Below are 57,066 nucleotides of genomic sequence, written 5' to 3'. Positions count from 1 at the left end.
GCGATTGCCCTGGTGGTCATCAGCGCCCTGCTGCTGGCCTGGAGTGCGCTTTCGCATCAGGAATCGACGCTGGCCATTCGCCCGATAAACCAGGGGGCGAGCGTACCTGACGGCTTTTCTGTCTGGCATCATCTTGATGCGAACGGGATCCGCTTTAAGAGCATCACCCCGCAGGACGACGTTTTACTGATTAAGTTTGATTCCCGTGCGCAAAGTGCCGCCGCGAAAGTGGTTCTCGACCGTACGCTGCCGCACGGGTATATCATCGCTCAGCAGGAAGATGACAGCCAGCCTGCTGCCTGGCTGTCCTTGATTCGCGATACGTCGCATCGGTTCGGATAATTACCAGGATTCCGAATCTTTTCACCCACTTTGGTGAATCCCCCGTTTACTTACTATGCTTAAGTACGCGGAGCACCCCTCGAATGTACTCCGCATTAGTCTGGAACGCGGCTTACGCCGTAACACAATGGAAGGTTTCGATAATGAAATTCCGCATGACCCTGGCTCTGGCCCTTTTTTCTTTGAGCACAGCATCCTTTGCAAACTCTCTCTGTCAGGAGAAAGAACAGGATATTCAGCGTGAGATCGGCTATGCCGAAAAGCATAACAATCAGCACCGTGTTGATGGTCTTAAAAAAGCGCTGAGCGAAGTGAAAGCGAACTGTACAGACAGCAAGCTTCGTGCCGATCACCAGAAAAAAATCGCTGAACAGAAGGACGAGATAGCCGAACGCCGTCGCGACCTGCAGGAAGCGAAAGAGAAAGGCGATGCGGAAAAAATTGCTAAGCGCGAGAAGAAGCTGAAAGAAGCGCAGGACGACCTGAAAGCGCTGGAAGCTCGCGATTATTGAGTTAACGGAAATCTCAACAGGAGAGAATCATGTCAAAAGATACGACGTCTGAACATCTGCGCGCTGAACTGAAATCCCTGGCCGATACCCTGGAAGAGGTGCTGAACTCCTCTGCTGACAAGTCAAAGGAAGAGGTCAGCAAACTGCGTAGCAAAGCGGAGCAGGCACTCAAAGAGAGCCGCTATCGCCTGGGTGAAACCGGTGATGCACTGGCAAAACAGACCCGCGAAGCGGCTGCCCGTGCTGACGAATACGTGCGTGATAATCCATGGACGGGTGTCGGGATTGGTGCCGCAGTCGGTGTGGTACTGGGTGTCCTTCTGACGCGTCGTTGATATGGAAGATCCTCGTCACGCACAAGGGCCTGCTAATAACGTCCTCGGTATCGGCCAGCGTATTTTAACAACGCTGGTTGGCATTGCCGAAACGCGCGTCCGGCTGGCAGTGGTAGAGCTGGAAGAGGAGAAAGCGAACCTCTTCCAGATGCTGCTGATGCTGGGCCTGACCATGCTCTTCGCCGCGTTTGGTCTGATGAGCCTGATGGTGTTAATCATCTGGGCCATTGACCCGCAGTATCGTCTTAACGCGATGATTGCCACCACCGTCGTGCTGCTGGTTGCGGCGCTGATTGGCGGGATCTGGACGCTGCGTAAAGCACGCCAGTCCACTTTCCTGCGCCATACGCGTCAGGAGCTGGCTAACGATCGCGCCCTGCTGGAGGATGACAAGCCGTGAGCGGTAAAGCCGAACGTCAGAAGCGCAAAGCGTATCTGTTAAGCCAGATCCAGCAGCAACGGCTGGATCTGTCTGCCAGCCGTCGCGACTGGATTGATGCGACGCGACGCTTTGATCGTGGCTGGAACACCTTCCTGAGCCTGCGTTCCTGGGCTCTGGTCGGCAGTAGCGTGATGGCTATCTGGACGGTTCGTCATCCGAATATGCTGATCCGCTGGGCGCGGCGTGGCTTTGGCGCCTGGAGCGCCTGGCGTCTGGTGAAAGCCACGATTCGTCAGCAGCAGCTGCGGTGATAAAAGCAAAACGGTAACCCTGGTTACCGTTTTTTGTTTTGCGCCCTCTCCCTGTGGGAGAGGGTTGGGGTGAGGGCTCCAGCGCGCACGCTCCCTTACTCAATATCTTTGAAAAAGATTGACAGTTTTCCTTGCTAACAATCGCCAACCGTCACGTTTATGATGCTCTCCATCGACAGCAATACCGCGGTATCTACCCGGAATTGCAGACAAATAAAGTTCAACCGCTGATGTGGTTTCCTGGAGAGTAAAATGAAAAAATTAGAAGATGTTGGTGTACTAGTTGCACGTATTCTGATGCCAATTCTGTTCATCGTGGCAGGTTGGGGCAAAATCACCGGTTATGCGGGTACCCAGCAGTATATGGAAGCCATGGGCGTTCCGGGGTTCCTGTTGCCACTGACTATTCTTCTTGAGTTCGGCGGCGGCCTGGCGGTACTGTTCGGCTTCCTGACCCGTACCACCGCGCTGTTTACCGCGGGCTTCACCGTGCTGACCGCGTTTATCTTCCACAGCAACTTTGCGGAAGGCGTGAACTCTCTGATGTTCATGAAAAACCTGACCATCGCGGGTGGCTTCCTGCTGCTGGCCGTCACTGGCCCGGGTGCATACAGCATCGACCGCGTTCTGAATAAGAAATGGTAAGCACGCTATACTGAATGAACACAAAGCGAGGAGATCTCTCCTCGCTTTTGCTATCTGACGGAGGAGAAAAGAATGGGACAACTCGTAGACGGCGTCTGGCAGGATGTCTGGTATGACACCAAATCCACCGGTGGACGCTTTAAGCGCTCTGTTTCGGCCTTCCGTAACTGGCTCACCGCCGACGGTGCTCCCGGCCCAAGTGGCGAAGGCGGCTTTGCGGCCGAGAAAGATCGTTATCATCTTTATGTCTCCCTTGCCTGTCCGTGGGCGCACCGCACATTGATTGTGCGCAAGCTCAAAGGTCTTGAATCCTTAATTCCGGTTTCCGTGGTGAACCCGCTGATGCTGGAAAACGGCTGGACGTTTGACAGTGACTTCCCTGCAGCGACAGGCGACGATCTATACCACCATGATTTCCTTTACCAGCTCTACCTGCGGGCCGACCCGCACTACACCGGGCGCGTGACCGTGCCGGTGCTGTGGGACAAGAAAAACCAGACGATTGTCAGCAATGAGTCTGCGGAAATCATCCGCATGTTCAATACCGCGTTTGACGCCCACGGTGCCCGCGCCGGGGATTACTATCCGGTTGAGCTGCGCGATAAAATTGATGAGCTGAACAGCTGGATTTACGACAACGTCAACAACGGTGTCTACAAGGCCGGCTTTGCCACCAGCCAGGAAGCGTATGACGAAGCGGTCGGAAAAGTCTTTGAATCTCTTGAGCGTCTGGAGCAGATCCTCGGCCAGCACCGCTACCTGACGGGCGATCGTCTGACGGAAGCGGATATCCGCCTGTGGACGACGCTGGTTCGCTTTGATCCGGTCTACGTCACCCACTTTAAGTGCGACAAGCACCGCATCAGCGACTATCTGAACCTGTATGGTTTCCTGCGCGATATCTACCAGATGCCGGGCATCGCCGACACGGTCGACTTCGACCATATCCGCACTCACTATTTCCGCAGCCACAAGACCATTAACCCAACTGGCATTATCTCCATTGGGCCGTGGCAGGACCTGGATGAACCGCACGGGCGCGATGTGCGTTTTGGATAAATATTAAGGGCATCAATGGATGCCCTTTTTTAATTCACAATCTCCATCTATCCTTACCTCGATCGCTTAGAAAACAAGTGATTGACTGACTAATGAGGCAAGGAAAATGGACTGGTATTTAAAAGTACTGCGCAACTACATTGGATTTGGTGGCCGCGCCCGCCGCAAAGAGTACTGGATGTTCGTTCTGGTGAACTTCGTCCTGATTATGGTGCTGGGCATCGTGGATAAAATTCTCGGCTGGGAGCGGGCTGGCGGTGAAGGCGTACTGACCACCATCTATGGCCTGTTAGTCCTGCTGCCATCGTGGGCGGTACTGTTCCGTCGGCTGCACGATACCGATCGTTCGGCGTGGTGGCTACTGCTGCTGTTGATCCCGATTGTGGGCTGGATCGTGATTCTGATCTTCAACTGCCAGAGCGGCACCCCAGGCGAAAACCGCTTTGGTCCGGATCCGAAAGCCGGCGTGTAAATCAGAGCCCGGTGGCGCTGCGCTTACCGGGCCTACACGCTTATTTGTTGTGGTGCGCAAAGAGCTTTGGAATTTCTCGCAAACACCACGACTTGGCTTCGCCCATGCTGTCACGACGCCATGCCATAATGATATCCACCTCGCTGGTGTATTCCGGGCTTACGACCCGCAACCGTCCTTCCGCAATATCTTTTTCCACAAACGGGTATGGCATTGTTGCCACGCCTAACCCTGCCAGCAGCGCCTGGCGCTTATCTTCCAGAGACGTAACGGTGAGTCGCGGCTGTTTATCCAGAAGCTGTACCGTCAGAACCGGACGTTCACGTGCGGTATCCGCAACCGCCACGCCGCGATACTTCACGCGAGTGACTTCAGAGAGTGGTTCCGGCTCCTGGTGAATCGGGTGATTGGGTGCGGCAACGTAGACATTCATCACGCTGTAAAGCTTGCGCGAGTTGATCTCCGACGAGGAACGGAAGTGCATGTCCGGCGCAATGACGATGTCCGCCCTGCCCGTCTCCAGCCGCTCCCACGCCCCTGCAAGCACCTCAGTGATGATCGACAGCTGCGTGTTAGCCTTCGCCGCCAGACGGTCCACCAGCGGGAACAGCGATTCGGTCGGCACCAGGGCTTCCGTCACCAGCGTCAGATGAGTTTCCCAGCCACGAGCCAGTGCTTCGGCGTCCGTCGTGAGCTTATCCGCCGCTTCCAGCAGCACGCGGCCGCGCTCCAGCAGCATCCGCCCGACGTTGGTGAATTTTGTTCGATGACCGGAGCGGTCAAACAGCACCACGTCCAGCTCTTCCTCCAGCTTTTGCATGGTGTAGCTCAGCGCAGACGGAACGCGCCCCAGCTCATCTGCCGCCGCCGCAAAACTGCCGCGCCGGTCGATTGCGTCCATGACGCGAAGCGCCTCAAGCGTCAATGCTCTCTCTTTAGCCATCTCGTTCTCATTCAGGAAATTTGAACATACCCGGCAGAATATCTGGCTAACAATGCAGCGTCCATACCTTTACCATTGTTTTAGTGTAAAGAGAGGTCAGTTTATGATTACGACAAGAACAGCTAAACAGTGCGGACAAGCCGATTTCGGTTGGCTGCAGGCCCGCTACACCTTTTCCTTTGGACACTACTTTGACCCTAAACTCCTCGGTTACGCATCACTACGCGTGTTAAATCAGGAAGTGCTCGCCCCGGGCGCCTCCTTCCAGCCGCGTACGTACCCGAAAGTCGATATCCTGAACCTGATCCTGGAAGGCGAGGCAGAATACCGCGATAGCGAGGGCAATCATGTCCAGGCGAAGGCTGGCGAAGCGTTATTAATTTCCACACAGCCGGGCATCAGCTACAGCGAGCATAACCTCAGCAAAGACAAAACGCTGACCCGCATGCAGCTGTGGCTTGACGCCTGCCCTGAGCGGGAAAACCCGCTGGTACAAAAGCTAGACCTGACGGGCGATAAGCAGCAGCTGATTGCATCGCCTGACGGCAGCAAAGGTAGCCTGCAGCTGCGTCAGCAGGTGTGGCTGCACCATATCGAACTGAAGAAAGGTGAACAGGCGAGCTTCCAGCTTCACGGTCCGCGCGCCTATCTGCAGTCGATTCACGGCACGGTGCATGCGGTAACGCATACGGAAGAGAAGGAAGCGCTCACCTGCGGTGACGGGGCGTTTATTCGTGATGAAGCGAATATCACGCTGGTGGCGGATACGCCGCTGCGCGCGCTGCTGATTGATTTGCCAGTGTAAGATATTCCCCCTCTCCCCAGAGGGATGAGGGGGGAAGTTCATAACACCTTACTCGCCATAATCTCAATTATCTGCCGGTCCGTGGCCTGCATCGAACGGCACGCGAGCGCGCACAGATTCGCGATCGATTGCTCCACATCGTGCGCCACAATGCCTTCGTTGCCCGTCACAGCCGAATCATCCAGCGCCATCATCACCGCTTTCCACGCACTTGCCACGCTGGTAGAGACCTTCATGGCACAGCTGTTTGAAGCGCCGTCGCAAATCATCCCGCTGACGTCGCCGATCATGCTGCTGATGGCCATCGCAATCGTCTGATAACTGCCGCCCATCAACCACGCCATACCCGCCGACGCCCCCATAGCCGCCGTTGTTGCCGCACACAGCGCCGACAAACGCGGAAGCTGGGCGTGAATATAAATAGCGGAAAGATGAGACAGCATCAGCGCCCGCGCCAGCCGTTCGTCGTCGGCCTGAACGTGCTCAGCGACCACCACCACCGGCATGGTGGCGGTAATGCCCTGATTGCCGGAACCCGAATTGCTCATCGCCGGCAGCGTCGCGCCGCCCATGCGGGCGTCCGAGGCCGCACTGGTGCGAATAACAATGTCTGAACCCAGATCCTGCGCCAGCCATCCGCGCGCACGCTGCTTATTCAGCGTGGCACCAATGTGCAGCCCCCACCTCCCGCTGAGCCCTTCCCGGGAGAGCGCATCGTTTAGCTGCCCTGCTTCCAGAATAAAACGGATCGCCTCAAACGGCACCTGCTCGACAAACTCCAGGATCTGCGACAGCGTGGCGTTTGTCAGCACCGCCAGCGAATCGTCATTCTCTTCGCCCTGTTGCTCCTCAAGCGCAAAGCGTGTTTCGCCCTGATAAACCACTTCCACCACCCGGGTATGCCCACCGGCGATGGTCACCATTGCCGAGGTATCTCCGGCATATACCCGAGCGCGCGAGTAGAGGATTTCATCGCACGGCTCCTGCAGTTTCACCTGGACCTTACCTGAGTTCAGCAGCGATTTGGCCTGTACCAGCGCCCCGGCTGACGCGTCTTTTAACACCTCCAGCCCGGCGTGTGCGTTACCGCCAATCGCGCCCAACGCTGCCGCAATCGGTAACCCGACCATGCCGGTTCCCGGCACCGTCACGCCAAGCCCGTTTTTCATCAGGTTCGGCGAGACCCACGCCTCAATCTGTGTGACATCACCCGGCAGAAGGTCTGCGGCCATCGCGCAGGCCAGCGCCAGAGAGACGGGTTCGGTACATCCAAGTGCGGGTTTAACTTCTTCCTGCACTGCGCGAATAAATTGATTCCATAAAGGATAAGTTTGCTCAGACATCGTTACGACCTTAATAATCCTCAGGAGAAGGCGAGGAAAGGAGAAACACAAAGCAGCAGCCCGGTGATAACAATAATCACCAGCGAAACGCCTTTATATTTGTGCAGTGCCGGGACCTTACAGACCAGCCATGCGGGGATCAGGCAGCCCACCATGCCAAAAATGGGGCTGCAAATAGACGTGAAGCTCAACACCGGCGCATTTAATACAATCGCGCTCCAGGCCAGCAGGATGGCGAACAGCATAATCCCGCGCTGGACGGCGTTCTCATTGATTTTCTCTGCCGGCATTTTGCGGCGCAGGATATTCATGATGATACCCTGCGTGGCCTCGCGAAAACCGAGGTAGACGCCGAAGAATGCGGTCATGACGGCAAAGATATTCAGGACCACGCTGACGATTTTGACCCAGCCCGCGCCGTCGCCGCTGATAAACTGCGCCGCTATCGCCAGGGCAGAGATATTCTGTTCATAGGCTTTGACCGCCTCATCGTGCCCCATCGCCAGCGTAAAGGAGACTGCATAGAAGAAGACCGTTACAAACAGCATACCAAAGGCAATGTTCATTGCCCGCAGCGCTTTATGACGCGCCACCTCCACGGATTTTTCCCGTGAACGGTATGAGATCACCATCGGGCTCAAGGTCTGAATAAACAGAATGGAGGTTAAGGTAAAGGGCAACGTGATGATGGCGTTTTTAACCAGCAGCCCTACGGGCGGCAGCATGCCTACGTTGGCTAAATGCCACAGACCTATCATCGACACTCCCAGCGCCGCGACCACGAATAATTTGGTCAACACCATCAGGCTGGAGACTTTAAACAGCAGCTTTTCCCCCCGTGAAGAGATGGCCACCAGAATACAAATCAGGAATAACCCGTAGAATGGATTTTCAGAGAGCAAATGGTCGGTCACACCGAAGGTATGCAAATACGATGCGCTGTCGTTGGTAATGGCGGTGGAATAGACAAACATCCAGATCACCAGCATCACGAAATAGAGCGCACCTAATAAAATACCCCAGTTCTTGCCTAAATAACCGCTAATGACGCTCGGGTAGTCTTTGCATTCCGGTGATTCCGCAAGGGTATTAATAAACAGACGCTGGAATAAATACATGGCCGGATAACCGATTATGGACGAGAGTAAAAAGACCCACAGCCCCATGAGTCCTACCTGCACTGGGAGAAAAACAATCCCCGCGCCGATAGCCATCCCGATACTCATGATGACCCAGCCCGTATCGGTGCAGTCGAATTTAATTGCCGCTTGCCACTCGCTTTCGCTCATTCCCGCACGCCTTGCCGCGGGGGAATCATTCACAATCACACTGCTGTTTGTTGCCGTATCCATTGGGCACTCGCTTATTTTGTAGGGTAAACATTTGTTTTTATAGGTTTCCGATCGCCAGCGATTGCGATTCAGAGGGTTGCAGGTGTGTGTTATTGGTGTGGGAAGATCATATCCGGAGCGCGGGAGAAAAAGGTCACAACATTAATAAGGATATTCTTTGTCGGGAGGAAATTTTGCTTCTGAAGGAGGATATTCAAAGCCAGTTTTCTAAAAGTGATGACGATCAAGAAATAAATACCCGCGCCATGCGCGGGTAGGAAATCACTCCGCCATCGCGTTAGCCATATCGGTTCTGATCTGCTTGCGTTGCTCCGGCGTCAATACCTGGCTGACGTCGAAGTAATATTTCACGCGGTAATAACGGGTCTGCTCTTCAATTTTGCTGAATGCGGTAAGCTGGCTTTTCACTGTGCTTTCGTCCCATTTACCTGCCTGGAACATGTCGATCAGCGCACCGTCCTTCACGCCCGTCATCGGGATCTTGCTGACATTTTCTTCCAGCTGCTTATGCAGATCTTCAATCTTCTTAACCTGTTCGTTGCTGAGCTTCAGGTGCTGTACCAGCGGGTCCTGCGAGGGCGACGGGGCAGCCTCAACGTTAGCGGCCTGCGCCGTAAAACTGCACACCACCAGTGAAGCAGCTGCCAACGCAATGCGGGTCATTTTCATCATCTTACAGTCCTTACAATCTGTTATAGGAAAAAGCAGGCGTATTGTTTTTCAAGAACGGATGAATATGTGTGAGTAATTATATAAACAATTTTGTATGTTAAGCGGGCCAAAAAAATGCCCCCTGCGGTGAGGGGGCATCAGGACTGACTTGCGTCAGATGGATTGCGTAAACGTCCTGGAGATTACATCCTGCTGCTGCTCACGCGTCAGGGCATTAAACCGCACCGCATAGCCTGAAACGCGGATCGTCAGGTTCGGATAATTCTCCGGATGCGCAATGGCATCCAGCAACATCTCCCGATTCATGACGTTGACGTTCAGATGCTGCCCGCCCTCAATGGCCGCTTCATGATGGAAGTAGCCGTCCAGCAGCCCCACCAGATTGGTTTTGCGCACCATCTCATCTTTACCGAGCGCCTGCGGCACGATGGAGAAGGTGTAAGAGATCCCATCTTTGGCATAGGTGAACGGCAGCTTAGCGACCGAGGTTAACGAAGCCACGGCCCCTTTTCTGTCGCGACCGTGCATCGGGTTCGCGCCTGGCGCAAACGGCGTGCCGCCGCGGCGTCCGTCCGGCGTGTTGCCGGTCTTCTGACCGTAAACCACGTTGGAAGTAATAGTCAGGATCGACTGAGTCGGTACCGCGTTGCGGTAGGTTGGCAGTGCCTGAATTTTCTTCATAAAGCGCTCCACCAGGTCACAGGCAATGCTGTCCACGCGGTCATCGTTGTTGCCGTACTGCGGGTAATCTCCTTCTATTACAAAATCGACCGCCAGACCGGTGTGGTCGCGCACCGGTTTCACCGTGGCATATTTAATAGCGGACAGGGAATCCGCCGCCACCGACAGGCCAGCAATACCGCAGGCCATGGTACGGTAAACGTCCCGGTCGTGCAGCGCCATCAGCGAGGCTTCGTAGCTGTACTTGTCGTGCATGTAGTGAATGAGATTCAGCGCGCTGATGTACTGCACCGCCAGCCAGTCCATAAAGTGATCGAGGCTCGCCATCACGGTGTCGTAGTCCAGAACCTCATCCAGCAGCGGCGCGGTTTTCGGGCCGACCTGGATCTTCAGCTTCTCATCCATCCCGCCGTTGATCGCGTACAGCAGCGTTTTGGCGAGGTTGGCGCGGGCACCGAAGAACTGCATCTGCTTGCCGATCACCATCGGGCTGACGCAGCAGGCGATGACGTAGTCGTCGCTGTTGAAGTCGGCACGCATCAGATCGTCGTTCTCATACTGCAGCGATGAGGTGACGATCGATACCTGAGCGGCATATTTCTTGAACGCGATCGGCAGTTGTTCAGACCAGAGGATCGTCAGGTTAGGCTCCGGCGCAGGCCCCATGGTGTGCAGCGTATGCAGATAGCGGAAGCTGTTTTTGGTCACCAGCGTGCGTCCGTCCAGCCCCATCCCGCCGATCACTTCCGTCGCCCAGATCGGATCGCCGGAGAAAAGCGTGTCGAACTCCGGCGTGCGCAGGAAGCGCACCATGCGGATCTTCATAATGAAGTGGTCGATCAGCTCCTGCGCCTGGACTTCATTCAGCCGCCCGGCCTGCATGTCGCGCTCAATGTAAATATCGAGGAACGAGGCCGTGCGACCCAGCGACATCGCCCCGCCGTTCTGGGATTTCACCGCCGCCAGGTAGGCAAAATAGACCCACTGCACCGCTTCCTGGGCGTTTATCGCCGGACGTGAAATATCAAAGCCATAGTTTGCCGCCATCTGCTGGATCTGCAGCAGCGCACGTTTGTGTTCCGCCAGCTCCTCACGCAGGCGGATCGTCGCCTCAAGATCTTCACCACGTTCCAGTCTCGGCTGGAGATCGGCAAACTGCAGTTCACGCTCGCGCATCAGATAGCTGATGCCGTACAGCGCCACGCGGCGGTAATCGCCAATGATGCGTCCGCGCCCGTAGCCGTCTGGCAGCCCGGTCAGCACCCCGGATTTACGGCAGCGCATCATCTCCGGCGAGTAGACGTCAAATACGCCCTGGTTATGGGTTTTACGCAGGTCGGTAAACAGGTATTCGAACTGCGGATCCATCTCCCGCCCGTAGGCTTCGAACGAGCTGCGGATCATGTTGATCCCGCCGTACGGATGCAGGGCGCGCTTAAGCGGTTTATCGGTTTGCAGACCGACGATCGTCTCCAGATCCTGGTCGATATAGCCCGGCCCGTGAGCCGTAATGGTGGTGGCGATATTGGTGTCAAAATCTACCGGGGCGTGGGTGGCATTCTCCTGACGAATGCCGACCATTACCTTCTGCCACAGCGCCGTCGTTGCTGGCGTCGCCTGCGCGAGGAAAGCTTCGTCGCCTTCATAAGGGGTGTAGTTATGCTGAATAAAATCGCGCACGTTGACGGCGTTTTTCCATTCTTCACCGCGAAACCCGGCCCATGCGTCGCTGTAGGGCGCGACGCCCGTATCGATTGTTACTTTCATCTTATTCTCGCTTTATCAGGCGTAAGCCGCAGCCGGGGTAACCTTCCCAAGACGGAGGGCATCCAGTGCGATCATTTTTTCTTCGTTGGTAGGGACAACCGCGCAGGCTACGCGGGACGACCCGGTGGAGATCACGCGCTCACCCGCGCTGCCCGGCAGGCCATTTTTGACGTCGTCGAGGATGAGGCCAAAGACCTTCAGGTGTTCCGCCACCAGCGCGCGGATAAGCGTCGAGTTTTCGCCGATACCGCCGGTAAAGACCACGCCGTCCAGGCGGTGCAGCGATGCCGCGTGCCCGGCGATATGCCGCGCAATCCGGTGAACGAAAGTCTGGATCGCCAGCTGCGCGCGTTCATGACCCGCGTGCCAGGCCTTCTCCAGCGCACGCAGGTCAGACGAGAGGCCGGAGATCCCCAGCAATCCGGACTCTTTATTGACCACGCGCTCCAGATCCTCGAACGACTGGCCGGTCTGCTGGGCAATCCACGCCATGGCGCCAAAATCCACGTCGCCACAGCGTGTGCCCATCACCAGCCCTTCCAGCGGCGTCATGCCCATGGAGGTATCCACGCTTTCGCCATTGCGCACCGCGCAGATGGAGGCGCCGTTACCGAGGTGGGCAATCACCAGACCGCTGTCATCGGGGAACAGTCCGAGAAGCGCCTGCGCCCGCCCGGCCACGTAGCGGTGAGAGGTGCCGTGGAAGCCGTAGCGACGCACGCCCAACGCTTCAAAATAGCGGTACGGTAAGCCATACAGATACGCCTGCGGCGGCAGCGTCTGATGGAAGCTGGTATCGAACACCGCAACCTGCTGCACGCCAGGGAAGAGGCGCTCTGCGGCTTCCACGCCGCTTAAGTTGGCGTAGTTATGCAGTGGCGCCAGCGGGGAAACCTGACGGATCTGCGCAATCACCTCCTCCGTAATCAGGGTCGACTCGCTGAAGAGGTCGCCGCCGTGAGCAATGCGATGGCCAATTAAGGCCACGCTGCTCATCAGGTTACGCTTCTCCAGCTCCAGGGCGATGGCAGCCAGCGCCCCTTCGTAGTCATGGTGAGCCAGTCTGGCTGGCTCACCCCCGTTTACGGAAATAAAGGCGTTATCCGTGTTGATGCCGTCTGCAATGCCCGTCATCAGGGCGTCACAGGCGCTGGCATCGATCACCGAAAACTTAACAGAGGACGAACCGCAGTTAATAACCAGTACTACCGGAAACTCAATCATGGTGTGGCTCCGCTCTTCCTGAGCTTTGGTTAGAACAGTTTGTAAACGATATTCAGAATGGTCAGCAGGCCCACAACCGTGACGAAGATATTCTCCGGTCTGCCTTTATACTTCGCCATGGCTGGCGCTTTGCGGATGGCATACATCGGCAGCAGGCACAGCAGAGAGGCGATGATCGGCGCCCCCATCGCTTCGATAAGGTCAAGAATGTTCGGGTTGGCGTATGCAACAACCCAGGTGGATCCCATGATGAACACCATGCTGATGGTGTTCAGCTTGCCCACAGAGACCTTCTTCTTGTCGCCCTTATAACCGAACTTCAGGATCAGACCGTTCAGCCCTTCCAGCGTGCCCAGGTAGTGACCAAAGAAGGATTTGAAGATAGCGACCAGCGCGATGATGGAAGCCCCGTATTCCAGTACCGTCGCGAACGTCGATTTGGTTCCCGACATCGAGGCAAAGTGGTTCGCCAGGTATGAGAGCACCGGAATGTTCTGCGCTTTGGCATCCGCCATGTTCTGCGGAGAGAGCGTAAACAGGCAGCTAAAGGCGAAGAACATCACCACGGCGACCATCAGCAGGCTGGCGCGACCGATAATTTTGGAACATTTCTGCTCGGTAAATTCTTTCCCGAACGCCGGCTCATACTCTTCACGCTTGGAGACCACAAACGAGGAGACAATCGGCGAGAAGTTAAAGGAGAAGACCATGATGGAGATGCCCAGCCACACCGTCACCAGAATGCCATCATGGCCGGTGAAGGCGATATCGCTCAGGTTGACCTGGTCGATAACCGCCGAGTTCCAGTAAGGGATCAGCGACAGGGAAATCAGCACCAGACTGGCGATAAACGGGAACACCAGGAAGCTCATTACCTTCACCATCAGGTCTTTGCCGAACCAGATCACAAAGGCCATAAGCAGCAGCAGGAACAGCGCCACCACGCCGCGGTTCAGCGCGGGCAGCTGGAGCTGGTTTTCCCAGAAGGTCATAAAGGTGTTGGTAATGGTAACGCCGTAAATCCACAGCAGCGGGCAAATGGCGAAGAAGTAGAGGAAGGTAATGACCACCCCACCGGTTTTACCAAAATGCTCTTCCACCGTTTCGGTGATGTTGCCGGAGACGTTGCTGCCGGACAGGCACAGACGCACCAGCGCACGGTGGCAGTAAAACGCGATCGGGAAGGCGAGAACCAGCATCAGCAGGATAGGGATCAAGCCACCAAAGCCTGCGCGAATGGGGAAGAACAGCACGCCTGCGCCAATGGCGGTTCCGAACAGGCCAAGCGTCCAGGTGGTATCAGACTTACGCCAGGAGGACGTTTTTGTCTGGCCAACGATAATGCTTTCTGTGTTGCTCATAGGTCACCTTTATGCGTCAACGAAGCCGGTAATTTGGGAAACACGGGAGAGGTCAATATTGCCGCCGGAAATAATGCAGACGGTTTTACGCCCCTGAATATAGTGGTCTAGCTTGCCGCTTAATAACGCGGCACAGGCCAGCGCGCCGGCACCTTCGGTCACCACTTTATTTCGCTGAATAAGTGCAATCATGCTGTCGCGAATGTTCTCTTCACTGACCAGTACGATGTCATCGACCAATTCACGAACAATTTCGAACGTTAATTTACCCGGGCGAGAGACATCGCAACCGTCGGCTAATGTACCGGTGACGCGATGATTCATAATTTCTCCGGCCTGATACGATGCCGCCATGCCGTGAACATTTTCTGACTGCACGCCGATAATATTGATGGTGGGGTTGATGGATTTAATCGCCGTCGCGATCCCGGCAATTAAGCCGCCACCGCCAATTGGCACAATGACGTTATCCACATCGTACAAGTCTTCGAGAATTTCCAGCCCGATGGTGCCCTGTCCGGCGATCACTTTGGCGTCATCGTAAGGCGGGATAAAAATACGCCCTTCCATCTCGACGATTTCGCTGACTTTGGCGATGGTGTCATTGAAGTTCTCCCCGTGCAGCACTACCTCCGCCGAGTAGTCGCGCGTCGCGGCGACTTTAGACTTTGGCGCGCCCATCGGCATCACCACTTTGCCGTCAATGCCCAGCATGGCACAGGAGAGAGACACCCCCTGCGCGTGGTTTCCCGCGGAACAGGCAACCACGCCTTTGCGTCTTTCCGCATCGGTCAGCGAGCTTAATTTGTTGAACGCACCGCGAATTTTAAAGGAGCCGGTACGCTGCATATTCTCAAACTTAAGGAATATTTCACCCTTACAACGTTCGCTGAGGTAATTTGAGCGCGGCATGCCGGTTTTATATATTTTTCCTGCCAGTCGTTTTCTGGCATCCTGAATATCTTCAATCGTTACCGGGAGATCGTAGGTAATATGCATAATATCCTCGTTATAATAATTCATTCTTTTCAGGCAAAGTCAGGGTATCAGAGCACGGCTAAAATAAGCTCTGGGTGTTTTAAAAAGGTTTAATACTTATCCGGGAGTTAATATATCATCGTCGTCTTTCGCCAGTGAGTGACGCATATTGTTTTGCCAGTTCGACTAATACTGACGCCGATTTTTTTATTCTGTAATTTTTTGACCATACGGCGGCATAACGCGCCACGGGTAATTCATCTTCCACTGGCAGGACAATAAATTGGTCGGAACCGAACGGGGCAATCATGTCACGGGGAATGACCGTCAGATAATCGGCATTCAACACAAGGTTATAAATGGTGACGACGGAATCGGTCTGGACGATATTTTCAATGCTGATGTGGTTGTCTTGCAGGGTGGTCAGGAGTTCTTTGTAGTAGCCCATGTCGGTTTGCGGCATCACCCACTGCTCGTGGGTGAGTGATGCCAGTGTCGTCGGGCCGGTGCACGTTCGTGATTTGCTGGCTACCAGCACAAACTCGGATTCAAACAGCGGCTCGACGTGCAGATCCTGCAGCAACATTTCATCGCTCAGCGTACCGATGGCAAAATCCAGCCGACCGTCGCGAATGGCCGGCAGGAAAGATGACAACTGCGCTTCATACATGGAGACACGCGCTTTCGGGAACACTTCCTTGAATTTTTTGATCATTTCAGACAGGAAGGTAAAACCAATCAGCGACGGATAGCCAAAGGAGACGTCCATGACGGTGCTGAAACTCAGGCTGTTGATTTCGCTCACCATGTTTTTCATCTCACGAGTGATCGACTCTGAGTACGAGAGCAGAACCTGGCCCGCGGCAGTGAGTTTTACGCCCGTGTTTTTACGCACCATCACTTCGACGCCAAAGTAGGACTCAATATCGCTGATAATTTTGCTGACGGCGGGTTGCGTCAGCCCCAGCTGTCTTGCTGCAGAACCTATGGAGCCACTTTTAATGACTTCCTGAAATACCACGAGGTGCTGTGTTTTCGGTAGAATAATAGTGTTCATAATATTCTGCGCTTATTTCCCTATGACGGGGTGGATTCTACTCAATAATGTTTCAGGGGGTATGTGCTGTTACTCACAATTTACCTTTTCGCACCCAAACCAGACAGGATGAAAACCCATTAAAATACTTTATTATCAATAGCATAGCGACATCACAACACGCCATTACGCTGATATTGATCAATAAAAACCGTGGTAATAAATTTATTTTATGGCGATAACACGGATAAATTTTCCTGCATTAAAAAAATCAATAAAGACGATCTTTCAGGCAATTAAAGGACAATAAATAACCACTACTCTTTTGAAACATTCTTTTAATTTCTAAAAATTTTCAGGCGTGATTGGGCAGACTGGCGTTAAAGAGTGGAATACGTCACACATTCATGGAGTGAATGTTTTTAATTTCAATATGTTTATATCAAACGAGAAAAAAATCGAGATCATTAAGGTAACAATCATAACAAACTATCAATACCAAAAAATGACCACTTTTTAGCGTGAAATTTTGTGATGACGATCGTCTACAGAAGCGGGATGAACACTGACGGGGCAAAAACAGTGAAATGTGCTTAATGTCGCAAATATGAGAATTGATGTCGTTTGTACGGTTGCCGGGTGGCGCTGCACTTACCCTACCTACACACCCGGAAAGTAAAAACCCCGCCGAAGCGGGGTTTTCTAAGAAGTGAAACTGACCGATAAGCCGGGTTCTGTCGTGGACAGTCATTCATCTAGGCCAGCAATCGCTCACTGGCTCAAGCAGCCTACCCGGGTTCAGTACGGGCCGTACCATGTGAACCCCTATTTGGCCTTGCTCCGGGTGGAGTTTACCGTGCCACGGACTGTTACCAGCCGCGCGGTGCGCTCTTACCGCACCCTTTCACCCTTACCTGATCCCGCTTGCGCGGGCCATCGGCGGTTTGCTCTCTGTTGCACTGGTCGTGGGTTTCCCCCCCAGGCGTTACCTGGCACCCTGCCCTATGGAGCCCGGACTTTCCTCCCCTCCGCCCGTCTCCCCCGAAGGGGACGACGACGAAGCGGCGACTGTCTGGTCAGCTTCGGCGCGCAGTATAGAGGGTTTGCGCGCCGCTGTCACCCTCAGGTGTGGGCAAGACGCGATTAACGGGCGACTTCCACCTTCGCCAGCTTTTCGTAATAGCACGCAAGCGCGCTGTGGTCGGCCGTGCCCAGGCCATCCGCGCGCAGCGCCTGCATCATTTCCATGACCGCCGCCGTCAACGGCAGCTGGGCTCCCACGCCGTGAGAAGTATCCAGCGCGTTGGCCAGGTCTTTAATGTGCAGATCGATACGGAAGCCAGGTTTGAAATTTCGGTCCATCACCATCGGCGCTTTGGCATCCAGCACGGTACTGCCCGCCAGCCCACCGCGAATAGCCTGATAGACCAGGCCCGGGTTGACGCCCGCTTTGGTTGCCAGCGTCAGCGCTTCCGACATGGCGGCAATGTTCAGCGCCACAATTACCTGGTTCGCCAGCTTGGTCACGTTGCCCGCGCCAATTTCCCCCGTATGCACCACAGATCCCGCCATCGCTTTCATCAGGTCGTAGTATTTGTCGAAAACGGCTTTCTCACCGCCAACCATGACCGACAGCGTGCCGTCGATCGCTTTTGGTTCACCGCCGCTGACCGGCGCGTCCAGCATATCAACGCCCTTTGCTTTTAACGCCTCGCTGATTTCACGGCTTGCCAGCGGCGCGATAGAGCTCATATCGATCAGCACCAGGCCCGGCTTCGCACCGTCGATAATACCGTTCTCACCCAGCGCGACCTCTTTGACATGCGGTGAGTTTGGCAGCATGGTGATGATGACATCGCACTGCTCAGCAATGGCTTTGGCGGTGGTGGCCGTTTCTGCGCCAGCCGCCATGAGCTCAGCCACGGCCTGCGTATTGTGATCGGATACCACCAGTGAGTAACCTGCTTTGATGAGGTTCTTACTCATTGGTTTACCCATGATCCCCAGGCCAATAAAACCCACTTTCAGCGTCATAGTTTTTTCCTCAATGATGGTTATTTTTTAAAAGCGTCCGCTAATTTCTGCGTGGCCGAGCGGAATACGCCGAGGTCGCTGCCGACGGCAACAAACGTGGCTCCCCACTCCAGATAGCGGCGTGCATCCGCCTCAACCGGTGCCAGAATGCCGCTGGGTTTGCCGTGCGCGCTGGCGCGGGCAAAGATGTGCTGTATGGCACGTTGTACGTCCGGATGACCGGCATTGCCCAGGTGTCCGAGCGCGGCCGCCAAATCGCTTGGGCCGACGAAGATACCGTCCACGCCGTGGGTGGCGGCAATCGCATCGACGTTATCAACACCCTGCTGGCTCTCGATCTGGACAAGGATGGTGATGTTGCTGTTGGACCGCACGAAGTAGTCCGGGACGGTGCCAAACATGTTGGCGCGGTGCGAAACGGAAACGCCGCGGATCCCTTCCGGGGGATAGCGCGTGGAGGCCACAGCCAGCGCTGCCTGCTCTGCCGTTTCCACAAACGGGATCAGGAAGTTGTAGAAACCTATATCCAGCAGACGCTTAACGATCACCGGCTCATTGGTGGGTACACGCACTACCGGGGCGCTCGGGCTGCCTTTCAGCGCCATCAGTTGCGGAATAAAGGTGCTGATATCATTCGGCGCATGTTCGCCGTCCAGCACCAGCCAGTCGAACCCGGCCAGTCCCAGCACTTCCGTGCTGATTGGGTTTGCCAGCGCGGACCAGCAGCCAATCTGAATCTGGTGCGCCGCAAGGGCCGCTTTAAACTTATTCGGGAAGATATCGTTATTCATCGCGTTTACCTTTTTAATTCCGCAGCCTTGTTCAATATCATTTTATTTATTCAGACACAGCGACAGGATGATATTTATTATTCTGACCTGGTTTGGCGTAATAAAATCGTCATTCAGTATAAGACGCTATTCATGACCACACATTGTTTTAATGCTCAAGCATTACGTTGCATTTTGATAATATTTTGAGCATATGCACAAAGCACTGGGCGCTGATGCACAGAATCAGGCATTACTGGTTCGGGAGCGATCGGGATCACATTTTCATATGTCATCTGCTGACATGCTTTATTTCTGAAAGCCGCGTATTAATTTCTACCATTAGAAAACTGGCTGAATTTATTATCAGACACTTTGCCGGAGAATAGTGAACAATGGCCGACATTGAAATTCGACACACATCGCCGACGGCGTTCTATATAAAAGTGCACGACACCGATAATGTGGCGATTATTGTCAACGACAATGGCTTAAAAGCAGGAACCCGCTTCCCGGACGGACTGGAACTGATTGAGCATATTCCGCAGGGGCATAAAGTCGCCCTGGTGGATATTCCTGCTAACAGCGAAATCGTGCGTTACGGTGAAGTCATCGGCTATGCCGTGCGCTTCATTGCCAGGGGTAGCTGGGTTGAAGAGTCGCTGGTTGAGCTACCGGAAGCCCCGCCGCTGAATACGCTGCCCCTGGCAACCCGCGTGCCGGAGCCGCTTCCCCCGCTGGAAGGCTATACCTTCGAAGGCTATCGCAATACGGACGGCAGCGTCGGCACCAAAAACCTGCTCGGCATTACCACCAGCGTACACTGCGTGGCGGGCGTAGTGGATTACGTGGTGAAAATTATCGAACGCGATCTGCTGCCGAAATACCCGAACGTGGACGGCGTGGTCGGCCTGAACCACCTTTACGGCTGCGGCGTGGCAATTAACGCCCCGGCAGCCGTCGTGCCCATCCGGACCATCCACAATATCGCCCTCAACCCGAACTTTGGCGGCGAGGTGATGGTGATCGGCCTGGGATGTGAAAAGCTCCAGCCCGAGCGCCTGCTGCAGGGCACGGAAGATGTCAAAGCCATCCCGGCCGATGAGGCCAGCATTGTGCGCCTGCAGGACGAACGCCACGTCGGTTTCCGCTCAATGATTGACGACATTCTGCAGGTCGCAGAGCGCCATCTGGACAAACTCAACCAACGCCAGCGCGAAACATGCCCGGCATCGGAACTGGTGGTGGGCACCCAGTGCGGCGGCAGCGATGCATTCTCCGGCGTGACGGCCAACCCGGCGGTGGGGTATGCGTCCGATCTGCTTGTTCGCTGCGGTGCCACGGTGATGTTCTCCGAGGTGACCGAAGTCCGTGACGCCATTCATCTGCTTACGCCGCGCGCCGTCAATGAAGAGGTGGGCAAACGCCTGCTTGAGGAGATGGCCTGGTACGATAACTATCTCGATATGGGCAAAACCGACCGCAGCGCCAATCCCTCTCCCGGCAACAAAAAAGGCGGTCTGGCAAACGTGGTGGAAAAAGCCCTTGGCTCGATTGCCAAATCCGGTCAGAGCGCGATTGCGGAGGTGCTTTCTCCCGGCCAGCGCCCGACGAAGCGCGGCCTGATCTACGCGGCAACGCCCGCCAGCGATTTCGTCTGTGGTACCCAGCAGGTTGCTTCCGGCATTACGGTACAGGTCTTCACCACCGGGCGCGGTACGCCGTACGGCCTGATGGCAGTGCCGGTAATAAAAATGGCGACGCGCACCGAGCTGGCAAACCGCTGGTATGACTTAATGGATATCAACGCGGGCACCATCGCCACCGGAGAAGAGAGCATTGAAGAGGTAGGCTGGAAACTGTTCCACTTCATTCTGGACGTGGCGAGCGGACGGAAGAAAACATTCTCGGATCAATGGGGGCTGCATAACCAGCTGGCGGTGTTTAACCCGGCGCCGGTGACGTGATTTCCCCTCACCCTACCCTCTCCACATAGGGGAGAGGGTAAAAACCTTAAACCAGCACCACCTCAATCCCGCTTTTCCGTAATCCTTCCAGACTCTCCGGCGGAATACCTTCATCGACAATAATCATATCAATCCTTTGCGTATCAATGATTTTATGCAGACTTGAGCGGTTAAACTTGCTGGAGTCAGTGACAACGATAATACGCTCCGCCACCTCGCACATTTTACGGTTCAGACGGGCTTCGTCTTCGTTGTGCGTACTTACGCCGCGGTCGAGATCGATAGCGTCAACGCCCAGGAACAGCAGATCAAAATGGTAATTCTGTAGCGACTGTTCTGCCTGGTCACCGTAGAAGGATTGCGACTGACGACGCAAATGCCCGCCGGTCATCAGCAGTTCAACCCCTTCCGCTTCCAACAGCGCATTTGCCACGTTCATGCCGTTAGTCATCGCAATCACGTCCGAGTGCTGACGCAGCATACGGGCGATTTCAAACGTCGTGGTGCCGGAGTCCAGAATAATACGGTGCCCGGGTTTGACCAGCGCGGCAGCGGCCTGCGCGATACTGCGCTTTACCGCCGTATTCAGCGAGCTTTTATCCTCTACGGAAGGCTCAGCGCCCGGCATGTTGCCTTCGCAAATCAATGCCCCACCGTAGGCGCGAACGGCAATGCCCTGCTTCTCAAGAAAGGCGAGGTCATTGCGGATCGTCACCGTCGATACGCCGTACAGATGAGACAGATCGTTAACCTGCACGCTTCCCTGCGCCCGCAACCGCTGAATGATCTGCTCTCGCCTTTCACTGGTGCCGGTGATGCGCTTTTCTGCGGATGAATCGGTGCTGCTCATACGAGCTCCTTAATCAATATTCTTTCGTTTCATTTCGTTTTGTCTATTAAGGCCTTTCCTTTACGGGAATGCAAGCCCTGCATGGTGACGATACGCAAGCTGGCATCGCGCTGAAACCTTTCATTATGTTTCTTTTGTGAAACAGATCGGAAAACCATTATCTTTCGTTTTATTTTTATATCACCGTGTTGCAGGATTAAATGAAACAAAACGAAAGACAGGTATCATTACCATCCGACATGGAGAGGAAAGTGAAACATCTGACAGAAATGGTGGCGCAGCATAAACGGGGGAAGACAAACGGAATTTATGCCGTCTGCTCCGCACATCCGCTGGTACTGGAAGCTGCAATTCGTTACGCCCATTCACAGCAGACGCCGCTGCTGATTGAGGCTACCTCTAACCAGGTCGATCAGTTTGGCGGCTACACCGGCATGACGCCCGCTGATTTTCACGGATTTGTCTGCCAGCTGGCCGAGTCGCTCGGTTTCCCGACGTCACAGCTGATCCTCGGCGGCGATCACCTTGGCCCTAACCGCTGGCAACACCTGCCAGCGGTTAGGGCAATGGCAAATGCCGACGATCTGATCAAAAGCTATGTCTCTGCCGGGTTCAAAAAGATCCACCTCGACTGCAGCATGTCCTGTGAGGACGATCCGGTTCTCCTGACCGACACGATCGTCGCCGAACGCGCAGCGCGTCTGGCAAAAATTGCCGAAGCGACCTGCCGGGAACAGTTTGGTGAATCCGATCTGGTCTACGTTATCGGCACGGAGGTTCCGGTGCCGGGTGGCGCACACGACACGCTCACCGAGCTTGAGGTCACCACACCAGACGCGGCGCGCGCGACGCTGGAAGCGCATCGTCACGCGTTCGAAAAGGAAGGGTTAGGTGACATCTGGCCGCGCATTATTGGCCTGGTGGTACAGCCCGGTGTGGAGTTCGACCACGCACACGTCTGCGACTACCGGCCGGAAAAAGCCATTGCCCTGAGCGAAATGGTGGAAGCCTACGATACGCTGATTTTTGAAGCGCACTCCACTGACTACCAGACGCCGCAGGCACTGCGCCAGCTAGTAAATGATCATTTCGCCATCTTAAAAGTCGGTCCGGCACTGACCTTTGCCCTGCGCGAAGCCCTCTTCTCACTGGCCGCCATCGAAGAGGAACTTCTGCCAGCGAAAGCCAGTTCTGGCCTGCGCCACGTGCTGGAAAACGTGATGCTCGAACGACCGGAGTACTGGCAAAGCCATTACCGCGGTGACGCTAACGCGCGTCGCCTGGCGCGCGGTTACAGCTACTCTGACCGCGTACGTTATTACTGGCCGGACAGCCAGATTGACGAAGCCTTCGCGCGGCTGGTACGTAACCTGGCAAACGAACCCATTCCATTGCCACTCATCAGCCAGTACCTGCCGCTGCAGTACAGCAAAGTTCGCGAGGGCGCTCTCAAGTCGACGCCTCGGGAACTCATCCTCGACCACATTCAGGACATACTCCAGCAATACCACGCCGCCTGCGAAGGCGTAACGACGCAAAACGCATAATAAAAAGAGGAAAGCACTATGCCAAACATTGTCTTATGCCGCATTGATGAACGCCTGATCCACGGTCAGGTGGGCGTGCAGTGGGTAGGGTTTGCGGGGGCAAATCTGGTTCTGGTCGCCAACGATGAGGTGGCTGAGGATCCTGTTCAACAGAACCTGATGGAAATGGTGCTCGCGGAAGGGATTGCCGTGCGTTTCTGGTCATTACAAAAAGTGATCGACAACATTCATCGCGCCGCGGACCGTCAGAAAATCCTGCTGGTCTGTAAATCTCCCGCCGATTTTCTGCAACTGGTCGAGGGCGGCGTGCCCATCACCCGTATCAACGTAGGAAACATGCACTACGCCAGTGGCAAACAACAAATTGCCAAAACGGTCTCCGTCGACGCGAACGATATCGCCGCGTTCAACGGCCTGAAAACGGCCGGGGTGGAATGCTTTGTTCAGGGCGTTCCGACAGAAACTGCTTTGGATCTCTTTAAACTACTCTGAGGGATTCACAATGGAAATCAGTCTGTTGCAGGCATTCGCGCTGGGGCTTCTCGCCTTTATCGCGGGTCTGGATATGTTTAACGGGTTAACGCACATGCACCGCCCGGTCGTTCTCGGGCCGCTGGTTGGCCTGATTCTTGGCGATCTGCACACCGGGATTTTGACCGGCGGGACGTTAGAGCTGGTCTGGATGGGCCTGGCGCCGCTCGCGGGCGCACAGCCGCCTAACGTGATTATCGGCACTATTGTGGGTACCGCATTCGCCATCAGCACAGGTGTGAAGCCGGAAGTTGCCGTTGGCGTCGCCGTGCCGTTTGCTGTCGCGGTACAGATGGGGATTACGTTCCTCTTCTCGGTGATGTCCGGCGTGATGTCCCGCTGCGATCGCATGGCGGCCAATGCTGATACCAACGGCATTGAACGGGTTAACTACCTGGCCCTGCTGGCGCTCGGCATCTTCTATTTCTTGTGCGCGTTTCTGCCCATCTATTTCGGTGCAGAGCACGCGAAAACAGCCATTGATGTTCTGCCGGCGCGTCTGATTGACGGCCTCGGCGTCGCGGGCGGCATCATGCCAGCTATCGGCTTCGCCGTGCTGCTGAAGATCATGATGAAAAACGTCTACATCCCCTACTTCATTATCGGCTTCGTGGCTGCAGCCTGGCTCAAGCTTCCGGTCCTGGCGATTGCGGCCGCCGCGCTGGCCATGGCGCTGATCGACCTGATGCGTAAATCACCTGAACCGACGGCTCAAACGGCCCAGAAAGAGGAATTCGAAGATGGCATCTAATCAAACAACGATACCGGGCGTGTCTGAAACTGAAGAGACCCTGCTGACCGGCATCAACGAAAACGTCTACGAAGACCAAAGCATCGGTGCCGAACTGACGAAAAAGGATATTAACCGCGTCGCCTGGCGTTCAATGCTGCTGCAGGCCTCGTTCAACTATGAACGTATGCAGGCCTCCGGCTGGCTGTACGGATTGCTGCCAGCGCTGAAAAAGATCCACACCAACAAGCGGGACCTGGCGAGGGCAATGAAAGGCCATATGGGCTTCTTTAATACCCACCCATTCCTCGTGACCTTTGTAATCGGCATTATTCTGGCGATGGAGCGCTCCAAACAGGATGTGAATAGCATCCAGAGCACCAAGATTGCCGTCGGTGCGCCGCTCGGCGGCATCGGTGACGCCATGTTCTGGCTTACCCTTCTGCCCATCTGCGGCGGTATTGGTGCCAGCCTGGCGCTGCAGGGATCAATTCTGGGTGCGGTGGTCTTTATCGTGCTGTTTAACGTTGTGCACCTCGGCCTGCGTTTTGGTCTGGCGCACTACGCTTACCGGATGGGCGTTGCGGCCATTCCGCTGATCAAGGCCAACACCAAAAAGGTCGGCCATGCGGCCTCCATCGTCGGGATGACGGTGATCGGCGCGCTGGTAGCAACCTATGTCCGCCTCAACACCACGCTCGAAATCAAAGCCGGGGATGCGGTTGTCAAGCTGCAGGCCGACGTTATCGACAAGCTGATGCCCGCGTTTCTGCCGCTGGTCTACACCCTGACCATGTTCTGGCTGGTACGCCGGGGCTGGAGCCCGCTGCGGCTGATTGGTATCACCGTGGTATTGGGCGTTGTAGGTAAATTCTGTCACTTCCTGTAAAAGCAAAGAGGTTGCGATGTTAGGCATTATTTTGACGGGTCACGGCGGTTTTGCCAGCGGGCTTGAGCAGGCGATGAAGCAGATCCTCGGCGAGCAGCCACAGTTTATCGCCATCGATTTTCCTGAAACATCCACTACGGCGCGGCTGACCGCTCAGCTTGAGCAGGCGGTGAGCGAACTCGACCCCCGGCACGATATTGTGTTTCTTACTGATTTGCTGGGCGGCACGCCGTTTCGCGTGGCCTCAACGCTCGCGATGCAAAGACCAGGCAGCGAAGTCATCACTGGCACCAACCTGCAGCTCCTGCTGGAGATGGTGCTGGAGCGCGACGGATTAACCAGCGAAGCGTTTCGTCTGCAGGCGCTGGAGTGTGGACACCGCGGCCTGACGAGCCTGGTGGATGAGCTTGGCCGCTGCCGCGAGGAAGCGCCCGCAGAGGAAGGGATATGAGCCAGCTGCTGCGTGCGCGACGGGTGCTGACCGAAAAGGGCTGGCTGGATGACCACCAGCTTCGTCTCGAGAACGGCGTTATCGCGGCGATTGAGCCCATCCCCACGGGCGTTACGACGCGCGATGCGGAGCTGCTCTGCCCGGCGTATATCGATACCCACGTCCACGGCGGTGCGGGCGTGGACGTCATGGATGATGCGCCTGACGTGCTGGACACTCTGGCGATGCATAAAGCACGCGAAGGTGTGGGTGCATTTCTGCCCACCACCGTCACCGCGCCACTGGAGGCCATCCACGCCGCGCTGATGCGTATCGCCCGGCGTAGTCAGTCCGGAGGATCCGGCGCTCAGATCCTGGGCAGTTATCTGGAAGGTCCGTACTTTACGCCTCAGAACAAAGGGGCGCATCCGCCTGAACTGTTCAGGGAGTTGGATATCGCCGAGCTGAACAGGCTGATTGACGTTTCACTGAGCACGCTACGAGTGGTGGCGCTCGCGCCGGAGAAGCCCGGCGCGCTGCAGGCGATCCATCACCTTAAACAGCGAGGTATACGCGTGATGCTGGGCCACAGCGCTGCCACGTACCAGCAAACTCTCGCCGCGTTTGATGCGGGTGCCGACGGGCTGGTGCACTGCTATAACGGTATGACGGGGCTGCATCACAGGGGGCCCGGCATGGTTGGCGCCGGGCTGACGGATAAACGGGCGTGGCTGGAGCTTATCGCCGACGGGCACCATGTTCATCCAGGAGCCCTGCGCTTATGCAGCTGCTGTGCAAAAGAGAGGGTGGTACTGATTACCGATGCCATGCAGGCGGCAGGTATGCCGGATGGGCGGTATACACTCTGCGGCGAAGAGGTCACGATGCAAAACGGCGTGGTTCGAACCGCCTCTGGCGGACTGGCGGGCAGCACGCTGTCGCTGGATGCGGCAGTCAGGAATATGGTGGAACACGCGGGCGTCACCGCTGAAGACACTATTCAGATGGCCTCGCTGCACCCTGCCCGCCTGCTGGGCATCGATCGTCAGCTCGGATCCTTAACGCCGGGAAAAAGCGCCAATATTATTGCTCTGGACGGTGGTTTACACCTTCAACAGATCTGGATTCAGGGCCAGGCTCTCCCCCTTTAGCCCTTTCATTGTGTCTCCTTTTGGCTTTACGGCCTGAAACCGTAAGGCCTTTCTTTTCCTTTCTTTAAATTTGCCCTTTCATTTCACGATCACACTTTTCGTTTTATTTCTTTTCTTTCATTGAACTTTCAGTTTCTTTTCTATAGATTTTATTTAACTGCTGAAGTGAACAAGTGAAACGAAACGAAAGATGGCCACACGTTTGCCAGCGTCTGATGTGGAATTCACACGACTAAGGACTGAGTTATGCCACAAATCACCCCCGCCACCACCACCGGCACCTGGACCGAAGAAGAGATCCGCCAGCAGCCTGCCAGCTGGATCCGCTCGCTCAACAACATCGATAATCTGCGTTCCTCAATTGACGGTTTCCTGACGCCGCTGCTGCGCAAGCGCGATCTGCGGATCGTGCTGACCGGCGCGGGCACGTCCGCGTTTATTGGCGATATCATTGCGCCATGGCTTGCGAGCCATACCGGGAAAAACATCTCCGCCGTACCGACCACCGATCTGGTCACGAATCCGATGGATTACTTCAGCCCGGCACATCCGCTGCTGCTGGTTTCGTTTGCCCGTTCCGGTAACAGCCCGGAAAGCGTGGCTGCGGTAGAGTTGGCCAATCAGTTCGTGCCGGAGTGCTACCACCTGTCGATCACCTGTAACGAGGCGGGCAGCCTGTATCAGAACGCCGTCGACAGCGATAACGCCTATGCCCTGCTGATGCCTGCTGAAACGCACGATCGCGGCTTCGCGATGACCAGCAGTATTACCACCATGATGGCGAGCTGCCTGGCGATATTCGCCCCGGAAACGATCGGAAGCCGCACCTTCCGCGACGTGGCCGATCGCTGTCAGGCGATCCTCTCCTCACTCGGTGATTTCCGCCACGGCGTCTTTGGCAACGAACCGTGGAAAAGGATTGTCTACCTGGGAAGCGGTGGCCTGCAGGGCGCGGCGCGTGAATCGGCACTAAAGGTGCTGGAGCTGACGGCAGGCAAGCTGGCGGCGTTCTACGAGTCCCCAACGGGCTTCCGTCACGGGCCTAAATCATTGGTGGATAGCGAAACGCTGGTGGTGGTGTTTGTCTCCAGCCATCCGTATACGCGTCAGTACGATCTCGATCTGCTGGCTGAACTGCGCCGCGAAGGTCAGGCTCTGCGCGTCGTCGCCATCGCCGCAGAAAATGATCCGGTTATCGAATCGGGTCCGCACATCCTGCTGCCGCCTTCCCGCCCGTTTATCGATATGGAACAGGCGTTCTGCTTCCTGATGTACGCCCAGGTCTTTGCGCTATCCCAATCCCTCAGCGTGGGCAATACGCCCGATACGCCATCTGCCAGCGGCACGGTCAACCGTGTGGTACAGGGCGTTGTTATTCATCCGTGGCAGGCTTAAGAGGATCGCACTATGAGTATTATCTCAACGAAATATCTTCTGCAGGACGCACAGGTAAAAGGCTACGCGGTACCAGCGTTCAACATTCACAACGCAGAGACGATCCAGGCGATCCTCGAAGTGTGTAGCGAAATGCGATCGCCGGTGATCCTCGCGGGCACGCCGGGCACGTTTAAGCACATTGCGCTGGAAGAGATCTACGCCCTGTGCAGCGCCTACTCGCTAACCTACGACATGCCGCTGGCGCTGCATCTCGATCACCACGAATCTCTCGACGATATTCGTCGCAAGGTCAACGCTGGCGTGCGTAGCGCGATGATCGACGGCAGCCACTATCCGTTCGAACAAAACGTGAAGCTGGTGAAGTCGGTGGTCGATTTTTGCCACCTCAACGATTGTAGCGTCGAGGCCGAGCTGGGCCGACTGGGCGGCGTGGAAGATGACATGAGCGTCGACGCCGAAAGCGCGTTTCTCACCGACCCTCAGGAAGCGAAACGCTTTGTCGAACTGACCGGCGTCGATAGCCTCGCCGTCGCCATCGGTACCGCACACGGCCTGTATACCAAACGCCCGAAAATCGACTTCCAGCGGCTGGCCGAGATCCGCGACGTGGTCGCCGTGCCGCTGGTGCTGCACGGCGCGAGCGATGCGCCGGATGAAGATGTTCGCCGCACCATCGCGCTGGGCGTGTGCAAAGTCAACGTGGCTACCGAACTGAAAATCGCCTTCTCTGACGCGGTGAAGGCCTGGTTTGCTGAAAACCCACAGGGTAACGATCCGCGCTTCTATATGCGGGTCGGTATGGACGCCATGAAAGAGGTGGTCAGAAGCAAAATCACCGTTTGCGGCTCGGCAAATCGATTGCTGCTTCCGGCAGAAGCCTGATTAAAATGGAGCTTACGCTGATGAAAAAAATCCTCGCACTCTCAGTGCTGGCCCTGTGCGTTTCCCATAGCGCAGTGGCCGCGAACTACACGCTCAGTAACGACAATATTGCTCTGTCATTTGATGATGCAAACTCAACGGTAGTGGTTAAAGACAGTAAAGCTAACCATCCGCTCACGCCGCAGGAGCTGTTCTTTCTGACGCTGCCGGACGAGACTAAAATCCACACCGCGGATTTTAAAATCAAGCATGTCGAAAAGCAGGACAGCGGGATTGTCGTTGATTTCACCCATCCGGAATTTAACGTGACAGTGAAGCTGAACCTGGTGAAGGGCAAATACGCCAGCATCGACTACACCATCGCCGCCGTTGGTCAGCCCCGGGACGTGGCGAAAATCACCTTCTTCCCGACCAAAAAGCAGGCTCAGGCCCCTTACGTAGACGGGGCAATTAACAGCTCGCCGATCGTCGCAGACACGTTCTTTATTCTGCCGGATAAACCCATCGTTAATACTTACGCCTATGAAGCGACGACCAACCTCAACGTGGAGCTGAAAACACCTATTCAGCCCGCAACGCCGGTCAGCTACACCACGTACTTTGGTACCTTCCCGGAGACCAGCCAGCTACGCCGTAGCGTTAACCAGTTTATCGATGCCGTCCGTCCGCGTCCGTATAAGCCTTATTTACACTACAACAGCTGGATGGATATCGGCTTCTTTACACCGTACTCCGAACAGGACGTGCTGGGGCGGATGGATGAATGGAATAAGGAATTTATCACCGGGCGCGGCGTGGCGCTGGATGCATTCCTGCTTGACGATGGCTGGGATGACCTGACCGGGCGCTGGCTGTTTGGCCCGGCTTTCAGCAAGGGTTTTGGCAAGGTACGGGAGAAAGCTGACAGCCTGCACAGCTCCGTCGGCCTGTGGCTCTCGCCGTGGGGTGGATATAACAAACCGCGCGATACGCGCGTCTCGCATGCAAAAGAGTACGGTTTCGAAACGGTAGACGGGAAGCTGGCGCTGTCAGGCCCGAACTACTTTAAAAACTTTAATGAGCAGATCGTTAAGCTTATTAAAAACGAGCATATTACCTCGTTCAAGCTCGACGGGATGGGCAATGCCAATTCGCATATTAAGGGCAGCCCGTTCGCCTCGGATTTTGACGCCTCTATCGCTCTGCTGCATAACATGCGCAGCGCCAATCCGAATCTGTTTATTAACCTGACGACCGGTACCAACGCCAGCCCATCCTGGTTGTTCTACGCCGATTCCATCTGGCGCCAGGGGGATGATATCAACCTGTACGGCCCCGGCACGCCGGTGCAGCAGTGGATGACCTACCGCGATGCGGAAACATATCGCTCCATTGTGCGTAAAGGTCCGCTGTTCCCGCTGAACTCCCTGATGTACCACGGGATCGTCAGCGCGGAGAACGCGTATTACGGTCTGGAGAAGGTGCAAACGGACAGCGATTTTGCCGACCAGGTCTGGAGCTACTTCGCCACCGGAACCCAGTTGCAGGAGCTGTATATCACCCCATCCATGCTCAACAAGTCGAAGTGGGATGTCCTGGCGCAGGCCGCGAAGTGGTCCCGGGAGAATGCCAGCGTGCTGGTGGATACCCACTGGATTGGCGGTGACCCGACGGCATTGCAGGTTTACGGCTGGGCATCCTGGAGCAAGGACAAAGCGATTATCGGCTTGCGTAACCCGTCGGATAAACCACAAAGCTACTATCTGGATCTGGCAAGAGACTTTGAGATCCCGACAGACGGCACGACGCACTTCAATTTGAAAGCGGTGTACGGCAGTAACGATAGCGTACCGGAGGGGTATAAAAACGCGGTGGTGATTACCCTGAAACCGCTGGAAACGCTGGTGTTTGAGGCGATGCCTGTTAACTAACCGTAGGCCGGGTAAGGCGCAGCCGTCACCCGGCAAAAAAATTCGCAGGGGATTACTCCCCCTGCTGCTCCAGCGCATACTTATAGAGCGCATTTTTCTTCACGCCGTGGATCTCCGCCGCCAGTGCCGCCGCTTTCTTAAGCGGCAGTTCTGCCTGCAGCAGCGCCAGCGTGCGCAGCGCGTCGGCAGGCAGCGCGTCTTCTTGCGCTTTGTGCCCTTCGACAATAAGCACCATCTCACCCTTGCGGCGGTTCTCATCTTCCTTCACCCATGCCAGCAGTTCGCCCACCGGCGCGCCGTGAATGGTCTCCCAAGTTTTGGTCAGCTCGCGCGCCAGCACCACGTAGCGACCTTCGCCCCAGACGGTCACCATGTCTTCCAGGCTCTCCAGCAGGCGATGCGTAGATTCGTAAAAAATCAGGGTACGCGGTTCCGCTTCCAGATCCTTCAGCACGTCACGCCGGCCTTTGGATTTGGCAGGAAGAAAGCCTTCATAGCAGAAACGGTCGGACGGCAGACCCGCGGCGCTCAGCGCAGCAATGGCAGCGCACGGCCCCGGCAGCGGCACAACGCGAATACCGGCTTCACGACAGGTACGCACCAGGTGATAGCCAGGGTCGTTAATCAGCGGCGTACCGGCGTCGGAGACGAGGGCAATGTTCTGCCCTTCCTTCAGCTTCGCCACCAGCGTTTCGGCTTTTTGTTGCTCATTGTGATCGTGCAGGGCAAACAGACGGGCGTTAATGGCGAAATGTTGAAGCAGTAAACCGGTGTGTCGGGTATCTTCAGCGGCAATTAAATCAACAGTTTGCAATACGGTCAGCGCACGTTGGGTAATATCAGATAAATTCCCGATAGGAGTAGGTACAATATAAAGCTGGCCTTGAGAATTATCTGCCGTTTCGTGTTGTTTCATTGTTTCGTCCGTATTGCCGTTTTAATATTGAGCATTGCGTAAAAAATCACTGGATACAGTATGGTACCGTTAACGTTTCTTCGAAAAAAAGCCACGCGCAGCGTGCCGCTTCTGCTGGCAGCCCTGATCTTTGCAGGCTGTGGCACTCAGGCACCTGACCAGAGCACAGCCCATCTTCAGGGGTCTGCTCAGGCTGATTCTGGCTTTTATCTGCAACAAATGTCGCAGAGTTCAAATGATACCAGGATCAACTGGCAATTACTCGCCATTCGTGCACTGCTGAAAGAGGGGAAAACCCAGCAGGCCGCCGAGCTGTTCAACCAGTTGCCGAAAGATCTTAACGACACCCAGCGCCGTGAGCAGAGCCTGCTCTCCGCCGAGCTGAATGTCGCACTGAAAGATTACGCCGCCGCGAAGAAGATCCTCGGCGACATCGACGTGAGCGCGCTGGATAAAAATCAGCAGGCCCGTTTCTGGCAGACGGGCATTACCGCTGAACAGGGACGCCCTTCCCTGACGCTGCTGCGAGCGCTGATTGCCCAGGAGCCGCTGCTTGGCGGTGCGGATAAGCAGAAAAATATCGATGCCACCTGGCAGGCGCTTGCCTCGATGACCCAGGAACAGGCTCAGGCGCTGGTCATCAACGCGGATGAAAACGTGCTGCAGGGCTGGCTGGATCTGCAGCAGATGTGGTTTAACAACCGCAGCGATCCAAAAATGCTGAAAGCCGGTATTACCGACTGGCAGACACGCTACCCGCAGAACCCGGGCGCGAAAATGCTGCCCACTCAGTTGGTTAACGTGCAGAACTTTAAGCCTGCCTCCACCAGCAAAATCGCCCTGCTTCTGCCGTTAAACGGCCAGGCGGCGGTATTTGGCCGTACCATTCAGCAGGGCTTTGAAGCGGCGAAGAACGGTACCACGCCCGTGACCGGCAGCGCAGTGCCCGCCCAGGCCGCACAGGCGGCGAACGTGAGCGACGTTGTCAGCCCTTCCGCCGCGGAGACCAGCGACCTGACCACAGCGCAAACCCCGGCGCAGGGCACGATGCAAAACCCGGTGACGGCCCCGACAACGCCTCCAGCCGCGACGCCAGAGCCAGCCACGCCGGCTCAGGCGCCGGCAGAGACACAAGCCGCGCCGACCACGGCGCCCGCGACAGCGGAACAGCCTCAGTCGCAGACCACTCAGCCCACCGCTCAACCTGCCGCTCAGCCGCAGGCCGTGGCAACCGCCAGCGCTAACCCTGGCGCTGAGCTGAAAATCTATGACACCAGCTCGCAACCGCTTGATCAGGTTCTGGCGCAGGTTCAACAGGACGGTGCCAGCATCGTTGTCGGCCCGCTGCTGAAAAATAACGTGGAAGAGCTGATGAAGAGCAACACCACGCTGAACGTGCTGGCGCTCAACCAGCCTGAGCAGGTGCAGAACCGGGCCAATATCTGCTACTTCGCGCTCTCACCGGAAGATGAAGCCCGCGACGCGGCGCGTCATATTCACGAGCAGGGCAAACAGGCTCCACTGCTGCTCATCCCACGCAGCACGCTGGGCGATCGCGTGGCCAATGCTTTTGCCGATGAGTGGCAGAAGCTGGGTGGTGGCGTGGTGCTGCAGCAGAAATTCGGTTCCGTCTCTGAACTGCGCGCGGGCGTAAACGGCGGGGCAGGCATTGCGCTTAACGGTAGCCCGGTCACCGCGAGCCTGCCGCAGCAGCAGGGGGTGACCATTGGCGGTCTGACGATCCCTGCCCCACCAACTGACGCGCAGATTAGCGGCGGCGGTAAAGTGGATGCAGCCTATATCGTTGCCACGCCACAGGAGATCGCCTTTATCAAACCGATGATCGCGATGCGTAACGGCAGCCAGAGTGGCGCAACGCTCTATGCCAGCTCCCGCAGCGCGCAGGGCACCGCAGGTCCGGATTTCCGCCTGGAGATGGACGGTCTGCAGTACAGCGAAATCCCGATGCTGGCTGGCAGCAACCCGGCGCTGATGCAGCAGGCGCTGGGCGCGGTGCGTAACGATTACTCGCTGGCGCGTCTGTATGCGATGGGTGTCGATGCCTGGGCGCTGGCGAACCACTTTACCCAGATGCGTCAGGTGCCGGGCTTTGAGCTTAACGGCAACACCGGCGATCTGACCGCGACTCAGGACTGCGTGATCAACAGGAAGTTATCATGGCTCAAATACCAGCAGGGGCAAATCGTCCCGGCCAGTTAAGCCGTAAAGAGACCGGCGACGCATGGGAATTAAAGGCGCGTCGCTGGCTTGAAGGCAAAGGACTGCGCTTTATCGCAGCTAACGTTCGCGGACGTGGCGGCGAAATCGATCTGATCATGAAAGAGGGTCAGGTGATTGTGTTTGTCGAAGTCCGCTTTCGACAGTCCTCCCGTTTTGGCGGTGCTGCCGCCAGCGTGACGCTCGCCAAACAACATAAATTATTACAGACTGCCCACTTGTGGCTTGCCCGCCATAATGGGAGTTTTGATACTGTGGATTGCCGGTTCGATGTGATAGCCTTCACCGGAAATGAGATCGAATGGCTTAAAAACGCTTTTGGCGAAGACGCATAATTAAGATTTAAAAGGGATAACGTGCTCGAAAGAATTAAAGTGTGCTTCACAGAAAGCATCCAGACTCAGATTGCCGCGGCGGAAGCCCTTCCGGATGCTATCTCTCGTGCCGCAATGACGCTGGTGCAATCCCTGCTTAACGGCAACAAAATCCTCTGTTGTGGCAATGGGACTTCCGCCGCCAACGCACAGCATTTTGCTGCCAGCATGATCAATCGTTTTGAAACAGAACGCCCCAGTTTACCTGCCATTGCACTTAATACCGATAATGTGGTCTTAACAGCGATTGCTAACGATCGTCTGCATGACGAAATTTACGCAAAGCAGGTGCGCGCTCTGGGTCATGCCGGAGATGTGCTGCTGGCCATTTCCACGCGCGGCAATAGCCGGGATATTGTTAAAGCCGTTGAAGCCGCCGTCACCCGCGACATGACTATTGTGGCCTTAACCGGCTATGACGGGGGGGAGCTGGCGGGTCTGCTGGGGCCGCAGGATGTGGAAATCCGCATTCCGTCTCACCGGAGCGCACGCATTCAGGAGATGCATATGCTCACGGTGAACTGCTTATGTGATTTGATCGATAACACGCTTTTCCCTCACCAGGATGATTAAGGAGTTCTTATGAAGGCTTTATCGACCCTCGCAGTCCTTATGTCTGCATTACTGCTTCAGGGATGTATTGCTGCGGCCGTTGTGGGTACCGCCGCAGTCGGCACCAAAGCGGCAACCGATCCACGTACTGTGGGTACGCAGGTGGATGACGGTACGCTGGAGCTGCGCGTTAACAGTGCGCTGTCGAAAGATGAACAAATCAAGAAAGAAGCGCGTATCAACGTGACGGCTTATCAGGGCAAAGTGCTGCTGGCAGGCCAGGCGCCGAACATGGAACTCGCCTCTCGCGCTAAACAAATTGCGATGGGTGTTGAAGGAACCACTGAAGTCTTTAACGAAGTGCGCCAGGGCAAACCCATTGGTCTGGGTGAGGCCTCATCCGATACCTGGATCACCACCAAAGTGCGTTCCCAATTGTTGGGCTCGGATCAGGTCAAATCTTCCAACGTGAAAGTGACGACGGAAAACGGTGAAGTGTTCCTGCTGGGTCTGGTAACCGACCGTGAAGGGAAAGCGGCGGCAGATATCGCCAGCCGGGTGAGCGGCGTGAAACACGTCACCACCGCGTTTACTTACATTAAGTAATCCACACCCGACTCCAGGCCCGGTAAGCGCTAGCGCCGCCGGGCTTTTTTACATCAGCGCCAGACTCCCCACTATCACCCCACTCAACGCCACCAGCCCCGCGGTGAGCCACAGCGCTTTCGCCGGGAATGACTTACGCAGCATGATGAGTGACGGCAGGCTGATGGCAGGCAGGGTAATGAGCAGCGCCAGTGCCGGCGCGGTGCCCATGCCAGCCAGCATCATGGTTTGTACTATGGGAATTTCTGCGGCCGTCGGGATAACAAACAGGCAGCCTGCAACGGCCATCGCAATCACCCACATCAGCGTGTTGTCGATAGCGCCATCCGCATGCGGGAACAGCCAGACGCGCGCCGCCCCCAGAACCAGTACCGCCAGGATATAGACCGGGATAGTGCTCCAGAAAAGCTGCCATAGCGCCTTGCCCCAGCGTGCGAAGAAACCACCCTGCGGCTCGCTGACGTCCAGCTCAACGGACGCAGGCTCGACGGCAGTATCCTTCACCCATTTTTGCACCAGCGTCGCCACCACCAGCACAGTCAGTAACCCGGCCACCAGACGGATGAACGCGAAATGCCAGCCCAGCACAAAGCCCATAAACACCAGCGTTGCCGGGTTGAGCAGCGGGTTGCCCATCCAGAACGCCAGCGCACCGCCCATCGACACGCGCTGGCGACGCATCCCTGCGGCCACCGGTGCGGCACAGCAGGAGCACATCATGCCCGGCAGGGAGAAAACCGTCCCCAGCAGCGTGCCCTGAAAGCGCGGCTGGCCCAGGGTTTTGATCAGCCAGTGTCGCGGGATCAGCACCTGTATCAGCGAGCCCAGAATGACGCCTAAAACGGCCGCTTTCCAGACGGCAAGGAAATAGACCATGGCGTAATCCCACGCCGCCCGCAGCGGGCTGGCATCAGCCTGCGCGAGAATAGATTTTCCGATGCTGTGTGTTTCGGCGGCAGTGAAGGCTTTGCCGTAGTACGGCTGCCATTTCACATACCAGAGTCCAACAAGGACCACGAGAAAGAAGAGTGCGGGCTTCCACCATTGAACAGGTGTTGCCGCCTGAGATGAAGACTGACCAGTCATAGCATTCCCCGGAGAGTATTAGGTAATTAGCCGGGGGAGTTTACGCCTCGCCCTGTGCGATTTCACGCAGTTTTGCCGACGGGATAATGTTCACCCCTTCTTTCGAAGGAGATAACGCCTCTTTCAGCATCGCGCGCGCCACATCCCGCGCTTCAATTGATTTCCAGTTTCCGGGAAGAATGCGGAACAGCGGTGCGAAGATTGACTCATTAAAACGCCGTTCGTCCCGGTGTCCCAGCAGCATGGAGGGACGAACAATCGTCAGGTACTCCCATTTCTGGGCAATCAGCGCCTCTTCCATTTTGCCCTTCACCTTGTTGTAGAAAAAGGGCGATCCGGCGCTGGCCCCCAGCGAGCTGACCACCAGGAAATGTTTGGCCCCCAGCCTTTTGGTGGTGAGCGCCGTATCAATCACCAGCGTGTAGTCCGCATGCACAAACGCCTCCTTACTGCCCGCCTCACGCCGGGTCGTGCCAAGACAACAAAAGGCGATCTCAATCGGATCCTGCACCTGCGCCAGCGCGTCAGTCAGCTGCGGGTCGTGGGGGTTAAAGACGCCGGAGACGTCGGCGAGCGGTCGTCGCGTCGGGGCGGCGATGTAATTCACGCGACGATCCTGAATCAGCAGGCGCAGCAAATGTCCGCCCACCAGCCCGGTTGCGCCTGTTATCAGTACCTGGCTCATCTTCTCCCCTTTACAGAATTGTCCGTTTGCGAACTCGTCGTGGTCGACCACACTTAGAAGTCTGTTACAGGTAAGTATTTACCACAAGCGGAGAAAAATCAGTCTGAAGCCAAAACAACGGAGGAAGCATGGGCAAGAAAATCGCAGTCTTGATTACCGACGAGTTTGAAGATTCAGAATTCACCTCTCCTGCAGAGGCGTTCCGCAAGGCGGGACATGAAGTGATCACCATTGAGAAAGAAGCGGGCAAAACGGTGAAAGGCCATAAGGGCGAGGCCAGCGTGACCATCGACGAGACTATCGATAACGTTAGCCCCTCCGATTTTGACGCCCTGCTGTTACCCGGCGGCCACTCGCCGGACACCCTGCGCGGGGACGAGCGCTTCGTGACCTTCACTCGGGATTTTGTCTCTACCGGCAAACCGGTCTTTGCCATCTGCCACGGCCCGCAGCTGCTGATCAGCGCGGAGGTGGTACGCGGTCGTAAGCTCACGGCGGTGAAACCGATCGTTATCGATCTGAAAAATGCGGGTGCCGAGTTTTACGATCAGGAGGTGGTCAACGACAAAGACCAGCTGATCACCAGCCGGACCCCGGACGATCTCCCGGCGTTTAACCGCGAAGCGCTACGCCTGCTCGGCGCGTAACCAGTGCAGCTTCTTGCCAAAGCCCAGGGTGTTGTCGGTAAATTTCAGCTCATCGAGGCGGATTTCCCACACCGGGGCTTTTAGCGCAGCGGCAACCGGAAAGCGGCGCGTGTAGTGCTTACGACGCGCGTCGCTCTCTTCTCCATCCAGACGACGGATTTCCCCTTTAAACTGCACCCCACGGATCAGCGCGACCGTTTTAGGCTGACCATTCACCGTGCCCGCGACTTTTGCCTGCTGGCCGGTCATCTGCGCATGACGCGTTTTGTCTTCGCTCATAACGTAAAACGCGACGCGCTCAGGATCGTAGTAGTAAAACGCATTTGCGCACCACATTTCTCCCTCGTGGTATACGCACCAGGTGACGACATGCTGCTTCGCCAGCCAGCGGTTAATGGCGGCCAGTGTTTCCATTTTCGCTCTCTCTCATGCTATGGTGCGGTCACCTTAACATACTGAATCTGTTTACCGTGTGCTGGTTTCTCTATCTTGTCCGAACCGCTGATAACGCCCTCTACACCGGGATCACCACCGATGTGGCGCGGCGTTTTTTACAACATCAAACGGGGAAAGGCGCAAAGGCGCTGCGGGGGAAAGGGGAATTGCAGCTGGCATTTTCAGCCGCCGTGGGCGATCGTTCCCTGGCGCTGAGGCTGGAATACCGCATTAAACAGCTGACGAAGCGCCAGAAAGAGCGCCTCGTGACCGGAGACGGCTCTTTTGAGGCGCTACGCGAGAGCCTGCTTAAAAGCGATTAAAATGGTCGTGGTACTCTACCAGGCCATGCACGCCGTTGAGCGCGTCGTCCGCCAGACGATGAACCTGGAAGGCGGATTCGGTGCCCGGCCAGCGGCAGCGAAGATCGTAATGCGCGGCCTGTTCAAAGCCTAAACGGCTATAAAACGCGGGATCGCCCAGCGTGACAACGGCCGCGTAACCGAACTCATTCAGTGAATCCAGCCCTTCATAGACCAGCTGGCGCGCCAGCCCCTGCCCGCGATAGCTTTCATCCACCGCCAGCGGTGCCATTCCTACCCACTGGAGCTCTTCGCCCTGAACGCTGACCGGACTGAAGGCCACATAGCCCACCACCTGACCTTCGTCATCGGTGGCAACCAGCCCCAGCGTAATCAGGCCGTCTTCGCGGAGATCGTGGACCAGTTGGGCTTCGGCATCGCTCTCAAAAGAACGTCGCAGCAACGCATCAATCCCCGGCGCATCAATCCCAATTTCGACTCGAATCAGCATGGCTCACCTACTGAAGTGTGTTTACTGTCCGGCGGGGTTGTCAGCCCGGCCTCAACGAAATCTGCCATTTGCATTAACATCACGCGCAGCGCTTTCGGCATCTGCTCCAGCTCAATGGCATCCATTAAATTTTTCACGTACAGGCCCAGCTCCGTATCGCCTTCAATCACCAGACGGCGCTGGAAGAAGAGCGTATCCGGATCCTGCTTACGCGCGGCAATCATCAGCAGATCGCTGGCGTTGGCGCTGAAGCTCACGTCCGCGTCAGCGGATTCGCGTACGATCAGCTGGTCATTCTCAACCGAGGTAAACCAGCGCAGCCCGATGTCACGCACGTCGATGCTTAACCAGCGTCCTTCCAGGAACTCCAGCTCGCCATCCTGCAACGCCTGACGGAACTGCCAGCTCAGGACCTGCTCCAGCACCTGACGTTTAAGCGCGAACGGCGCCAGTTTTACCGGCACGCTCAGCATTGATGGACCAAATTGTACGAGACGTGAACGCAGTTTATCCAGCACGAGCTTTACTCCCTGATAGCTATAGTCCCGCTATTTTGCCATATCCGGCACATAACATAGCGGCGTAAATCAACAAACCGTCGTCCGGTGACGCTCATTATTGGTGCCATCAATACGCCATTAGCTGCCTTAAATCAAAAATTGTCGCGTATGGGTTAATTAAAATCCCAGCTCGTTAACATTTTTGCGATCGACTACATCAGGATAAATTATGGAGCTGCTCTGCCCAGCCGGAAACCTTCCGGCGCTTAAGGCGGCCATCGAAAATGGGGCCGATGCGGTCTATATCGGGCTGAAAGATGATACTAACGCCCGCCATTTTGCTGGCCTCAACTTTACGGAGAAAAAGCTTCAGGAAGCCGTTAACTTCGTTCACCAGCACCGCCGCAAACTGCACATTGCCATTAATACCTTTGCCCATCCTGACGGTTACGCCCGCTGGCAGCGCGCGGTGGATATGGCCGCACAGCTGGGAGCCGATGCGCTGATTCTGGCCGACCTCGCCATGCTTGAGTATGCGGCAGAACGCTATCCCCATATTGAGCGCCACGTCTCTGTTCAGGCATCTGCCACCAACGAAGAGGCCGTACGTTTTTATCACCGAAACTTTGACGTAGCCCGCGTGGTGCTGCCGCGCGTACTCTCCATTCATCAGGTTAAGCAACTCGCGCGCGTCACGCCAGTGCCGCTGGAAGTTTTTGCCTTTGGCAGCCTGTGCATCATGGCCGAAGGCCGTTGCTATCTCTCCTCCTATTTAACCGGTGAATCACCCAATACCGTCGGGGCCTGCTCCCCTGCCCGCTTTGTTCGCTGGCAGCAAACGCCGCAGGGGCTGGAGTCTCGTCTGAATGAGGTGCTGATCGACCGCTATCAGGACGGCGAAAACGCTGGTTATCCAACCCTCTGTAAAGGGCGCTATCTGGTCGACGGCCAGCGTTACCACGCGCTGGAAGAGCCCACCAGCCTCAACACGCTGGCGCTGCTGCCGGAACTGCTGGCGGCCAATATTGCCTCGGTGAAAATCGAAGGTCGCCAGCGCAGCCCGGCCTACGTGAGCCAGGTTGCGAAAGTCTGGCGTCAGGCCATCGACCGCTGCATGGCGGACCCGCAGCACTACGCCCCGCAGCCGGCATGGATGGAGACGCTGGGGTCGATGTCGGAAGGCACGCAAACCACGCTGGGCGCGTATCACCGTAAATGGCAGTGAGAAAATCATGAAATATTCATTAGGGCCGGTGCTTTACTACTGGCCAAAAGAGACGCTGGAAGACTTTTATCAACAGGCCGCCAGCAGCAGCGCCGATGTGATTTACCTCGGCGAAGCGGTATGCAGCAAGCGCCGGGCCACCAAAGTGGGCGACTGGCTGGAGATGGCGAAGACCCTCGCCGGAAGCGGCAAACAGGTGGTGCTTTCGACGCTCGCCCTGGTACAGGCCGCTTCTGAACTGGGCGAGCTAAAGCGCTACGTGGAGAACGGCGAGTTCCTGCTGGAAGCAAGCGATCTCGGCGTAGTGAACATGTGCGCCGAACGCAGGCTGCCGTTTGTCGCGGGCCATGCCCTGAACTGCTACAACGCCGTGACCCTGCGCCTGTTGCTGAAACAGGGAATGACGCGCTGGTGCATGCCGGTTGAGCTCTCCCGCGACTGGCTGGCAAACCTGCTCACGCAGTGCGAAGAGCTGGGCATTCGCAACAAGTTTGAAGTGGAAGTGCTGAGCTACGGGCATCTGCCGCTGGCCTATTCCGCCCGCTGCTTTACCGCGCGCTCGGAAGACCGTCCGAAAGACGAGTGCGAAACCTGCTGCATTAAGTACCCGAACGGGCGCAGCATGCTGTCGCAGGAGAATCAGCAGGTGTTTGTCCTGAACGGCATTCAGACCATGAGCGGCTATGTCTATAACCTGGGCAACGAGCTGGCGTCGATGGATGGGCTGGTAGATATGGTGCGCCTGTCGCCGCTCGATAACGGCGTGTTCGCGATGCTGGATGCCTTCCGCGCCAACGAAAATGGTGCCGAGCCTCTGGCGCTGCAGGCTAATAGCGACTGCAACGGCTACTGGCGACGTCTGGCCGGGTTGGAGCTGCAGGCCTAAAAAAGGCTCACTTTGTTAACAACGGTTATCATTTTTTAATGCACTATTAATGATTGACCGTCGACAAAGTGAGCTGTTATGACTGACAAAACCCTTCCGTTTTCGGTGCTGGATCTGGCGCCGATCCCTCAAGGCTCCTCGGCGCGAGAAGCCTTTTCGCACTCGCTCGATCTCGCTCGTCTGGCCGAAAAACGTGGCTATCACCGTTACTGGCTGGCCGAGCACCACAACATGGTCGGCATCGCCAGTGCGGCAACCTCGGTTCTGATTGGCTATCTGGCGGCAAATACGACCACTCTGCACCTGGGGTCCGGCGGCGTGATGCTGCCTAACCACGCCCCGCTGGTGATTGCCGAGCAGTTTGGCACGCTGAATACGCTCTATCCGGGTCGTATAGATTTAGGGCTTGGCCGTGCGCCGGGGAGTGATCAGCCCACCATGCGCGCCCTCCGCCGCCATATGAGCGGCGATATCGACAACTTCCCACGCGACGTGGCGGAACTGGTGGACTGGTTCGATGCGCGAGACCCGAACCCGCACGTGCGCCCGGTACCCGGTTATGGTGAGAAGATCCCGGTCTGGCTGTTAGGCTCAAGTCTGTATAGCGCGCAGCTTGCCGCACAGCTGGGGCTGCCGTTTGCGTTTGCCTCGCACTTCGCGCCGGATATGTTGCATCAGGCGCTGCATCTCTACCGCACCCATTTCAAACCGTCTGAGCGTCTGGAGAAACCGTACGCGATGGTGTGTATCAACATCATTGCCGCCGACAGCAATCGCGACGCAGAATTCCTGTTTACCTCTATGCAGCAGGCGTTTGTGAAGCTGCGTCGTGGTGAGACGGGCCAGCTTCCGCCGCCAGTGGAAAATATGCATCAGCTCTGGTCAGCCTCCGAGCAGTATGGTGTTCAACAGGCGCTGAGCATGTCACTGGTGGGTGATAAAGCGAAGGTGCGTCACGGGCTGGAAGCGGTGCTGCGTGAGACGCAGGCCGATGAGATTATGGTTAACGGCCAGATCTTCGATCACCAGGCGCGTTTGCACTCCTTTGAGCTGGCGATGCAGGTGAAAGAGGAGCTGGTGGGGTAGCCCTTTTGCCCGGTGGCGCTTCGATTACCGGGCCTACGGGATCGCGTAGGCCGGATAAGGCGTAGCCGCCATCCGGCACAAAAACTTACTGATACACAGGCAACAGGTTAAAACTCGACAGCACGTGAACCAGCGCGTTACCCACCCCAAACACCAGAATCAGTACAATCATCGGTTTGCCGCCCCAGACGCGGAATTTAGGGCTGCCGAAGCGTTTACGTGATTTGCGGGCCAGCAGCGCCGGCACAATTGCCGCCCAGATGGTCGCAGCCAGACCGGCATAGCCGATGGCGTACAGGAAGCCGTTCGGCCACAGCAGGCCACCCGCGACTGGAGGCAGGAAAGTCAGCAGCGCAGTTTTGAAGCGTCCCATCGCGGAGTCATCGAAGCCAAACAGATCCGCCAGGTAGTCAAACAGGCCCAGCGTCACGCCGAGGAACGAGCTTGCCACCGCAAAGTTGGAGAATACCACCAGCAGCAGATCCAGACTGCGGCTGTTCAGAACGCCACTCAACGCCTGCACCAGCACATCAATGTTACCGCCCTTCTGCGCAATGCCAATAAATTCCGGACGCGGGATGTTGCCCATGGTTCCCAGCAGCCAGATGACATACAGCCCCAGTGCCAGCAGCGTACCGTAGACCAGACATTTCACGATAGTGCGCGGATCTTTGCCGTAGTACTTCATCAGGCTCGGCACATTACCGTGGTAGCCAAACGAGGCCAGACAGAACGGCAGTGTCATCAGCAGATACGGCGTATACGAGGTGTTCACCTCGGCGACATTAAACAGCGTTGCCGGCGTTACGTGCCCCAGCAGGCTGCCGAACGTCAGGAAGAAGGTGATCACCTTTGCGCCCAGTACAATGGCCGTCATCCGGCTCACCGCTTTGGTACTCATCCAGACGATAAACGCCACGCCCAGTGCAAAGCACAATCCTGCCAGACGCGCCGGAACGTTCAGCGACATCTCCGAGAAGGTATGATGCAGAATCGAGCCGCTCGCCGAAATGTAGGCGTAGGTCAGGATGTACAGGACAAACGCGATGGAGAGTCCATTGACCAGGTTCCAGCCTTTGCCTAACAGATCTTTGGTGATGGTGTCGAAGCTCGCGCCAATGCGGTAGTTCAGGTTGGCTTCGAGGATCATCAACCCGGAATGAAGCATACAGAACCAGGTAAAGACCAGTGCGGCCAGCGACCAGAAGAACCACGCACCGGACATGACCACGGGCAGGGAAAACATCCCGGCACCTATAATGGTTCCGCCGATGATCACCACGCCGCCAAGCAGCGAAGGTGACGTTTGGGTGGTGGTTAGTGTCGCCATACAGCCTTTTCTCCAGTCAATCATGCGGTTCTGCATTTTAATGTGACGCACTGTACCAGTACAAGAGTACAAAGGGAATAAAAAAAGCCCCGATAGCGTCTATCGGGGCTGTATATTTTACTTTACGTCAGAAGTGCAAGGCTTACGCGTCACCGAAACGACGACGGCTGGTGCCTTCTTCACGACGTGGGCCACGGTTTTCGCGACGCTCGCCGGAGAAACGACGACCTTCACCACCGCGACCTTCGCTGCGACCGCCTTCACGACGCTCGCCACCGAAACCGCGGCCGCCGCCACGACGTTCGCCGCCACGGTCAGGACGTGGCTGTGCATCGCCCAGCAGCTGCATGTTCATCGGCTTGTTCAGGATGCGGGTACGCGTAAAGTGCTGCAGTACTTCACCCGGCATGCCTTTTGGCAGCTCAATGGTAGAGTGGGATGCGAACAGCTTGATGTTACCGATGTAACGGCTGCTGATGTCGCCTTCGTTGGCGATCGCGCCAACGATGTGACGCACTTCAACGCCATCATCACGGCCCACTTCAATGCGGTACAGCTCCATATCACCCGCATCGCGACGTTCACGACGTGGACGGTCTTCACCACCACGCTCTGGACGGTCGCCACGTGGGCCACGATCGTTACGGTCGCCACGACGTTCGAAGCGATCGTCACGGTCACGGAATTCACGCTTAGGACGCATCGGTGCATCTGGCGGCACGATCAGGCTACGTTCGCCCTGCGCCATCTTCAGCAGTGCTGCTGCCAGGGTTTCCATATCCAGCTCTTCGCCTTCAGCAACAGGCTGGATCTGGGACAGCAGCGCACGGTACTGATCCAGATCGCTGCTTTCCAGCTGCTGCTGGACTTTCGCGGCGAACTTTTCCAGACGGCGTTTGCCCAGCAGCTCTGCGTTTGGCAGATCGGCTTCTGGAATGGTCAGCTTCATGGTGCGTTCGATATTACGCAGCAGACGACGCTCGCGGTTCTCAACGAACAGCAGCGCACGGCCCGCACGACCCGCACGACCGGTACGACCGATACGGTGAACGTAAGACTCGGAATCCATCGGGATGTCGTAGTTAACCACCAGGCTGATACGCTCAACGTCCAGGCCACGTGCTGCCACGTCGGTTGCAATCAGGATATCCAGACGACCGTCTTTCAGACGCTCCAGCGTCTGCTCACGCAGGGCCTGGTTCATATCGCCGTTCAGCGCTGCGCTGTTGTAGCCGCTACGCTCCAGGGCTTCAGCCACTTCCAGGGTCGCGTTTTTGGTACGAACGAAGATGATCGCCGCATCAAAATCTTCCGCTTCCAGGAAACGTACCAGCGCTTCGTTTTTGCGCATGCCGTACACAGACCAGTAGCTCTGGCTGATGTCCGGGCGAGTCGTCACGCTGGACTGAATACGCACTTCCTGCGGCTCTTTCATGAAGCGGCGGGTAATGCGACGGATAGCTTCAGGCATGGTGGCAGAGAACAGCGCGGTCTGATGACCGTCCGGGATCTGCGCCATGATGGTTTCAACGTCTTCGATGAAGCCCATACGCAGCATTTCATCTGCTTCGTCCAGTACCAGACCGCTCAGTTTAGAGAGATCCAGCGTACCGCGCTTCAGGTGATCCAGCAGACGGCCCGGCGTACCGACAACAATCTGTGGGCCCTGGCGCAGGGCGCGTAACTGCACGTCATAACGCTGGCCGCCGTACAGGGCTACCACGTTTACGCCGCGCATATGTTTAGAGAATTCCGTCATGGCTTCAGCAACCTGAACAGCCAGTTCACGGGTTGGAGCCAAGACGAGGATCTGCGGTGCACGCAGGTCCGGATCAATGTTGTTCAGCAGCGGCAGCGAGAACGCTGCAGTTTTACCGCTACCAGTCTGGGCCATGCCCAGCACGTCACGACCAGAAAGCAGGTGTGGGATACACTCAGCCTGGATCGGAGATGGTTTTTCGTAACCCAGATCGTTAAGGGCTTCAAGGATAGGAGCCTTCAGGCCCAGATCTGCAAAAGTGGTTTCGAATTCAGCCATGTAGTACGAGTGCCTCAATGTCAATGGCGGCCAGTCTACTTAGCTCATCGTGAAAATGATTAGCAATTTTCATTGAAAAGTGTGAACCGGCTCAAAGTAGGTGTATTGACGAACAACAACGCCCTCACCAGTTAAGGTGATGGCAATCAAAAGATTACGGGCTGATGTTTATGTCGTCAGCTATTGCTGGTCCGATTCTGCCAGGTCGTCTTGCTCCTGGCCCAAGAGCGATAATTCCAACAATGCATAACGGTGCTCAACGAAGTTGTGTACGTTGTTAGCAACCGCTAATTTGAACAGTGCCGTAGCGCTGTCCTTATCCCCCAGACTTAGGTAGTACTTACCTAAATAGAAGTTGGTTTCACTGAGATGCTCAGCGAGCGAGGTGTTATCCGTTGCGTCCGCCTTGAGGCGTTCCATCAGCGTTGCTTCGCTAATGTTGCCCAGGTAGAACTCGACAATGTTCCATCCCCACTGTTCCTTATCCGATTTATCGAAGCGCTGTTTCAGTGCCTCTTTTGCCTGCTTCTCATCGAGCTTCTGCTCAACGATGTAAAGCCACAGGCTACGGAAAGGATCATTAGGATCGTCTTGATAAAACGCCAGCAGATCATCTTGCGCTAACTTATCACGACCGCCGTAATACAATGCGATACCGCGATTCAAGTGCGCGTAGTTGTAAGTTGGATCAAGCTCAAGTACAGAATCAAACGCTTCATAGGCAGCATCAAAATTGCCTGCCTGCGTTAAATAAATGCCTAAGTAATTGAATACTTCAGGCATATCAGGTCGGATAGCCAGCGCTTGTGAAAAATCATTCCGCGCTAATGCCCTCAGACCAAGACTATCATACAACACTCCGCGCTCATATAAAAGCTGTGCGCGTTCGTCATCGGTTAAAGCCCGACTGGCAAGTATTTGTTCCATGCGTGCCAGAATCACTTCCTGCTGCAAAGTCGGTTGCAATGGCACTGCGAGGACTTCGCTCTTACGCCAGGCAGAGTTGCTGCATCCTGCCAGCGTTAAAGCTGTCGCAACGAAACACCAGCGCAAAAAAGGCTTCATTTCCCACTCCCGAAGACAACTATTGGATGAACGTCCTGTCCCCCGGCGGCTTAACAAGGCGTCCTGCCTGATACCAGGCCCTCCGCAAAGCGGAGGGCAAATCGCAACTTACTCGCCTTGCTGTTCTGCAGCCTGTGCTTCAGGCGCAGCAGCTGGCTGAGACTGCTCAGTTGCTTCTTTAATGCTCAGACGGATACGGCCCTGGCGATCAACTTCCAGAACTTTAACCGGTACTTCCTGACCCATCTGCAGGTAATCGGTCACTTTCTCAACGCGCTTGTCAGCGATCTGAGAGATGTGAACCAGACCTTCTTTACCGCCACCGATGGCAACAAATGCGCCAAAGTCAACGATACGGGTCACTTTACCACTGTAGATACGGCCCACTTCGATTTCTGCGGTGATCTCTTCGATACGACGGATCGCGAATTTCGCTTTCTCGCCGTCGGTTGCTGCGATTTTCACAGTACCGTCATCTTCGATTTCGATCGTGGTGCCCGTCTCTTCGGTCAGCGCACGGATAACGGAACCGCCCTTACCGATAACATCTTTGATCTTGTCTGGATTGATCTTGATGGTGTGAATGCGCGGAGCGAATTCAGAGATATCACCACGCGGCGCGTTAATCGCCTGTTCCATCACGCTCAGGATGTGCAGACGTGCACCTTTAGCCTGGTTCAGAGCAACCTGCATGATCTCTTTGGTGATACCTTCAATTTTGATATCCATCTGCAGCGCAGAGATACCGTCGCGGGAACCCGCCACTTTGAAGTCCATATCGCCCAGGTGGTCTTCGTCGCCCAGAATGTCAGACAGAACAACATAGTTGTCGCCTTCTTTCACCAGACCCATTGCGATACCCGCAACGGCGGCTTTGATTGGCACGCCTGCATCCATCAGCGCCAGAGAGGCACCACATACGGAAGCCATAGAAGAAGAACCGTTGGATTCGGTGATTTCAGAAACCACACGGACGGTGTACGGGAATTTGTCCGCATCTGGCATCACAGCCAGCACACCGCGCTTCGCCAGACGACCGTGACCAATTTCACGACGCTTCGGCGAACCAACCATACCGGTTTCACCAACGGAGTACGGAGGGAAGTTATAGTGGAACAGGAAGCTGTCAGTGCGCTCGCCCATCAGTTCGTCGATGATCTGCGCGTCACGTGCAGTACCCAGCGTCGCAGTTACCAGCGCCTGCGTTTCACCACGGGTGAACAGCGCAGAACCGTGAGTACGTGGCAGCACGCCAGTACGCACATCCAGACCACGGATCATGTCTTTTTCACGGCCATCGATGCGTGGCTCACCTGCCAGCACGCGGCTACGCACCACGTTTTTCTCGATGGCATGCAGAATTTCGCTCAGCTCGTTAGCATCCAGCGTTTCGTCTTCAGCAACCAGCGTGGCGATGGTTTCGTCTTTGATCACGTCAACCTGAGCATAACGCTCCTGTTTGTCAGTGATACGGTAAGCATCGCTCAGGCGAGATTCTGCCAGTGCAGCAACGCGTGCGTTCAGCGCGTCGTTTGCTGCTTCAGGCTGCCAGTCCCAACGTGGTTTACCGGCTTCTTTCACCAGTTCGTTGATGTTCTGAATAACAACCTGCTGCTGGTCGTGGCCGAAGACCACAGCGCCCAGCATCTGGTCTTCGCTCAGCAGTTCAGCTTCGGATTCAACCATCAGCACAGCGGCTTCAGTACCGGCAACCACCAGGTCCAGCTTGCTCTCTTTCAGCTCTTCCTGAGTCGGGTTCAGCACGTACTGGTCGTTGATGTAACCCACGCGCGCCGCACCGATTGGGCCATTGAATGGAATACCAGACAGTGACAGGGCAGCGGACGCACCGATCATCGCAACGATGTCCGGGTTAACCTGTGGGTTAACGGACACAACGGTCGCGATAACCTGAACTTCGTTAACGAAGCCTTCCGGGAACAGCGGACGAACCGGGCGGTCAATCAGACGCGCGATCAGGGTTTCGCCTTCGCTTGGACGGCCTTCACGACGGAAGAAGCCACCCGGGATTTTACCGGCAGCGTAAGTACGCTCCTGGTAGTTAACGGTCAGTGGGAAGAAGTCCTGACCTGGTTTAGCTTTTTTCTGACCCACAACGGTAACGAATACCGCGGTGTCATCCATGCTTACCATAACGGCAGCAGTAGCCTGACGAGCCATCATACCGGTTTCCAGCGTGACGGTATGTTGACCATACTGGAATTTACGAACGATCGGATTCAGCAAAATTCTGTCCTTTCTTAAATGTTTGACAGCACACCACCGGTGTGCTGTCGATTTGACCCGACCTTCTTCGCATCCTCGCGACTAATGACAACCAACACCCCCATGGGTGAAGCCTCTCATTAGCCGCGCGAACCTCTGCAATGAAGATCATTTATAGCAACAATACAATAGTTTCCAGTGAATTGCTGCCGTCTGGTTGAAAAAAGGGGCCATCAGGCCCCCTTTTCTGAAACTCGCAAGACTTAGCGACGCAGACCCAGACGCTCGATCAGCGCGGTGTAGCGTGCAACATCTTTACGTTTCAGGTAGTCGAGCAGTTTACGACGCTGAGAAACCATACGCAGCAGACCACGACGGCTGTGGTGATCTTTTTTGTGCTCTGCAAAGTGACCCTGCAGGTGGTTAATCTGTGCAGTCAGCAGTGCAACCTGAACTTCGGTAGAACCGCTGTCGTTAGTACCACGACCAAACTCAGAAACGATTTTAGCTTTAGCTTCAACGCTTAGAGACATTTTCAAACTCCAAAGTATAAAGAATGTAAGGGTGCCGATCTCTAATTCAGCGACCCCATGTACGCCTCGCGGATTGTTAAACAATTCACCAGGCGTTAAGCGGCGATATTCTACTCGTCTCCCCTGCTTATCGCAAGGTGAGCCGTTATCGCCGTCACGCGTCGACCGGATATTCGACGACCAGACGACGCGGCGCAACGCGCCCTTCGCCATCCATTTCGCCCATTCCGATGAACTTACCGTCGTCACCTTCAGTCACGCGAACCAGCCCTTCCTGCGGCGCTTGCGCCGTACGAACCGGGTTGCCGTTCTTAAAGTAAACGGACGATATTAAAGGAAGATTAACCACCGGGAAATCCGCTGCCGGGCTATCCATCGGCATCAGCAGAGGATCGAGCAAATCGGCCGGCGCTATCCCCTGCGCGTGTGCCTGTTCAACCAGCGCGTGCAGCTGTTCCAGGGTCACCATCCGCTCAACCGGGTATTTACTGACCGCCAGGCGACGCAGGTAGATCACATGCGCGCCACAGCCCAGCTTCTCGCCCAGGTCATCGATGATGGTACGAATATAGGTGCCTTTCGAACAGTGTACTTCCAGTTCCAGCTCATCACCTTCGTGGCGAATAAAGAGCAGCTCATACACGGTGATCGGACGGGCTTCACGCGGGACGTCGATGCCCTGGCGCGCATATTCGTAGAGTTTTTTTCCCTGATATTTCAGTGCCGAATACATCGATGGCACCTGCATCGTGTCCCCGCGGAAGCTCTCCAGGGCAGCATCAAGCTGTTCCGCACTGAACGTCACCGGGCGCTCTTCGACCACCTGGCCATCAGCATCGGAGGTATCCGTGCGCTGGCCCAGTTTAGCGATAACGCGGTAACGTTTATCGGAGTCGAGCAGGTACTGGGAAAACTTTGTCGCCTCTCCCAGGCAGACCGGCAGCATGCCGGTTGCCAGCGGATCGAGCGCGCCAGTGTGGCCCGCACGGTTGGCGTTGTAAATGCGCTTCACTTTTTGCAGCACGTCGTTGCTGGAAGCGCCCTGGGGTTTATCCAGCAGCAGCACACCATGCACGTCGCGACCACGACGACGAGGACGACTCATCAGTCCTCCTTGCTGTCGTCCGCCGGGTTAACACGACGCTCGTCGTCATGTTTCACCACGCTGGTCACCAGGTTGGACATACGCATCCCTTCAACCAGCGAGTTGTCGTAGAAGAAGGTCAGTTCTGGAACGATACGCAGACGCATTGCTTTGCCGAGCAGAGAGCGGATGAAACCTGACGCTTCCTGCAGCGCTTTAATGCCGTTTTTCACTGCCGCTTCGTCCTGGTCGTTCAGGAAAGTGACGAACACCTTGGCATAGGCCAGGTCGCGGGACATTTCTACACCCGACACGGTGGTCATCATGCCGACGCGGGGGTCTTTAATTTCACGTTGCAGAATGAGGGCGATCTCTTTCTGCATTTCCTGCGCGACGCGCTGTGGGCGACCAAACTCTTTCGCCATAATAAATTCTCCAGACAAAAAAGGGGCATTCAGCCCCTTTTGAAATAGTTGCCGGGTGGCGCTTTGCTTACCCGGCCTACAATCAGCAATCTTAACGAAGATTAAGCGATGGTACGCTGGATTTCGATGATCTCGAACACTTCGATCATATCGCCTACGCGAACGTCGTTGTAGTTCTTCACGCCGATACCACATTCCATGCCGTTACGGACTTCGTTAACGTCATCTTTGAAGCGGCGCAGGGATTCCAGCTCGCCTTCATAGATAACCACGTTATCGCGCAGAACGCGGATTGGGTTGTGACGTTTGATGGTACCTTCGGTAACCATACAGCCCGCGATTGCACCGAATTTCGGTGATTTGAAGACGTCACGTACTTCAGCCAGACCGATGATCTGCTGTTTCAGCTCAGGCGACAGCATACCGCTCATCGCTGCTTTCACTTCGTCGATCAGGTTATAGATGACGGAGTAGTAACGCAGATCCAGGCTTTCAGCTTCGATCACGCGGCGAGCAGAAGCATCAGCACGCACGTTGAAGCCAACCAGGATGGCGTTGGACGCAGCAGCCAGGGTAGCGTCGGTTTCGGTGATACCACCGACACCAGAACCGATGATCTTCACTTTCACTTCGTCAGTCGACAGTTTCAGTAAGGAGTCGGAGATCGCTTCCACAGAGCCCTGAACGTCAGCTTTCAGTACGACGTTCACTTCATGAACTTCGCCTTCAGCCATGTTCGCGAACATGTTCTCGAGTTTAGATTTCTGCTGACGAGCCAGTTTAACTTCACGGAATTTGCCCTGACGATACAGTGCAACTTCACGCGCTTTCTTCTCGTCACGCACAACGGTCACTTCGTCACCGGCAGCCGGTACACCGGACAGGCCAAGGATTTCCACTGGAATGGACGGACCTGCTTCCAGCACTTCCTGACCCAGTTCGTTACGCATCGCACGCACGCGACCGTATTCGAAACCACACAGAACGATATCGCCTTTATGCAGGGTACCTTCACGAACCAGAACGGTAGCAACCGGGCCACGGCCTTTGTCCAGGAAGGATTCGATAACCGCACCGCTCGCCATACCGTTACGGATGGCTTTCAGCTCCAGAACTTCAGCCTGCAGCAGGATCGCATCCAGCAGATCGTCGATACCGGTACCCGCTTTCGCAGACACGTGTACGAACTGGCTTTCGCCGCCCCACTCTTCCGGCAGGATGCCGTACTGGGACAGTTCGTTTTTAACACGATCCGGATCCGCTTCTGGTTTATCGATCTTGTTCACTGCAACCACAACCGGCACACCCGCCGCTTTCGCGTGCTGGATAGCTTCGATGGTTTGTGGCATTACGCCGTCGTCTGCAGCAACAACCAGAACAACGATATCCGTCGCCTGCGCACCACGAGCACGCATTGAGGTAAACGCGGCGTGGCCTGGGGTATCCAGGAAGGTGATCATGCCGTTGTCAGTTTCTACGTGGTATGCACCGATGTGCTGGGTAATACCACCCGCTTCACCGGAGGCCACTTTCGTAGAACGAATGTAGTCGAGCAGAGAGGTTTTACCGTGGTCAACGTGACCCATGATGGTCACTACCGGTGCGCGCGGTTCTGCCGCAGCACCCGTATCACGGTCGCTCATTACCGCTTCTTCCAGTTCGTTTTCACGACGCAGGATAACTTTGTGGCCCATCTCTTCAGCAACCAGCTGTGCGGTTTCCTGGTCGATCACCTGGTTGATGGTCGCCATGGCGCCCAGTTTCATCATCGCTTTGATGACCTGAGAGCCTTTTACCGCCATTTTGTTTGCCAGTTCGCCAACGGTGATGGTTTCGCCGATCACAACGTCACGGTTAACCGCCTGAGCTGGCTTCTGGAAGCCCTGCTGCAGAGAAGAACCTTTACGCTGTTTACCACCTTTACCGCCACGCACGGCTGCACGCGCTTCTTCACGGTCTGCTTTAGACTCAGCGTGTTTGTTGCCTTTTTTCGCCGGACGCACCGCTTTCGCATTGCGACCACGGCCACGACCACCTTCTACTTCACGGTCGTTGTCATCTTCAGCCTGACGCGCATGCTGAGAAGTGGTCACGTGATAGTCGCTGGTATCTTCAGACTGCTCAGCGGTATCAACACCGTTCTTCTCGTTTTCTTCTGCCATACGGCGCGCTTCTTCAGCCACACGACGTGCTTCTTCTTCCAGCTTGCGGCGGGCTTCTTCTTCCGCTTTACGCTTCAGCTCGGCAGCTTCATTTTCACGGCGGGCTTTTTCAGCCTGGGCGGTTTTGGTCATTTCGTCTGTCTGTTGATTGCTCACTTTGTCTTTTTCCGCAGCGTCACGCTTCACTTTATCACTTGCGTCGCGTTTCGCTTTTTCTGCGGCCTCACGTTCAGCTTTTAATTCTGCCTCACGTTTGGCGGTTGCTTCCGCTTCACGCTGAGCTTGTTCTTCCGCTTCACGCTGTGCCTGCTCTTCCGCGGCAAGACGTTCTGCCTCTTGCGGATCACGTTTTACAAAGGTGCGCGTCTTGCGGACTTCAATTTGTACCGATTTACTTTTGCCACCGGTACCAGGGATATTCAACGTGCTACGCGTTTTGCGCTGCAGCGTCAGCTTGTCAGGCGTAGAGCCGTGTTCACGGTTCAGGTGCGTTAACAAGGTTTGTTTTTCTTGCGCGGTCACCGAGTCATCAGCGGACTTCGGGATCCCTGCATCAGCAAATTGCTGTACCAGGCGGTCCACGGAGGTCTGAATCTCGGCAGCCAGCGATTTTACAGTTACATCAGTCATGCTGTTCCTTCCTGCTACAGTTTATTACGCTTCGTCGCCGAACCAGCAAATATTACGTGCGGCCATGATGAGCTCGCCGGCTTTCTCGTCGGTTAAACCTTCGATATCAGCCAGGTCATCAACGCCTTGCTCGGCGAGATCTTCCAGCGTACAAACACCACGGGCAGCCAGCTTGAACGCAATCGCACGATCAAGACCTTCCAGATTCAGCAGGTCATCAGCCGGCTTTTTATCGCCAAGGCTTTCTTCCTGAGCCAGTGCCAGGGTGGTCAGTGCGTTTTTAGCGCGTTCACGCAGGGCTTCAACGGTTGGTTCATCCAGACCGTCGATTTCCAGCAGCTCTTTCATTGGCACATAGGCCAGTTCTTCCAGCGTAGAGAAACCTTCTTCAACCAGAACAGTGGCGAAATCTTCGTCAATATCCAGGTATTTAGTGAAGGTATCGATCGCCGCATGGGCTTCAGCCTGATGCTTAGCCTGCAGGTCATCAACGGTCATCACGTTGAGTTCCCAGCCGCTCAGCTGTGACGCCAGACGTACGTTCTGACCGTTACGGCCGATTGCCTGCGCCAGGTTGCCCGCTTCAACAGCGATATCCATAGTGTGTTTGTCTTCGTCAACAACGATAGACGCCACATCAGCTGGAGCCATTGCGTTGATCACGAACTGTGCCGGGTTGTCATCCCACAGAACGATATCAATACGTTCGCCGCCCAGCTCAGTAGAGACTGCCTGGACACGCGCACCACGCATACCGACGCAAGCACCGACCGGGTCGATACGCTTGTCGTTGGTTTTCACCGCAATTTTCGCGCGGGAGCCCGGATCGCGAGCCGCCGCTTTAATTTCGATAACTTCTTCACCGATTTCCGGTACTTCGATACGGAACAGTTCAACCAGCATTTCTGGTTTAGAACGGGTCACGAACAGCTGCGCACCGCGCGCTTCTGGACGGACAGCGTACAGAACACCACGGATACGGTCGCCTGGACGGAAGTTTTCACGCGGCAGCATATCTTCACGCAGGATCACAGCTTCAGCGTTACCCGGCAACCCTTCGGATTTGATCTCCAGGGAGATGTTGTCGCGGTTCACTTTTTTCACCACGCCGGTGATGATTTCGCCTTCCTGATCGCGGAACTGATCGACAACCAGCGCGCGCTCGGCTTCGCGCACTTTCTGCACAATAACCTGCTTGGCGGTCTGGGTGGTGATACGGTCGAAGGTCACAGATTCGATCTGATCTTCAACGTAGTCACCCACGTTCAGACTCTCGTCTTCAAAACGTGCCGCTTCCAGCGTGATCTCTTTGGTCGGCTGGGTCACTTCTTCAACGATTACCCAACGACGGAATGTATCGAAGTCACCGCTTTTACGATCGATTTCTACGCGAACATCGATCTCTTGCTCGTATTTTTTCTTGGTTGCTGTAGCCAGTGCACTTTCCAGCGCTTCGAAAATCTTCTCACGCGGCAGTGATTTCTCGTTGGAGACGGCTTCAACAACAGCCAAAATTTCTTTGTTCATCGCGGGCTTTTCACCTCAATCCAGACTGTTAAAAGTGGGGAACCAGGTTCGCCTTCTGGATATTACTCAGCGCGAACACTTCATCTTTGCCTTCGACTGTCACCGTGATCATTTCACCATCAACGGCTTTGATAATTCCCTGCCATTTACGGCGGTTCTGTACGGCCATACGCAGAACGAGAGCCACTTCTTCACCGGTAAAGCGCACATAGTGCTCGGCCGTGAACATCGGGCGATCGAGGCCAGGTGAGGAAACTTCCAGGTTGTACGCAACGGTAATCGGATCTTCAACATCAAGAACCGCACTCACCTGGTGGCTGACATCAGCACAATCATCAACATTGATGCCATCTTCACTATCAATATAGATGCGCAGCGTCGATGTACGGCCGCGAACGAATTCGATGCCGACCAGTTCGTAGCCCAGTGCTTCGACCGGTGCAGTAATCATCTCTGTTAATTTTTGCTCTAATGTGGACAAGCCCACCCCCAAGACATAAAAAAAGGGCGTAAAGCCCAGTTATTCTGTAGTCAGATAACAAAAAACCCCGATAAATCGGGGCTTTAGATAACTGAACCCTATAGCCACAACTGTGGCCTGGAGCACTCTCCGAAAGAAATTTTTCAAATCCAGCTACGAAGGCTCTAAGTCTTCACAGTATATTTGAAAAAGAACTTTATGGGAAAG

57 protein-coding genes and 1 other RNA gene (1 of these 58 only partly in view) are annotated in these 57,066 nt (G+C 55.7%); 28 read left to right on the top strand and 30 right to left on the bottom strand.

The features are described 5' to 3' along the window. The 8 genes from mzrA to C5687_RS11440 all read left to right on the top strand — a co-directional run. Nucleotides 1-342, top strand: partial view of an EnvZ/OmpR regulon moderator MzrA gene (gene mzrA, locus C5687_RS11475; RefSeq protein WP_059386481.1) — the 3' portion only. Its footprint begins 42 nt before the window's first position; 342 of the gene's 384 nt are visible here — the last part of the coding sequence; the start codon falls outside the window, past its left edge; the stop codon is at nt 340-342. A 143-nt stretch (nt 343-485) separates the two neighbouring features. After that, nucleotides 486-854: a DUF1090 domain-containing protein gene (locus tag C5687_RS11470; RefSeq protein WP_025759866.1), complete on the top strand. Its 369-nt coding sequence runs from the start codon at nt 486-488 to the stop codon at nt 852-854. A 29-nt stretch (nt 855-883) separates the two neighbouring features. Continuing rightward, entirely contained in the window at nt 884-1,189 is a 306-nt protein-coding gene (locus C5687_RS11465) for an ElaB/YgaM/YqjD family protein (RefSeq protein ID WP_008503141.1), read from the top strand. A 1-nt stretch (nt 1,190) separates the two neighbouring features. Beyond that, entirely contained in the window at nt 1,191-1,589 is a 399-nt protein-coding gene (locus C5687_RS11460) for a phage holin family protein (protein ID WP_025759867.1), read from the top strand. Next, nucleotides 1,586-1,882 carry a YqjK-like family protein gene (locus tag C5687_RS11455; protein WP_008503139.1) on the top strand — a complete coding sequence of 99 codons (297 nt, stop codon included), beginning with the start codon at nt 1,586-1,588 and terminating at the stop codon, nt 1,880-1,882. The genes C5687_RS11460 and C5687_RS11455 overlap by 4 nt, the downstream gene beginning before the upstream one ends. Before the next feature lie 252 nt (nt 1,883-2,134). Then, the gene (locus C5687_RS11450) at nt 2,135-2,527 is read left to right on the top strand and encodes a DoxX family protein (protein WP_023309292.1); all 393 of its coding nucleotides are present in this window, start codon (nt 2,135-2,137) and stop codon (nt 2,525-2,527) included. Between the two features lie 72 nt (nt 2,528-2,599). Continuing rightward, a complete protein-coding gene (locus C5687_RS11445; protein ID WP_047959515.1) occupies nt 2,600-3,586 on the top strand; it encodes a glutathione S-transferase family protein in 987 nt (328 codons plus the stop codon). 106 nt (nt 3,587-3,692) lie between these two features. Next, nucleotides 3,693-4,058 carry a DUF805 domain-containing protein gene (locus tag C5687_RS11440; RefSeq protein ID WP_025759870.1) on the top strand — a complete coding sequence of 122 codons (366 nt, stop codon included), beginning with the start codon at nt 3,693-3,695 and terminating at the stop codon, nt 4,056-4,058. A 40-nt stretch (nt 4,059-4,098) separates the two neighbouring features. On the opposite strand, the gene C5687_RS11435 is transcribed toward C5687_RS11440, so the two are convergent. Further along, nucleotides 4,099-5,001: a LysR family transcriptional regulator gene (locus C5687_RS11435; protein WP_025759871.1), complete on the bottom strand. Its 903-nt coding sequence runs from the start codon at nt 4,999-5,001 to the stop codon at nt 4,099-4,101. Nucleotides 5,002-5,104: 103 nt separating this feature from the next. Between C5687_RS11435 and C5687_RS11430 the strand changes: the two genes are divergently transcribed. Then, nucleotides 5,105-5,806 (top strand): pirin family protein, encoded by a 702-nt coding sequence (locus C5687_RS11430; protein WP_023309295.1) that lies wholly within the window; start codon nt 5,105-5,107, stop codon nt 5,804-5,806. A gap of 38 nt (nt 5,807-5,844) precedes the next feature. Here the strand turns inward: C5687_RS11430 and C5687_RS11425 are convergent, their stop codons facing one another. The 11 genes from C5687_RS11425 to garL all read right to left on the bottom strand — a co-directional run bounded on the left by C5687_RS11425 (nt 5,845) and on the right by garL (nt 19,045). Beyond that, nucleotides 5,845-7,149, bottom strand: a complete 1,305-nt coding sequence (locus tag C5687_RS11425; RefSeq protein ID WP_104556968.1) for an L-cysteine desulfidase family protein — start codon at nt 7,147-7,149, stop codon at nt 5,845-5,847. Nucleotides 7,150-7,169: 20 nt separating this feature from the next. Then, on the bottom strand, nt 7,170-8,501 hold the full coding sequence (locus C5687_RS11420) for an SLC5/6 family protein (protein ID WP_104556967.1): 1,332 nt from the start codon (nt 8,499-8,501) through the stop codon (nt 7,170-7,172). A gap of 261 nt (nt 8,502-8,762) precedes the next feature. Beyond that, complete coding sequence (locus C5687_RS11415) at nt 8,763-9,173, bottom strand: Spy/CpxP family protein refolding chaperone (protein WP_104556966.1); 411 nt, start codon at nt 9,171-9,173, stop codon at nt 8,763-8,765. A 153-nt stretch (nt 9,174-9,326) separates the two neighbouring features. After that, nucleotides 9,327-11,621, bottom strand: a complete 2,295-nt coding sequence (pflB, locus tag C5687_RS11410) for a formate C-acetyltransferase (RefSeq protein WP_104556965.1) — start codon at nt 11,619-11,621, stop codon at nt 9,327-9,329. A 15-nt stretch (nt 11,622-11,636) separates the two neighbouring features. After that, nucleotides 11,637-12,845: a propionate kinase gene (gene tdcD / locus C5687_RS11405; RefSeq protein WP_104556964.1), complete on the bottom strand. Its 1,209-nt coding sequence runs from the start codon at nt 12,843-12,845 to the stop codon at nt 11,637-11,639. Between the two features lie 29 nt (nt 12,846-12,874). Continuing rightward, nucleotides 12,875-14,206, bottom strand: coding sequence for a threonine/serine transporter TdcC (tdcC, locus tag C5687_RS11400; RefSeq protein WP_104556963.1), 1,332 nt, complete (start codon nt 14,204-14,206; stop codon nt 12,875-12,877). A 9-nt stretch (nt 14,207-14,215) separates the two neighbouring features. Next, nucleotides 14,216-15,205 (bottom strand): bifunctional threonine ammonia-lyase/L-serine ammonia-lyase TdcB, encoded by a 990-nt coding sequence (tdcB, locus tag C5687_RS11395; protein WP_047959859.1) that lies wholly within the window; start codon nt 15,203-15,205, stop codon nt 14,216-14,218. A 115-nt stretch (nt 15,206-15,320) separates the two neighbouring features. Next, on the bottom strand, nt 15,321-16,241 hold the full coding sequence (gene tdcA, locus C5687_RS11390) for a transcriptional regulator TdcA (RefSeq protein ID WP_014885345.1): 921 nt from the start codon (nt 16,239-16,241) through the stop codon (nt 15,321-15,323). A 686-nt stretch (nt 16,242-16,927) separates the two neighbouring features. Beyond that, nucleotides 16,928-17,304, bottom strand: an RNA gene (gene rnpB, locus C5687_RS11385) — RNase P RNA component class A. A gap of 59 nt (nt 17,305-17,363) precedes the next feature. Next, nucleotides 17,364-18,254 (bottom strand): 2-hydroxy-3-oxopropionate reductase, encoded by an 891-nt coding sequence (gene garR / locus C5687_RS11380; RefSeq protein WP_104556962.1) that lies wholly within the window; start codon nt 18,252-18,254, stop codon nt 17,364-17,366. Nucleotides 18,255-18,274: 20 nt separating this feature from the next. After that, a complete protein-coding gene (garL, locus tag C5687_RS11375) occupies nt 18,275-19,045 on the bottom strand; it encodes a 2-dehydro-3-deoxyglucarate aldolase (protein WP_104556961.1) in 771 nt (256 codons plus the stop codon). 374 nt (nt 19,046-19,419) lie between these two features. Here garL and garD point away from each other — a divergent pair, with 374 nt between their 5' ends. Continuing rightward, nucleotides 19,420-20,991 (top strand): galactarate dehydratase, encoded by a 1,572-nt coding sequence (garD, locus tag C5687_RS11370; RefSeq protein ID WP_104556960.1) that lies wholly within the window; start codon nt 19,420-19,422, stop codon nt 20,989-20,991. A gap of 46 nt (nt 20,992-21,037) precedes the next feature. On the opposite strand, the gene C5687_RS11365 is transcribed toward garD, so the two are convergent. Continuing rightward, nucleotides 21,038-21,841 (bottom strand): DeoR family transcriptional regulator, encoded by an 804-nt coding sequence (locus tag C5687_RS11365; protein WP_059385424.1) that lies wholly within the window; start codon nt 21,839-21,841, stop codon nt 21,038-21,040. Nucleotides 21,842-22,080: 239 nt separating this feature from the next. Between C5687_RS11365 and kbaZ the strand changes: the two genes are divergently transcribed. The 9 genes from kbaZ to C5687_RS11315 all read left to right on the top strand — a co-directional run bounded on the left by kbaZ (nt 22,081) and on the right by C5687_RS11315 (nt 31,309). After that, the gene (kbaZ, locus tag C5687_RS11355) at nt 22,081-23,388 is read left to right on the top strand and encodes a tagatose-bisphosphate aldolase subunit KbaZ (protein WP_104556975.1); all 1,308 of its coding nucleotides are present in this window, start codon (nt 22,081-22,083) and stop codon (nt 23,386-23,388) included. An 18-nt stretch (nt 23,389-23,406) separates the two neighbouring features. Beyond that, complete coding sequence (agaV, locus tag C5687_RS11350) at nt 23,407-23,880, top strand: PTS N-acetylgalactosamine transporter subunit IIB (protein WP_094918730.1); 474 nt, start codon at nt 23,407-23,409, stop codon at nt 23,878-23,880. A 10-nt stretch (nt 23,881-23,890) separates the two neighbouring features. Next, nucleotides 23,891-24,670, top strand: a complete 780-nt coding sequence (agaW, locus tag C5687_RS11345; protein ID WP_059385422.1) for a PTS N-acetylgalactosamine transporter subunit IIC — start codon at nt 23,891-23,893, stop codon at nt 24,668-24,670. Beyond that, nucleotides 24,660-25,538, top strand: coding sequence for a PTS N-acetylgalactosamine transporter subunit IID (gene agaE / locus C5687_RS11340; RefSeq protein ID WP_059385421.1), 879 nt, complete (start codon nt 24,660-24,662; stop codon nt 25,536-25,538). The genes agaW and agaE overlap by 11 nt, the downstream gene beginning before the upstream one ends. 16 nt (nt 25,539-25,554) lie before the next feature. Next, nucleotides 25,555-25,989 (top strand): PTS galactosamine/N-acetylgalactosamine transporter subunit IIA, encoded by a 435-nt coding sequence (gene agaF / locus C5687_RS11335; RefSeq protein ID WP_059385420.1) that lies wholly within the window; start codon nt 25,555-25,557, stop codon nt 25,987-25,989. Then, nucleotides 25,986-27,119, top strand: a complete 1,134-nt coding sequence (nagA, locus tag C5687_RS11330) for an N-acetylglucosamine-6-phosphate deacetylase (RefSeq protein WP_104556959.1) — start codon at nt 25,986-25,988, stop codon at nt 27,117-27,119. The genes agaF and nagA overlap by 4 nt, the downstream gene beginning before the upstream one ends. A gap of 246 nt (nt 27,120-27,365) precedes the next feature. Then, complete coding sequence (locus C5687_RS11325) at nt 27,366-28,514, top strand: SIS domain-containing protein (protein ID WP_104556958.1); 1,149 nt, start codon at nt 27,366-27,368, stop codon at nt 28,512-28,514. A 12-nt stretch (nt 28,515-28,526) separates the two neighbouring features. Beyond that, nucleotides 28,527-29,399, top strand: a complete 873-nt coding sequence (gene kbaY / locus C5687_RS11320; RefSeq protein WP_104556957.1) for a tagatose-bisphosphate aldolase subunit KbaY — start codon at nt 28,527-28,529, stop codon at nt 29,397-29,399. 20 nt (nt 29,400-29,419) lie between these two features. Beyond that, nucleotides 29,420-31,309, top strand: a complete 1,890-nt coding sequence (locus C5687_RS11315; protein WP_059385433.1) for an alpha-galactosidase — start codon at nt 29,420-29,422, stop codon at nt 31,307-31,309. A 52-nt stretch (nt 31,310-31,361) separates the two neighbouring features. Here C5687_RS11315 and rsmI read toward each other — a convergent pair whose 3' ends face one another. Further along, nucleotides 31,362-32,225, bottom strand: a complete 864-nt coding sequence (gene rsmI, locus C5687_RS11310) for a 16S rRNA (cytidine(1402)-2'-O)-methyltransferase (protein WP_045284768.1) — start codon at nt 32,223-32,225, stop codon at nt 31,362-31,364. Nucleotides 32,226-32,285: 60 nt separating this feature from the next. Here rsmI and C5687_RS11300 point away from each other — a divergent pair, with 60 nt between their 5' ends. From C5687_RS11300 to dolP, 4 genes are read left to right on the top strand one after another with little or no spacing between them, the layout of a single operon-like run. Continuing rightward, complete coding sequence (locus tag C5687_RS11300) at nt 32,286-34,445, top strand: penicillin-binding protein activator (protein ID WP_104556956.1); 2,160 nt, start codon at nt 32,286-32,288, stop codon at nt 34,443-34,445. Next, nucleotides 34,403-34,798, top strand: coding sequence for a YraN family protein (locus C5687_RS11295; protein ID WP_025756731.1), 396 nt, complete (start codon nt 34,403-34,405; stop codon nt 34,796-34,798). Before C5687_RS11300 ends, C5687_RS11295 begins: the two co-directional genes overlap by 43 nt. Before the next feature lie 21 nt (nt 34,799-34,819). Beyond that, entirely contained in the window at nt 34,820-35,410 is a 591-nt protein-coding gene (diaA, locus tag C5687_RS11290) for a DnaA initiator-associating protein DiaA (protein WP_003861754.1), read from the top strand. Nucleotides 35,411-35,419: 9 nt separating this feature from the next. After that, the gene (dolP, locus tag C5687_RS11285) at nt 35,420-35,995 is read left to right on the top strand and encodes a division/outer membrane stress-associated lipid-binding lipoprotein (protein WP_025756730.1); all 576 of its coding nucleotides are present in this window, start codon (nt 35,420-35,422) and stop codon (nt 35,993-35,995) included. A gap of 48 nt (nt 35,996-36,043) precedes the next feature. On the opposite strand, the gene C5687_RS11280 is transcribed toward dolP, so the two are convergent. After that, a complete protein-coding gene (locus tag C5687_RS11280; RefSeq protein ID WP_104556955.1) occupies nt 36,044-37,081 on the bottom strand; it encodes a permease in 1,038 nt (345 codons plus the stop codon). A 40-nt stretch (nt 37,082-37,121) separates the two neighbouring features. Further along, nucleotides 37,122-37,766, bottom strand: a complete 645-nt coding sequence (locus tag C5687_RS11275) for an NAD(P)H-binding protein (protein WP_104556954.1) — start codon at nt 37,764-37,766, stop codon at nt 37,122-37,124. Between the two features lie 128 nt (nt 37,767-37,894). Here C5687_RS11275 and C5687_RS11270 point away from each other — a divergent pair, with 128 nt between their 5' ends. Further along, nucleotides 37,895-38,413 carry a type 1 glutamine amidotransferase domain-containing protein gene (locus tag C5687_RS11270; RefSeq protein ID WP_025756727.1) on the top strand — a complete coding sequence of 173 codons (519 nt, stop codon included), beginning with the start codon at nt 37,895-37,897 and terminating at the stop codon, nt 38,411-38,413. Here C5687_RS11270 and C5687_RS11265 read toward each other — a convergent pair. Continuing rightward, entirely contained in the window at nt 38,393-38,827 is a 435-nt protein-coding gene (locus C5687_RS11265; protein WP_025756726.1) for a YhbP family protein, read from the bottom strand. The genes C5687_RS11270 and C5687_RS11265 overlap by 21 nt on opposite strands. Before the next feature lie 14 nt (nt 38,828-38,841). Between C5687_RS11265 and C5687_RS11260 the strand changes: the two genes are divergently transcribed. Next, a complete protein-coding gene (locus tag C5687_RS11260; protein ID WP_104556953.1) occupies nt 38,842-39,171 on the top strand; it encodes a GIY-YIG nuclease family protein in 330 nt (109 codons plus the stop codon). Here the strand turns inward: C5687_RS11260 and C5687_RS11255 are convergent. Next, a complete protein-coding gene (locus C5687_RS11255) occupies nt 39,158-39,661 on the bottom strand; it encodes a GNAT family N-acetyltransferase (protein ID WP_095452511.1) in 504 nt (167 codons plus the stop codon). The two genes, C5687_RS11260 and C5687_RS11255, sit on opposite strands and share 14 nt — an antisense overlap. Then, nucleotides 39,655-40,179, bottom strand: a complete 525-nt coding sequence (ubiT, locus tag C5687_RS11250) for a ubiquinone anaerobic biosynthesis accessory factor UbiT (protein WP_025756723.1) — start codon at nt 40,177-40,179, stop codon at nt 39,655-39,657. The genes C5687_RS11255 and ubiT overlap by 7 nt, the downstream gene beginning before the upstream one ends. 211 nt (nt 40,180-40,390) lie before the next feature. Between ubiT and ubiU the strand changes: the two genes are divergently transcribed. The 3 genes from ubiU to C5687_RS11235 all read left to right on the top strand — a co-directional run bounded on the left by ubiU (nt 40,391) and on the right by C5687_RS11235 (nt 43,358). Then, nucleotides 40,391-41,386 carry a ubiquinone anaerobic biosynthesis protein UbiU gene (gene ubiU, locus C5687_RS11245; protein ID WP_059385413.1) on the top strand — a complete coding sequence of 332 codons (996 nt, stop codon included), beginning with the start codon at nt 40,391-40,393 and terminating at the stop codon, nt 41,384-41,386. A 7-nt stretch (nt 41,387-41,393) separates the two neighbouring features. Continuing rightward, nucleotides 41,394-42,272 (top strand): U32 family peptidase, encoded by an 879-nt coding sequence (locus C5687_RS11240; protein ID WP_104556952.1) that lies wholly within the window; start codon nt 41,394-41,396, stop codon nt 42,270-42,272. A gap of 78 nt (nt 42,273-42,350) precedes the next feature. Continuing rightward, on the top strand, nt 42,351-43,358 hold the full coding sequence (locus tag C5687_RS11235) for a luciferase-like monooxygenase (protein WP_095442078.1): 1,008 nt from the start codon (nt 42,351-42,353) through the stop codon (nt 43,356-43,358). Nucleotides 43,359-43,443: 85 nt separating this feature from the next. Here C5687_RS11235 and mtr read toward each other — a convergent pair whose 3' ends face one another. From mtr to rimP, 11 genes are all read right to left on the bottom strand, one after another. Beyond that, nucleotides 43,444-44,688 (bottom strand): tryptophan permease, encoded by a 1,245-nt coding sequence (gene mtr, locus C5687_RS11230; RefSeq protein WP_047959860.1) that lies wholly within the window; start codon nt 44,686-44,688, stop codon nt 43,444-43,446. A 142-nt stretch (nt 44,689-44,830) separates the two neighbouring features. Then, entirely contained in the window at nt 44,831-46,726 is a 1,896-nt protein-coding gene (locus C5687_RS11225) for a DEAD/DEAH family ATP-dependent RNA helicase (protein WP_025756718.1), read from the bottom strand. Next, on the bottom strand, nt 46,719-46,799 hold the full coding sequence (gene yrbN / locus C5687_RS25360) for a protein YrbN (protein ID WP_100122156.1): 81 nt from the start codon (nt 46,797-46,799) through the stop codon (nt 46,719-46,721). Before yrbN ends, C5687_RS11225 begins: the two co-directional genes overlap by 8 nt. Before the next feature lie 107 nt (nt 46,800-46,906). After that, nucleotides 46,907-47,791 carry a lipoprotein NlpI gene (gene nlpI, locus C5687_RS11215; RefSeq protein ID WP_013098912.1) on the bottom strand — a complete coding sequence of 295 codons (885 nt, stop codon included), beginning with the start codon at nt 47,789-47,791 and terminating at the stop codon, nt 46,907-46,909. A gap of 108 nt (nt 47,792-47,899) precedes the next feature. Then, entirely contained in the window at nt 47,900-50,038 is a 2,139-nt protein-coding gene (gene pnp, locus C5687_RS11210; protein ID WP_025756716.1) for a polyribonucleotide nucleotidyltransferase, read from the bottom strand. A 242-nt stretch (nt 50,039-50,280) separates the two neighbouring features. Beyond that, nucleotides 50,281-50,550, bottom strand: coding sequence for a 30S ribosomal protein S15 (gene rpsO / locus C5687_RS11205; protein ID WP_003861789.1), 270 nt, complete (start codon nt 50,548-50,550; stop codon nt 50,281-50,283). Between the two features lie 154 nt (nt 50,551-50,704). Further along, the gene (gene truB / locus C5687_RS11200) at nt 50,705-51,655 is read right to left on the bottom strand and encodes a tRNA pseudouridine(55) synthase TruB (RefSeq protein ID WP_104556951.1); all 951 of its coding nucleotides are present in this window, start codon (nt 51,653-51,655) and stop codon (nt 50,705-50,707) included. Next, complete coding sequence (gene rbfA, locus C5687_RS11195) at nt 51,655-52,059, bottom strand: 30S ribosome-binding factor RbfA (RefSeq protein ID WP_003024988.1); 405 nt, start codon at nt 52,057-52,059, stop codon at nt 51,655-51,657. The genes truB and rbfA overlap by 1 nt, the downstream gene beginning before the upstream one ends. A gap of 101 nt (nt 52,060-52,160) precedes the next feature. Further along, complete coding sequence (gene infB / locus C5687_RS11190; RefSeq protein WP_104556950.1) at nt 52,161-54,851, bottom strand: translation initiation factor IF-2; 2,691 nt, start codon at nt 54,849-54,851, stop codon at nt 52,161-52,163. Nucleotides 54,852-54,875: 24 nt separating this feature from the next. After that, the gene (gene nusA, locus C5687_RS11185) at nt 54,876-56,378 is read right to left on the bottom strand and encodes a transcription termination factor NusA (protein ID WP_003861798.1); all 1,503 of its coding nucleotides are present in this window, start codon (nt 56,376-56,378) and stop codon (nt 54,876-54,878) included. Between the two features lie 28 nt (nt 56,379-56,406). Continuing rightward, on the bottom strand, nt 56,407-56,859 hold the full coding sequence (rimP, locus tag C5687_RS11180; RefSeq protein ID WP_014833432.1) for a ribosome maturation factor RimP: 453 nt from the start codon (nt 56,857-56,859) through the stop codon (nt 56,407-56,409). Between the last annotated feature and the right edge of the window lie 207 nt (nt 56,860-57,066).

The organism is Enterobacter sichuanensis, assembly GCF_002939185.1.
Taxonomy (GTDB): domain Bacteria; phylum Pseudomonadota; class Gammaproteobacteria; order Enterobacterales; family Enterobacteriaceae; genus Enterobacter; species Enterobacter sichuanensis.
This window is presented reverse-complemented; position numbering and strand designations above follow the sequence as displayed.

Bases quoted from the DNA above. Each gene is read 5' to 3' on its own strand.
- pflB (WP_104556965.1), bottom strand. From the start codon at position 11,621: ATGAAAGTAACAATCGATACGGGCGTCGCGCCCTACAGCGACGCATGG.
- agaF (WP_059385420.1), top strand. From the start codon at position 25,555: ATGTTAGGCATTATTTTGACGGGTCACGGCGGTTTTGCCAGCGGGCTT.
- rbfA (WP_003024988.1), bottom strand. From the start codon at position 52,059: ATGGCGAAAGAGTTTGGTCGCCCACAGCGCGTCGCGCAGGAAATGCAG.
- C5687_RS11425 (WP_104556968.1), bottom strand. From the start codon at position 7,149: ATGTCTGAGCAAACTTATCCTTTATGGAATCAATTTATTCGCGCAGTG.
- C5687_RS11365 (WP_059385424.1), bottom strand. From the start codon at position 21,841: ATGAGCAGCACCGATTCATCCGCAGAAAAGCGCATCACCGGCACCAGT.
- nagA (WP_104556959.1), top strand. From the start codon at position 25,986: ATGAGCCAGCTGCTGCGTGCGCGACGGGTGCTGACCGAAAAGGGCTGG.
- tdcA (WP_014885345.1), bottom strand. From the start codon at position 16,241: ATGAACACTATTATTCTACCGAAAACACAGCACCTCGTGGTATTTCAG.
- tdcC (WP_104556963.1), bottom strand. From the start codon at position 14,206: ATGAGCAACACAGAAAGCATTATCGTTGGCCAGACAAAAACGTCCTCC.
- ubiU (WP_059385413.1), top strand. From the start codon at position 40,391: ATGGAGCTGCTCTGCCCAGCCGGAAACCTTCCGGCGCTTAAGGCGGCC.
- agaW (WP_059385422.1), top strand. From the start codon at position 23,891: ATGGAAATCAGTCTGTTGCAGGCATTCGCGCTGGGGCTTCTCGCCTTT.
- nusA (WP_003861798.1), bottom strand. From the start codon at position 56,378: ATGAACAAAGAAATTTTGGCTGTTGTTGAAGCCGTCTCCAACGAGAAA.
- C5687_RS11445 (WP_047959515.1), top strand. From the start codon at position 2,600: ATGGGACAACTCGTAGACGGCGTCTGGCAGGATGTCTGGTATGACACC.
- C5687_RS11235 (WP_095442078.1), top strand. From the start codon at position 42,351: ATGACTGACAAAACCCTTCCGTTTTCGGTGCTGGATCTGGCGCCGATC.
- C5687_RS11275 (WP_104556954.1), bottom strand. From the start codon at position 37,766: ATGAGCCAGGTACTGATAACAGGCGCAACCGGGCTGGTGGGCGGACAT.
- rpsO (WP_003861789.1), bottom strand. From the start codon at position 50,550: ATGTCTCTAAGCGTTGAAGCTAAAGCTAAAATCGTTTCTGAGTTTGGT.
- C5687_RS11325 (WP_104556958.1), top strand. From the start codon at position 27,366: ATGCCACAAATCACCCCCGCCACCACCACCGGCACCTGGACCGAAGAA.
- truB (WP_104556951.1), bottom strand. From the start codon at position 51,655: ATGAGTCGTCCTCGTCGTCGTGGTCGCGACGTGCATGGTGTGCTGCTG.
- C5687_RS11450 (WP_023309292.1), top strand. From the start codon at position 2,135: ATGAAAAAATTAGAAGATGTTGGTGTACTAGTTGCACGTATTCTGATG.
- tdcB (WP_047959859.1), bottom strand. From the start codon at position 15,205: ATGCATATTACCTACGATCTCCCGGTAACGATTGAAGATATTCAGGAT.
- yrbN (WP_100122156.1), bottom strand. From the start codon at position 46,799: ATGAAAATTGCTAATCATTTTCACGATGAGCTAAGTAGACTGGCCGCC.
- agaE (WP_059385421.1), top strand. From the start codon at position 24,660: ATGGCATCTAATCAAACAACGATACCGGGCGTGTCTGAAACTGAAGAG.
- C5687_RS11295 (WP_025756731.1), top strand. From the start codon at position 34,403: ATGGCTCAAATACCAGCAGGGGCAAATCGTCCCGGCCAGTTAAGCCGT.
- C5687_RS11225 (WP_025756718.1), bottom strand. From the start codon at position 46,726: ATGGCTGAATTCGAAACCACTTTTGCAGATCTGGGCCTGAAGGCTCCT.
- C5687_RS11240 (WP_104556952.1), top strand. From the start codon at position 41,394: ATGAAATATTCATTAGGGCCGGTGCTTTACTACTGGCCAAAAGAGACG.
- nlpI (WP_013098912.1), bottom strand. From the start codon at position 47,791: ATGAAGCCTTTTTTGCGCTGGTGTTTCGTTGCGACAGCTTTAACGCTG.
- C5687_RS11260 (WP_104556953.1), top strand. From the start codon at position 38,842: ATGCTATGGTGCGGTCACCTTAACATACTGAATCTGTTTACCGTGTGC.
- rsmI (WP_045284768.1), bottom strand. From the start codon at position 32,225: ATGAAACAACACGAAACGGCAGATAATTCTCAAGGCCAGCTTTATATT.
- C5687_RS11270 (WP_025756727.1), top strand. From the start codon at position 37,895: ATGGGCAAGAAAATCGCAGTCTTGATTACCGACGAGTTTGAAGATTCA.
- C5687_RS11440 (WP_025759870.1), top strand. From the start codon at position 3,693: ATGGACTGGTATTTAAAAGTACTGCGCAACTACATTGGATTTGGTGGC.
- infB (WP_104556950.1), bottom strand. From the start codon at position 54,851: ATGACTGATGTAACTGTAAAATCGCTGGCTGCCGAGATTCAGACCTCC.
- mtr (WP_047959860.1), bottom strand. From the start codon at position 44,688: ATGGCGACACTAACCACCACCCAAACGTCACCTTCGCTGCTTGGCGGC.
- C5687_RS11300 (WP_104556956.1), top strand. From the start codon at position 32,286: ATGGTACCGTTAACGTTTCTTCGAAAAAAAGCCACGCGCAGCGTGCCG.
- C5687_RS11470 (WP_025759866.1), top strand. From the start codon at position 486: ATGAAATTCCGCATGACCCTGGCTCTGGCCCTTTTTTCTTTGAGCACA.
- C5687_RS11465 (WP_008503141.1), top strand. From the start codon at position 884: ATGTCAAAAGATACGACGTCTGAACATCTGCGCGCTGAACTGAAATCC.
- garR (WP_104556962.1), bottom strand. From the start codon at position 18,254: ATGACGCTGAAAGTGGGTTTTATTGGCCTGGGGATCATGGGTAAACCA.
- C5687_RS11255 (WP_095452511.1), bottom strand. From the start codon at position 39,661: ATGCTGATTCGAGTCGAAATTGGGATTGATGCGCCGGGGATTGATGCG.
- garD (WP_104556960.1), top strand. From the start codon at position 19,420: ATGGCCGACATTGAAATTCGACACACATCGCCGACGGCGTTCTATATA.
- C5687_RS11435 (WP_025759871.1), bottom strand. From the start codon at position 5,001: ATGGCTAAAGAGAGAGCATTGACGCTTGAGGCGCTTCGCGTCATGGAC.
- tdcD (WP_104556964.1), bottom strand. From the start codon at position 12,845: ATGATTGAGTTTCCGGTAGTACTGGTTATTAACTGCGGTTCGTCCTCT.
- C5687_RS11460 (WP_025759867.1), top strand. From the start codon at position 1,191: ATGGAAGATCCTCGTCACGCACAAGGGCCTGCTAATAACGTCCTCGGT.
- agaV (WP_094918730.1), top strand. From the start codon at position 23,407: ATGCCAAACATTGTCTTATGCCGCATTGATGAACGCCTGATCCACGGT.
- C5687_RS11315 (WP_059385433.1), top strand. From the start codon at position 29,420: ATGAAAAAAATCCTCGCACTCTCAGTGCTGGCCCTGTGCGTTTCCCAT.
- C5687_RS11265 (WP_025756726.1), bottom strand. From the start codon at position 38,827: ATGGAAACACTGGCCGCCATTAACCGCTGGCTGGCGAAGCAGCATGTC.
- dolP (WP_025756730.1), top strand. From the start codon at position 35,420: ATGAAGGCTTTATCGACCCTCGCAGTCCTTATGTCTGCATTACTGCTT.
- C5687_RS11280 (WP_104556955.1), bottom strand. From the start codon at position 37,081: ATGACTGGTCAGTCTTCATCTCAGGCGGCAACACCTGTTCAATGGTGG.
- C5687_RS11420 (WP_104556967.1), bottom strand. From the start codon at position 8,501: ATGGATACGGCAACAAACAGCAGTGTGATTGTGAATGATTCCCCCGCG.
- C5687_RS11430 (WP_023309295.1), top strand. From the start codon at position 5,105: ATGATTACGACAAGAACAGCTAAACAGTGCGGACAAGCCGATTTCGGT.
- kbaZ (WP_104556975.1), top strand. From the start codon at position 22,081: ATGGAGAGGAAAGTGAAACATCTGACAGAAATGGTGGCGCAGCATAAA.
- C5687_RS11415 (WP_104556966.1), bottom strand. From the start codon at position 9,173: ATGATGAAAATGACCCGCATTGCGTTGGCAGCTGCTTCACTGGTGGTG.
- kbaY (WP_104556957.1), top strand. From the start codon at position 28,527: ATGAGTATTATCTCAACGAAATATCTTCTGCAGGACGCACAGGTAAAA.
- garL (WP_104556961.1), bottom strand. From the start codon at position 19,045: ATGAATAACGATATCTTCCCGAATAAGTTTAAAGCGGCCCTTGCGGCG.